General features: G+C 64.0%; 47 protein-coding genes and 1 tRNA gene (1 of these 48 only partly in view). 22 read left to right on the top strand and 26 right to left on the bottom strand.

The features are described from left to right. Positions 1–614, top strand: a 614-nt coding sequence (locus EJC47_RS12095) for a prolyl hydroxylase family protein (RefSeq protein ID WP_185867656.1), incomplete at its 5' end; no start/stop codon positions are given. Here EJC47_RS12095 and EJC47_RS12090 read toward each other — a convergent pair. The 3 genes from EJC47_RS12090 to EJC47_RS12080 all read right to left on the bottom strand — a co-directional run bounded on the left by EJC47_RS12090 (position 611) and on the right by EJC47_RS12080 (position 5,152). Beyond that, on the bottom strand, positions 611–1,639 hold the full coding sequence (locus tag EJC47_RS12090; RefSeq protein WP_126847941.1) for an alanine racemase: 1,029 nt from the start codon (positions 1,637–1,639) through the stop codon (positions 611–613). The genes EJC47_RS12095 and EJC47_RS12090 overlap by 4 nt on opposite strands. 32 nt (positions 1,640–1,671) lie before the next feature. After that, positions 1,672–3,312 (bottom strand): MFS transporter, encoded by a 1,641-nt coding sequence (locus EJC47_RS12085; protein WP_185867655.1) that lies wholly within the window; start codon positions 3,310–3,312, stop codon positions 1,672–1,674. A gap of 448 nt (positions 3,313–3,760) precedes the next feature. Next, positions 3,761–5,152: a cell division protein FtsZ gene (locus tag EJC47_RS12080; protein WP_126847938.1), complete on the bottom strand. Its 1,392-nt coding sequence runs from the start codon at positions 5,150–5,152 to the stop codon at positions 3,761–3,763. 286 nt (positions 5,153–5,438) lie between these two features. Here EJC47_RS12080 and EJC47_RS12075 point away from each other — a divergent pair, with 286 nt between their 5' ends. Together EJC47_RS12075 and EJC47_RS12070 are read left to right on the top strand one after the other, a co-directional pair. Continuing rightward, positions 5,439–6,044: a division/cell wall cluster transcriptional repressor MraZ gene (locus tag EJC47_RS12075; protein ID WP_126847936.1), complete on the top strand. Its 606-nt coding sequence runs from the start codon at positions 5,439–5,441 to the stop codon at positions 6,042–6,044. Between the two features lie 28 nt (positions 6,045–6,072). Next, positions 6,073–6,255 carry a hypothetical protein gene (locus EJC47_RS12070; RefSeq protein WP_033966465.1) on the top strand — a complete coding sequence of 61 codons (183 nt, stop codon included), beginning with the start codon at positions 6,073–6,075 and terminating at the stop codon, positions 6,253–6,255. Here EJC47_RS12070 and EJC47_RS12065 read toward each other — a convergent pair. After that, positions 6,252–7,538 carry a glycosyltransferase gene (locus EJC47_RS12065; RefSeq protein WP_033966463.1) on the bottom strand — a complete coding sequence of 429 codons (1,287 nt, stop codon included), beginning with the start codon at positions 7,536–7,538 and terminating at the stop codon, positions 6,252–6,254. The two genes, EJC47_RS12070 and EJC47_RS12065, sit on opposite strands and share 4 nt — an antisense overlap. A gap of 238 nt (positions 7,539–7,776) precedes the next feature. On the opposite strand from EJC47_RS12065, the gene EJC47_RS12060 reads away from it, so the two are divergent. Both EJC47_RS12060 and EJC47_RS12055 read left to right on the top strand, forming a co-directional pair. Further along, positions 7,777–9,357, top strand: coding sequence for an aldehyde dehydrogenase (NADP(+)) (locus EJC47_RS12060; RefSeq protein WP_126847934.1), 1,581 nt, complete (start codon positions 7,777–7,779; stop codon positions 9,355–9,357). 103 nt (positions 9,358–9,460) lie between these two features. Further along, positions 9,461–10,171: a FadR/GntR family transcriptional regulator gene (locus EJC47_RS12055; protein WP_126847977.1), complete on the top strand. Its 711-nt coding sequence runs from the start codon at positions 9,461–9,463 to the stop codon at positions 10,169–10,171. Between the two features lie 42 nt (positions 10,172–10,213). Here EJC47_RS12055 and EJC47_RS12050 read toward each other — a convergent pair whose 3' ends face one another. Then, positions 10,214–12,010 carry an IlvD/Edd family dehydratase gene (locus EJC47_RS12050; protein WP_126847932.1) on the bottom strand — a complete coding sequence of 599 codons (1,797 nt, stop codon included), beginning with the start codon at positions 12,008–12,010 and terminating at the stop codon, positions 10,214–10,216. Between the two features lie 358 nt (positions 12,011–12,368). Next, on the bottom strand, positions 12,369–13,322 hold the full coding sequence (locus EJC47_RS12045; protein ID WP_126847930.1) for a hypothetical protein: 954 nt from the start codon (positions 13,320–13,322) through the stop codon (positions 12,369–12,371). A gap of 744 nt (positions 13,323–14,066) precedes the next feature. Here EJC47_RS12045 and EJC47_RS12040 point away from each other — a divergent pair. Both EJC47_RS12040 and EJC47_RS12035 read left to right on the top strand, forming a co-directional pair. Continuing rightward, the gene (locus EJC47_RS12040) at positions 14,067–14,345 is read left to right on the top strand and encodes a hypothetical protein (RefSeq protein WP_033966050.1); all 279 of its coding nucleotides are present in this window, start codon (positions 14,067–14,069) and stop codon (positions 14,343–14,345) included. After that, complete coding sequence (locus tag EJC47_RS12035; RefSeq protein WP_033966052.1) at positions 14,342–14,536, top strand: hypothetical protein; 195 nt, start codon at positions 14,342–14,344, stop codon at positions 14,534–14,536. Before EJC47_RS12040 ends, EJC47_RS12035 begins: the two co-directional genes overlap by 4 nt. Positions 14,537–15,329: 793 nt before the next feature. Here the strand turns inward: EJC47_RS12035 and EJC47_RS12025 are convergent. Next, a complete protein-coding gene (locus EJC47_RS12025; protein ID WP_126847928.1) occupies positions 15,330–17,588 on the bottom strand; it encodes a glycoside hydrolase family 3 N-terminal domain-containing protein in 2,259 nt (752 codons plus the stop codon). Between the two features lie 253 nt (positions 17,589–17,841). Here EJC47_RS12025 and EJC47_RS12020 point away from each other — a divergent pair, with 253 nt between their 5' ends. Beyond that, the gene (locus EJC47_RS12020) at positions 17,842–20,901 is read left to right on the top strand and encodes a TonB-dependent receptor (protein ID WP_126847925.1); all 3,060 of its coding nucleotides are present in this window, start codon (positions 17,842–17,844) and stop codon (positions 20,899–20,901) included. A gap of 60 nt (positions 20,902–20,961) precedes the next feature. Here the strand turns inward: EJC47_RS12020 and EJC47_RS12015 are convergent, their stop codons facing one another. Together EJC47_RS12015 and EJC47_RS12010 are read right to left on the bottom strand one after the other, a co-directional pair. After that, positions 20,962–22,476 carry a tryptophan halogenase family protein gene (locus EJC47_RS12015; protein ID WP_126847923.1) on the bottom strand — a complete coding sequence of 505 codons (1,515 nt, stop codon included), beginning with the start codon at positions 22,474–22,476 and terminating at the stop codon, positions 20,962–20,964. 21 nt (positions 22,477–22,497) lie between these two features. Further along, a complete protein-coding gene (locus tag EJC47_RS12010; protein ID WP_185867653.1) occupies positions 22,498–23,940 on the bottom strand; it encodes a glucoamylase family protein in 1,443 nt (480 codons plus the stop codon). 117 nt (positions 23,941–24,057) lie between these two features. Between EJC47_RS12010 and EJC47_RS12005 the strand changes: the two genes are divergently transcribed. Further along, positions 24,058–25,428, top strand: coding sequence for an MFS transporter (locus EJC47_RS12005; RefSeq protein WP_126847919.1), 1,371 nt, complete (start codon positions 24,058–24,060; stop codon positions 25,426–25,428). On the opposite strand, the gene EJC47_RS12000 is transcribed toward EJC47_RS12005, so the two are convergent. Continuing rightward, entirely contained in the window at positions 25,412–27,688 is a 2,277-nt protein-coding gene (locus tag EJC47_RS12000) for a glycoside hydrolase family 3 N-terminal domain-containing protein (RefSeq protein ID WP_126847917.1), read from the bottom strand. The two genes, EJC47_RS12005 and EJC47_RS12000, sit on opposite strands and share 17 nt — an antisense overlap. 130 nt (positions 27,689–27,818) lie before the next feature. On the opposite strand from EJC47_RS12000, the gene EJC47_RS11995 reads away from it, so the two are divergent. Then, the gene (locus EJC47_RS11995) at positions 27,819–28,826 is read left to right on the top strand and encodes a LacI family DNA-binding transcriptional regulator (RefSeq protein ID WP_033966054.1); all 1,008 of its coding nucleotides are present in this window, start codon (positions 27,819–27,821) and stop codon (positions 28,824–28,826) included. A gap of 19 nt (positions 28,827–28,845) precedes the next feature. On the opposite strand, the gene EJC47_RS11990 is transcribed toward EJC47_RS11995, so the two are convergent. Next, a tRNA-Val gene (locus tag EJC47_RS11990) sits at positions 28,846–28,920 on the bottom strand. Between the two features lie 77 nt (positions 28,921–28,997). After that, positions 28,998–29,375 carry a cell cycle two-component system response regulator CpdR gene (cpdR, locus tag EJC47_RS11985; protein WP_033966056.1) on the bottom strand — a complete coding sequence of 126 codons (378 nt, stop codon included), beginning with the start codon at positions 29,373–29,375 and terminating at the stop codon, positions 28,998–29,000. 111 nt (positions 29,376–29,486) lie between these two features. On the opposite strand from cpdR, the gene EJC47_RS11980 reads away from it, so the two are divergent. Further along, positions 29,487–30,335 (top strand): N-formylglutamate amidohydrolase, encoded by an 849-nt coding sequence (locus EJC47_RS11980; protein ID WP_126847914.1) that lies wholly within the window; start codon positions 29,487–29,489, stop codon positions 30,333–30,335. 169 nt (positions 30,336–30,504) lie between these two features. On the opposite strand, the gene EJC47_RS11975 is transcribed toward EJC47_RS11980, so the two are convergent. The 3 genes from EJC47_RS11975 to EJC47_RS11965 form a co-directional block, all read right to left on the bottom strand. Further along, positions 30,505–31,065: a cytochrome b gene (locus tag EJC47_RS11975; protein ID WP_126847912.1), complete on the bottom strand. Its 561-nt coding sequence runs from the start codon at positions 31,063–31,065 to the stop codon at positions 30,505–30,507. Position 31,066: 1 nt separating this feature from the next. Continuing rightward, complete coding sequence (locus tag EJC47_RS11970; RefSeq protein ID WP_126847910.1) at positions 31,067–31,837, bottom strand: SapC family protein; 771 nt, start codon at positions 31,835–31,837, stop codon at positions 31,067–31,069. Between the two features lie 61 nt (positions 31,838–31,898). Further along, positions 31,899–33,374, bottom strand: coding sequence for an FAD-binding oxidoreductase (locus EJC47_RS11965; RefSeq protein ID WP_126847975.1), 1,476 nt, complete (start codon positions 33,372–33,374; stop codon positions 31,899–31,901). Between EJC47_RS11965 and EJC47_RS11960 the strand changes: the two genes are divergently transcribed. Together EJC47_RS11960 and EJC47_RS11955 are read left to right on the top strand one after the other, a co-directional pair. After that, a complete protein-coding gene (locus tag EJC47_RS11960) occupies positions 33,330–33,917 on the top strand; it encodes a hypothetical protein (RefSeq protein ID WP_249340850.1) in 588 nt (195 codons plus the stop codon). The genes EJC47_RS11965 and EJC47_RS11960 overlap by 45 nt on opposite strands. Positions 33,918–34,012: 95 nt before the next feature. After that, on the top strand, positions 34,013–35,473 hold the full coding sequence (locus tag EJC47_RS11955) for a DEAD/DEAH box helicase (protein WP_126847908.1): 1,461 nt from the start codon (positions 34,013–34,015) through the stop codon (positions 35,471–35,473). 55 nt (positions 35,474–35,528) lie between these two features. Here EJC47_RS11955 and EJC47_RS11950 read toward each other — a convergent pair whose 3' ends face one another. The 10 genes from EJC47_RS11950 to EJC47_RS11905 form a co-directional block, all read right to left on the bottom strand. Further along, the gene (locus EJC47_RS11950) at positions 35,529–36,167 is read right to left on the bottom strand and encodes a glutathione S-transferase family protein (RefSeq protein ID WP_033966047.1); all 639 of its coding nucleotides are present in this window, start codon (positions 36,165–36,167) and stop codon (positions 35,529–35,531) included. Positions 36,168–36,222: 55 nt separating this feature from the next. Then, a complete protein-coding gene (locus tag EJC47_RS11945; RefSeq protein WP_185867652.1) occupies positions 36,223–37,098 on the bottom strand; it encodes a dienelactone hydrolase family protein in 876 nt (291 codons plus the stop codon). Positions 37,099–37,147: 49 nt separating this feature from the next. After that, on the bottom strand, positions 37,148–38,227 hold the full coding sequence (locus EJC47_RS11940; protein ID WP_126847901.1) for an MBL fold metallo-hydrolase: 1,080 nt from the start codon (positions 38,225–38,227) through the stop codon (positions 37,148–37,150). A gap of 43 nt (positions 38,228–38,270) precedes the next feature. Then, positions 38,271–38,930: an HAD hydrolase-like protein gene (locus tag EJC47_RS11935; protein WP_033966048.1), complete on the bottom strand. Its 660-nt coding sequence runs from the start codon at positions 38,928–38,930 to the stop codon at positions 38,271–38,273. 7 nt (positions 38,931–38,937) lie between these two features. Then, the gene (locus EJC47_RS11930) at positions 38,938–39,438 is read right to left on the bottom strand and encodes an EF-hand domain-containing protein (RefSeq protein WP_185867651.1); all 501 of its coding nucleotides are present in this window, start codon (positions 39,436–39,438) and stop codon (positions 38,938–38,940) included. Beyond that, positions 39,438–40,475 (bottom strand): tRNA preQ1(34) S-adenosylmethionine ribosyltransferase-isomerase QueA, encoded by a 1,038-nt coding sequence (gene queA, locus EJC47_RS11925; protein ID WP_126847899.1) that lies wholly within the window; start codon positions 40,473–40,475, stop codon positions 39,438–39,440. The genes EJC47_RS11930 and queA overlap by 1 nt, the downstream gene beginning before the upstream one ends. Before the next feature lie 37 nt (positions 40,476–40,512). Continuing rightward, a complete protein-coding gene (locus EJC47_RS11920) occupies positions 40,513–41,262 on the bottom strand; it encodes a peptidylprolyl isomerase (RefSeq protein ID WP_171010523.1) in 750 nt (249 codons plus the stop codon). 90 nt (positions 41,263–41,352) lie between these two features. Continuing rightward, positions 41,353–41,856, bottom strand: coding sequence for a pantetheine-phosphate adenylyltransferase (gene coaD / locus EJC47_RS11915; protein WP_171010524.1), 504 nt, complete (start codon positions 41,854–41,856; stop codon positions 41,353–41,355). 2 nt (positions 41,857–41,858) lie between these two features. After that, positions 41,859–42,758: a polyprenyl synthetase family protein gene (locus EJC47_RS11910; RefSeq protein ID WP_033966036.1), complete on the bottom strand. Its 900-nt coding sequence runs from the start codon at positions 42,756–42,758 to the stop codon at positions 41,859–41,861. A 4-nt stretch (positions 42,759–42,762) separates the two neighbouring features. Then, positions 42,763–43,002, bottom strand: a complete 240-nt coding sequence (locus EJC47_RS11905; RefSeq protein ID WP_033966035.1) for an exodeoxyribonuclease VII small subunit — start codon at positions 43,000–43,002, stop codon at positions 42,763–42,765. Positions 43,003–43,095: 93 nt separating this feature from the next. Here EJC47_RS11905 and EJC47_RS11900 point away from each other — a divergent pair, with 93 nt between their 5' ends. Beyond that, complete coding sequence (locus EJC47_RS11900) at positions 43,096–44,442, top strand: NAD-dependent succinate-semialdehyde dehydrogenase (protein ID WP_126847894.1); 1,347 nt, start codon at positions 43,096–43,098, stop codon at positions 44,440–44,442. Positions 44,443–44,512: 70 nt separating this feature from the next. On the opposite strand, the gene EJC47_RS11895 is transcribed toward EJC47_RS11900, so the two are convergent. Further along, positions 44,513–45,514 carry an NAD(P)H-quinone oxidoreductase gene (locus tag EJC47_RS11895; RefSeq protein ID WP_185867650.1) on the bottom strand — a complete coding sequence of 334 codons (1,002 nt, stop codon included), beginning with the start codon at positions 45,512–45,514 and terminating at the stop codon, positions 44,513–44,515. Between the two features lie 70 nt (positions 45,515–45,584). On the opposite strand from EJC47_RS11895, the gene EJC47_RS11890 reads away from it, so the two are divergent. The 8 genes from EJC47_RS11890 to EJC47_RS11855 all read left to right on the top strand — a co-directional run. Further along, positions 45,585–45,782 carry a DUF1192 domain-containing protein gene (locus EJC47_RS11890; protein ID WP_033966031.1) on the top strand — a complete coding sequence of 66 codons (198 nt, stop codon included), beginning with the start codon at positions 45,585–45,587 and terminating at the stop codon, positions 45,780–45,782. Positions 45,783–45,907: 125 nt separating this feature from the next. After that, entirely contained in the window at positions 45,908–48,235 is a 2,328-nt protein-coding gene (gene clpA, locus EJC47_RS11885; protein ID WP_126847892.1) for an ATP-dependent Clp protease ATP-binding subunit ClpA, read from the top strand. Between the two features lie 226 nt (positions 48,236–48,461). Beyond that, positions 48,462–50,090, top strand: coding sequence for a GGDEF domain-containing protein (locus EJC47_RS11880; protein WP_260591559.1), 1,629 nt, complete (start codon positions 48,462–48,464; stop codon positions 50,088–50,090). A gap of 68 nt (positions 50,091–50,158) precedes the next feature. Beyond that, positions 50,159–50,356, top strand: a complete 198-nt coding sequence (locus EJC47_RS11875) for a hypothetical protein (RefSeq protein ID WP_126847888.1) — start codon at positions 50,159–50,161, stop codon at positions 50,354–50,356. Between the two features lie 39 nt (positions 50,357–50,395). Further along, a complete protein-coding gene (locus EJC47_RS11870) occupies positions 50,396–52,099 on the top strand; it encodes a long-chain-fatty-acid--CoA ligase (RefSeq protein WP_126847886.1) in 1,704 nt (567 codons plus the stop codon). Positions 52,100–52,169: 70 nt separating this feature from the next. Continuing rightward, positions 52,170–52,781, top strand: coding sequence for a glutathione S-transferase family protein (locus tag EJC47_RS11865; RefSeq protein WP_126847884.1), 612 nt, complete (start codon positions 52,170–52,172; stop codon positions 52,779–52,781). Positions 52,782–52,869: 88 nt separating this feature from the next. Beyond that, positions 52,870–53,769: a UDP-2,3-diacylglucosamine diphosphatase gene (locus tag EJC47_RS11860; protein ID WP_010404191.1), complete on the top strand. Its 900-nt coding sequence runs from the start codon at positions 52,870–52,872 to the stop codon at positions 53,767–53,769. Positions 53,770–53,774: 5 nt separating this feature from the next. Beyond that, a protein-coding gene (locus EJC47_RS11855) for a glycosyltransferase family 4 protein (RefSeq protein ID WP_126847882.1) crosses the window boundary here: on the top strand, positions 53,775–54,507 show its 5' portion. 305 nt of this gene lie beyond the right edge of the window; 733 of the gene's 1,038 nt are visible here — the first part of the coding sequence; it begins with the start codon at positions 53,775–53,777; its stop codon lies beyond the right edge, outside the window.

The raw sequence follows: 54,507 nt of genomic DNA, 5'->3' as shown, positions 1-54,507 counted from the left end.
GCCTGCCACGGACGTCTGCGACGTATCACAGGCTTCATTCGGCACCGTCGATTCAACGCATCCCGAATTTTTGCACGCCCGAAGAGGCCGCCCATATTGCGTCGTTGGTGGTGCACAACTTGGAGCCCGCAACCGTTTTCGATCCAACGACGGGTGCTTTGGTCGCGCATCCCATTCGTAACTCCGACAACGCGGTAATTGGCCCCACACAGGAAACTTTGCTGGTCCAAGCGATCAATCGCCGAATCGCGGCCGTTACCGAAACTAAGGTGCATCACGGTGAACCTTTGACCATTTTGCGATACGCGCCGGGACAACAATATAAGGCTCATCTCGACACGCTTTCGAATACAGCGAACCAGCGAGTCAAAACTGTCCTCATTTACCTCAACGACGGTTACAGCGGGGGCAAGACGACCTTCCCGCTTTTGCCGATCACCGTTGATGCCAAGGCGGGGGATGCGCTCGTCTTCGACAATGTCGACTCAGTCGGGCAACCGGAGCCCCTTTCGCGTCATGCGGGCTTACCGGTAGAGCGTGGCACAAAATGGTTGGCGACCCGTTGGATCCGTCATCATCCCATCGACCCCTGGAAAATGGGACAGCAAGCCTAATCCCACACCCGATCAAACCGCGCGCCAAGTCCGGTCAGCAGCTCATATTGCGACATGCCCGAAGCCGCTGCAGCCGCCGGCAGATCATACTCCAGAGCCACCCAATCGCCCTCGGCGAGCGCGGGTGCCGCATCGACGCAAATCGCGGTCAGATCCATCGACACACGCCCCACCACTGGCAAGCGAGCTCCTCCAGCCACCGCAACCCCGCGATTGCTGAAGCCGCGCCAATAGCCGTCGGCATAACCGATGTTGAGGATGGCAACTTCCATTGGCAGCGCCGGGGTATAGAGCGCGTTATATCCGATCGACTCGCCCGCCGCGACGGTGCGGCGTTGCAAAATCTGGGCTTCGGGCGTCACCACCTGTCGCACGACCGCCGCCAGTTCCGCCCGCGCCACCCCGCCATACAGCGCGAGACCCGGCCGGGTGAGGTCGAACGCATAATCGGCTCCCAGCGCGATTCCAGCCGAATTGGCCAGACTCATCCGCCGCGCGGCAGTTCGCCCCTCAAGCGCGCGAAAAGCGGTCGCCTGACGTGCGTTCATCGCGCTGTCCTCATCGGCGCAGGCCAGATGGCTGAGCAGCGTATCGATCTGGAGGTCATCGAGCAGACCGCCTCGCACCTCCTCGGGCGCGACCCCGAGCCGGTTGATGCCGGTGTCGACCATCACGTCGCAACGCCCGCCCCCGGCATCACGCCAGCGCGCCACCTGTGCAGCGCTATTGAGCACCGGTCGGGCAATGCCACTGAGCGCCAGCGGCATGTCTTCCGCACGCACGCCGTGCAGAACCGCCACGTCGAGCCCGCAATCGGCAAGCGCTGCCGCCTCGCTCCAGCTCGCGACAAAGAAATCGCGCGTCCCCGCAGCGGCCAACCGGGTCGCGACCCCGCGTGCGCCCAGGCCATAGCCATCGGCCTTGATCGCCGCGCCGCATGCCGCCGCCCCGCTCAGACGATCGAGCGCGCGCCAGTTGGCGATCAAGGCGTCGGGATCAAGGCGGAGGCGAAGCGGTGCGGTCATCCCAGCCGGTTAGCGCTCCGCGCTACGCGGCGCTAGTCCGCGCTCGCCGTCCCCGGCTTGCCCTCTTCGAGGCCGAACAACGTCACGACCAGCGCCATCGCCACCACGACCACGGTGTACCACAAACCCGAATAGGGATTGCCGGTATGGACAACGATCATCTGACTGATCAGCGGCAGGAACCCGCCGAAATAGCCGGTGCCAATATGATAGGGGATCGACATCGAGCTATAGCGAATGCGCGGCGGAAACAGCTCGGTGAGCAACGCTGCGACTGGGCCATAGGTGATGCCCGACAAGGCACTGAGGGCAAGAATCGCCAGCAAAATCAGGGCAATGTTGCCCGGCTTTGGAATCACGGGCGACAGATCATAGCCTGCACGCGTGAGCGCTGCCTCAAGGCCCGCATCGCTCATGTCGTCGACACCCACGCCGCCAACAATGACCAGCGTCACCGGGGTACGCGCCTTGGCGTAAGGGATCCCCTTTTTAGCAAGATAGTCGACCAGGCGGCGACATTCACCCGACTGCTTCGTCGGGAACAGCATCGGAAACATCTCGGGCAGCACTTCATGCGAGCAGGCTGGACCCGACACCACCACAGGAGCGCGCTTCGCGGCACGCGCCAGCTCCGGATTCGCGGCACCGCCCATCACCCAGAAGATCGGAAAGATCAGCACGAGCGTCAGGGCATAGCCAAGGACGATCGGCGTCTTGCGCCCGACCTTGTCCGACAGCCATCCGAACAGCACGAAAAAGCCAAGGCCGAACAGGGCCCCCACCCCGACGATCACTTGCGCCACCGTTTCCTGCACGCGCATCGTGCCTTGCAGGAACGACAGAACGGTAAACATGGCGGTGTACCAGATCACCGTCAGCCCCGCCGCTATGCCGAACAAGGCGACGAACAGCCGCTTGAGATTGCCCTGATAGGTAAAGCTCTCAACGAATGGGTTTCCGGCGCATTCGCCAGCCGCTTTCATTTGCTGGAACACCGGACTTTCCGACAGTTTTAGCCGCATCCATAGTGATCCGACGAGGAGCACGATCGAAAACAAGAAGGGCACGCGCCAGCCCCAGTCGCTCCATACCCCTGGCGACATTGCTCCCTTGGTCAGCAGCACGATGGCCAGGCTGAGGATGAACCCACCCGCTACGCTCGCCTGAATGAAGCTGGTGTAGAAGCCGCGCCTCTCCGGCGGCGAGTGCTCCGCAACATAGATTGCCGCACCGCCATATTCGCCGCCCAGCGCCAATCCTTGCAGGATGCGCAAGCCGAGCACGATGAACGGGGCTCCAAGGCCGATCACCGCAGCCGAGGGCACCAGTCCGACGCCCGCCGTGGCGAGGCCCATCACCGTAATCGTGACAAGGAAGGTATATTTGCGGCCGAGCGTGTCGCCGAGATAGCCAAACAGGACGGCCCCAAGGGGGCGAAATCCGAACCCGACCGCAAAGCCGCCCCACGCATACAGCGTCTGCAACAATTCGCTCTGGGCCGGGAAAAACGTACGCCCGATGATGCCCGACGCCGCGAGTGTCCCGTAGATAAAAAAGTCATACCATTCGAAAACTGTGCCCAGCGACGAGGCAGCAATAATCAACTGAATGTCCTTGCGGCTGGGTATCGCCGCGGATCCTGGATCTGCAGCCCCATCCAAGAACGTCGCCATTGTCTTCCCCCAACTACCGATGCGCCCTCCGGCGAGCGGTGAGATTAGGCGGATTTATCTCTGCGGCAACCCAGCTCGGGCCGAGCCTGCCAGACGATCCCACCAGGATCATCGTCACCCACATGGAAATGGCGTGATCCTAGGTTACCAAATGACAAATTTGTGCACCGCAACACAAATAGCACGAATAATTTATCATCATTATTGAGGAAAAGATGATCTATTCATGTTTTTTACGACAAAATGGCCTATATAAGGTCAATAGAGTGCATCTGTACCGGACAAAGAACATGAGAGTACGTTCCTTTGACCGTTTTCCGTCCACCGCCACTCAGGACAGCCGCCCTGTCCCGCCTGGAACGGGTTTTTTGATTGGCGGTCTCCTGTCCTTGGGTCTCTGGGCTGCAATCGCGGCGGTCGCCTTTGTCATATAATCGCTCCCGCCCGATCAACAGGATCGGTCTGCGAACGCCATCGCAATCCGCGCGTTGACGATCAGGTTGCCCGAGATCATCGGCGACCTTGCGGGTGGATCAAAGGACTTTAGGACGTGAAATGCGCTCGGCGGGTAGGGGGCGGCCATCCCGGAAGGGGTGCGAGGCGCGCGCTGCAACCGCTGACGCACCGCCTGATAACCGCGGCGAACAAAACCGTCTCCGAAAGCAGGCCGCTGGTACGGATACGCAACGGCGTGTTCCTCGCGAAGTAAAGCCAAAGTTGGCTTCAAAAGCAGCCCGGGCTTTTCGGTTTCGGGCTCGGCGGCGATTGGTACCACTTCATGCTGGCACGTGGCTGGCATGGCTTCCATCTCTGCATTCACAGGCTCAGCCGCCACATCGCGCACCGGCTGAAGCACATAAGGCGCGACCACCTGCTGCGTCGGGTCTGGAACCGGGATCCCACCTGCAATTATTCCCACGCGAACCCGGCCCGCCAGTTCGGCATCGAGGACCGCGCCCCATAATATCTCGGTGCCATCCGGGAGGTTTGCCCGCAGGCTCGTAATCGCCTCCTCCACTTCGAACAGAGTAAGCTCTTCTCCACCCGCAACCGTGACCAGCAGACGCCGCGCGGTTCCCGGCAGCCCCTCCAGCAAGGGATTACATAAGGCGGATCGGGCGGCGTTGGCAGCACGATCCCAACCGACGCAGCGCTCCCCAAAGCCGATCACCGCGTCCCCAGTCGATGCCAGCAGCGATCGCAAATCCGCGACACTTACCCGCTTCAGCGCAGGCTCCTCCAGGAGCAAGGCGAAATCGGTAGCGCTTTCTCCGATGATCGAGTCCGACAACCGCAGAGCGTCGCTCAATGTGGTGTCGCGACCAATGACCCCCAGCAGTTTCTGGTTGCACACCGTTACCATCACATCGACCTGCGCGCGAAAGTCAGCGGCACCCAAATCGGCGGTCCGTGCCCGGCGCTTGCCTTCAAAGGCGAACGGCTTCGTCGCCACACCAATAGTCAGGATGCCGAGGTCGCGTGCCGCTTTGGCGATGACCGGGGCGGCACCGGTTCCCGTGCCACCCCCCAGGCCCGCGGCGATGAAGCACAGCGACGCGCCCTGCAGCGCCTCGATAATCTCGGGCAAGGCTTCTTCCGCAGCCGCGCGCCCGATCTCGGGCCGACCGCCAGCACCCAGCCCAGCCGTAATTTGCCGACCAAGCTGCAAACGATTGGCCGCAGGCACCGCGCGCATCGCCTGCACATCCGTGTTCGCGCATAAAATGGTCATGCCGCAGTCCGGACGCCCCAACAGCGCGCGAACGGCATTGCCGCCCGCTCCCCCCACCCCGAACACGACCAAGCGACCGTGATCGCTCTTCGCTTGCCCACCCGTCATACCGATGCTCCAGAGAATCGCTTCACCTAATGGTGTGATGCGCGACACCTGCTCCGAACGATCATAGTTAACGATACAGTATCTTTACAGTGACGGAGAACTTGACCGTCAATAATCCTGCATTGTTACGCATCAGAAATGATGAATCATTCTTTAGTATGTAAAGTCGGATCCTGGGGCCTCCGCAACATTACGGGTAGGGTGAACCCCATAAAGTAGATCTACTCTATTCCCCGAATCGTTTTCGGAGCGTTAACCATAAGCTCGGAAGCGAGGGGCTTTAGACATGGACGAACTTTTTATCGGCAGCGCGCTTTGTGAAGTGACCGAATGGGGCGACATCTTGTTGCCACGTCGCTTCCACCAAACATTGCGGCTTCGCTCGGCCGAGCATTCGCTGTTCATTGGGCTGCACGAGGAATCGCCCTGCCTGATCGCGTTCGATCGGCTGCACGCCATGCAACGGCAATTCGAAGTCGCCGAAAAGCTGGCGGCGTCACCCGGCGGCTTCCAGGACCATCATCGCCTGCGGCGCACCTATGGCTTTGTCGACGAGGCACCGGTCGCCCCGGACGGGATGATGACGCTGCCGCGAATCATGCGCGAACGTGGCGCGATTGGGGACTTTGCCCTGCTCGTTGCCACCGGGGCTCGCTTCGAAATTTGGGACATGGCGTATGTGCTCGATCATGGCCCGTCCGATCTCGTCACGCTCGCAACGCTTTTGCGGGCCAGCCAAATTGCACATGAGGTAAACGATGTCGCTGTTATGTCACCTGCTCGGGCATCGGGCCCGACCCTCTATCCAGCACAATCAGGGGTTCGCGTTCAGTGTCTGCCAGCGTTGCAGCCGCGACATGATCCGGTCGGCAGGCGCGCCGCCCACCAGTAAATGGAAGGAAGTTCCCGAAGGATTTCGCGTGTCCCGCAAAACCCCCAAACACCAGCGCCTTGCGGCCACCCCGCCGATGATGCCACGGCCACGCTCCACCATGATCGATCTGGTGCATATCGGCGCTGCCGCCTTGTTCTGGCATCTGCGGGACATGATCGAGACGCCCCCGCTGCGCCCCGCCAAGGTGCTTCGGATACCGCTGCTTTAAGCAGTGCGGTCGAGCGCTTGCGCGATCGCATCGGCCGCGGCGTCCGCTCCGTTTTCGTCGGCCATGCATCGCGCGATTTCGGCGGCGACGGCGCTATATTTGGGGTCGCGTAACAGACACCCGATGCGCCGCGTCGCGCGCGCGGCCGAGAAGCGGTCCGCCCGCAACCGTAACCCTGCGCCCAGCCGCGCGATGCGGTGTCCGTGATCGTTCTGATCCCCCATATGCGGCACCACCAACTGCGGCTTGCCCGCGCGCAGCGCCTGGCCCGTCGTCCCGACTCCGCCATGCTGGATGATCGCAGCGGCGCTTTGGAACAGCAACGAATGCGGCGCATAGCCGCAACGCAACACATCGCCCTCGATCGTCGGCGCAGCATCCCCGCCGACCAGCAGTACCGCCCGCATCCCTAACCGCCGCGAAACCTCAGCAGCCGTATCGTAAAAGCCCCCGGCACTGTTCACGGCGAAGGAGCCGAGCGTGAAGACCAGCGGCGGCGGCCCTGCGGCGAGGAAATCCGCCAACGCCGGATCGAGCGTCTCCTCGCTTCCGCTATCGCTGTCGAAAACGGGAAAGCCGACAATCTTGGTCGACGGCGGCGCGTCGGGCGGCAACGGGGCGAGTTGCGGCGAATAACATCCCAGTTGCAAAATGGAGCGCGCGTCGGGCTCCAGCGCACGCCGCGCACCCTTGGGCGGCAAGCCGTGCTCCGCCCGCACACGATCGAACCGCCGACCGTACAGCCCATGCAGAACCCGCCGCAGCACCGTATAAGCCGTGCGGTTCCATACACGCCCAACGCGTCCGACCGGCTGATCGCGCATCATCCAGAAATCGGGCGTGCGCGGCGGATCATAAGCCGACAGCATTGCCATGGGTTGCAGGATCACGGAAATCAGCGGCAAGTTGCGCTTTTCGGCGATCATCGGTGCGGCAAACACGAAAATCGAGGCGACAATCGCCTCGGCATCCGCCGCCACCGCATCGAGCGCGCGCGTGCAATCCGAAAGGCCCGGCAACAAAACCTGTTCGAGCATGACGCGCTGATTGGCGATGACCCGCCGAACCGCCTCTTCATGGCTCAACCCCATGCGTTTCTGCACCGCATCAAAGCCGGGCAGAATCGCCACAGCCTCCAAGCCGGCGCGGCGACATTTGGCCACCTGGTCCTCGGGCACCGCCAGTACCGGGGTGAAGCCCCGTTTGCGTAGCGCCAGCCCGATCGCGATGAACGGGTGAAGATCGCCTAACGTCCCGATGGTGGTGAGAACGACTTTACGCATTGCGATCCCACTGGTCGCGTCAGCGCATCGCGTCCAGTCCCTTCCTGCTCGGGATCGTAGCATTTTTTCCGATAGAGCACGTGTTTGCTACGGGTGGGCCGGATCGCGCGCGGCCGCCAAATTGCATCGGATGACGGAGCCATGAAGCCCCTCGCTTATTGCCCTCCGCGCAAGTCCAGCCTTGCAGAAACGCGGTGCGGGCCCTATTATGTCTGAGTTATTTTTGAAAGGCCTTCCCGTGATCGATGGTTCTATTTTGATCGGTGCCGACGCTCGTCAGGCAACAACACGATTCACCACGGTAAACCCGGCCACCGGCGAATCTCTGACCCCGAGCTTTTCGTCTGCGGACCGCGACGCGGTCAACGCTGCCACGGCGTTGGCGCAGGCCGCCTTTCCGGCTTATGCCGCGACCGACCTGCCGACTCGCGCTGCCTTTCTGGAAGCGATTGCCGACAATATCGTCGCGATTGGCGACGACCTGATCGTCCGCGCGATGGCCGAAAGCGGCCTCCCCCGTGCGCGCCTGGAGGGCGAGCGTGGCCGTACCGTCGGCCAGCTCAAGCTGTTCGCGCAAGTGGTGCGCCAGGGCGACTGGCTCGACGCGACGATCGACCCCGCGTTGCCTGATCGCGCCCCCTTGCCCCGCCCCGACTTGCGCCGCATCAACGTGCCCGTCGGCCCGGTCGCGGTGTTCGGAGCCTCCAACTTCCCGCTCGCTTTCTCCGTTGCGGGCGGCGATACCGCCTCGGCACTGGCGGCCGGCTGTCCGGTGATCGTGAAGGGCCATCCGGCGCATCCCGGCACCGGTGAATTGGTAGCACGCGCCATTGCCGCTGCGGTCGCATCGAGCGGCCTGCCCGCCGGTGTCTTCTCGTATCTGCCGGGCGACACCAATGATCTGGGCGGCGCACTCGTCGCCGACCCGCGCGTACAGGCGGTCGGCTTTACCGGCTCGCGCGGCGGCGGCCTCGCGCTGATGCGGATCGCCGCCGAGCGTGCGCAGCCGATCCCGGTCTATGCCGAGATGTCGAGCATCAACCCGGTGGTCGTGTTCCCCGCCGCGCTTGCCGCGCGCGGACCGGAGATCGCCGCCGGTTTCGTCCAGTCGCTGACGATGGGCGCAGGCCAGTTCTGCACCAATCCCGGTCTGATCCTGGCGCTCGACAGCCCCGAACTCGATGCCTTCGTCGCGGAAGCGGGCAAGCTGCTTTCGGGCACGCAGCCGCTGACGATGCTCACCCCCGGCATCCACGCCAGCTTCGACAAGGGCGTCGAAGCGCTCGCCACGCATGACGCGGTGCGCACCATCGCGCGCGGCTGCCCCAGCGCCGGACCAAACCAGGCGGTTGGTGCCCTGTTCGAAACCGACGCCAGCCATTTCCTGGCCGACCGCGCGCTCGGCCATGAAGTCTTCGGTTCGTCGTCGATCATCGTGCGGTGCCGCGATCTGGGTGAACTCGCGCAAGTGATCGCCGGGCTTGAAGGGCAATTGACCGCGACGTTGCAATTGGATGCAGCCGACGAGGCCGCTGCCGCGACATTGATCCCCGTCCTCGCACAGCGTGTTGGCCGCATTCTGGCCAATGGCTGGCCGACCGGCGTCGAAGTGTGCCACGCCATGGTGCATGGCGGCCCCTACCCCGCCACCAGCGACGGGCGGACGACCTCGGTCGGTACGCTGGCCATCTATCGCTTCTTGCGCCCGGTTGCCTTCCAGAACCTGGCTCCGGCACTGCTCCCGGTCGCGGTGCGCGACGGCAATCCGTGGGACATCGCCCGTCGGGTTGACGGACTCCGCGAAGCCTCCGCGCGATGATCGGACGCGCCCGTCAGGGTGTGCGGTGGGATATCCCCATGCCTTCCTGCCGGGCGCGTGATCCGCTAGGCTGGGTCTTCATGACCCAGCCACCGTCTCGATGATGGAAGACGACCGCGTCTTCTCGCCGCGCATTCACGGCACCATCGCGCACGATATCGGCGTGGAAATCGTCAGCGGGATGCGCAAGCCCGGCGACGTGTTCGGCGGTGAAATCGAAGCGAGCGAAGCGCTGGGCGTCTCCCGCACCGCCTATCGCGAGGCGATCCGCATCCTCGCCGCCAAGGGGCTGGTCGAAAGCCGCCCCAAGGCGGGCACGCGCGTGACGCCGCGCAGCCGCTGGAACATGCTCGACGTCGACGTACTCGCCTGGACGTTCGAGGGTGAACCCGACACCGACTTCATCATCGACCTGTTCGAATTGCGCGGCGTGATCGAGCCTGCCGCCGCCGCCTTTGCCGCCGCGCGCCGCACCGATGCCGATCTGGCCGAGATGCGATCGGCGCTCGATGCGATGAAGCATTATGGGCTGGCGGATGCGCGCGGCCAGAGCGCCGACCAGCAGTTCCACCGTGCGATCCTGGCGGCCGCGCGCAACACCCCGCTGGCGACGCTCGCCAATTCGGTTGGTGCGGCGGTGCGCTGGACCACCAAATTCAAGCAGCGCAAGCGCGCTTTGCCGCGCGACCCGCTGCCCGACCATGTGCGGGTGCTCGACGCAATCGCCGCCAGCGATGCAGACGCCGCGCGCGAGGCAATGGTGACGCTGCTGAAGCTCGCGCTCCGCGACATGGGGCTCGCGCAGCGCGGCTAACCCCGGCGCTCGCCGATCAGCGGCGAGCACCGGGATTTCCCATCAATGGTTGTCGCGCGGCAGGCCGCGCGTCTGCGCGATCCGCTGATAGGCCTCTGCCCCTTCCAGGATCGCGCCCGAACCGAGCTGACCGACCACGGCACGCTGGATCTCCTGCCACGGCGTCTGCGAGGCGGGGTAGCGATAGCCGCCTGCCGCCGCGAACGCCGCACGGCGCTCCTCCAGTTCGGCATCATCGATCAGCAGATCGGCAGTGCCGCGCATCAAGTCGATCCGCACGCGGTCGCCATCGCGCAGCAGCGCCAGCGTGCCGCCAACCGCTGCTTCGGGCGACGCATTGAGGATCGACGGGCTGCCGCTGGTGCCCGACTGGCGCCCGTCGCCGATGCAGGGCAACGAGTGGATGCCATCGAGGATCAGATGCGCTGGCGGGCGCATGTTCACCACTTCCGCCGCGCCCGGATAACCGACCGGCCCCGCGCCGCGCATCACCAGCAGCGTGGCTGGCGTGATACCGGTAGAAATCTGGTCGATGCGCGCGTGATAATCCTCAGGGCCATCGAACACGACCACCGGCCCCTCGAACGCCTCGGGATCGTCGGGGTTGGACAGATAGCGTTCGCGAAATTCGGGCGAGATCACGCTGGTCTTCATGATGGCGCTGTCAAACAGATTGCCCGACAGCACGACAAAGCCCGCCGACGCCAATAACGGCGTGTCAAAGGGCCGGATCACATCCTCATTCTCGATCACCGCGCTGCGGCAATTGTCGCCGATCGTCTTGCCGTTCACGGTCATCGCGCCCTCGGCGATCAGGCCGTGCTGGATCAACTGCGCGACCACGGCGGGGACGCCACCAGCACGATAATAATCCTCGCCCAGATATTCGCCTGCTGGCTGCAAATTGACCAATAGCGGCACGTCGAGGCCATGCTCTTCCCAGGTCTTGAGCGGGACGTCGACGCCGATATGCCGCGCGATCGCGGTGAGATGGATCGGCGCGTTGGTCGATCCGCCGATCGCGGAATTGACCGCGATCGCATTGAGGAAGGCGCCCTTGGTCAGGATGTCGGAGGGCTTGAGGTCTTCCGCCACCATCTCGACGATGCGCTTGCCGGTGTAATAGGCGCATTCCTGCCGGTCACGATAGGGTGCCGGAATCGCCGCCGATCCGGGGAGCGACATGCCCAGCGCCTCGGCCAGGCTGTTCATCGTCGTCGCGGTGCCCATCGTGTTGCAATAGCCGGTCGACGGTGCCGACGAAGCAACGAGGCGGATGAATTCGGCATCGTCAATCTCGCCCGCCGCGAGCAACTCGCGCGCCTTCCACACGATCGTGCCCGAGCCGGTGCGCTCGCCCTTGTGCCAGCCATTGAGCATCGGCCCGACCGACAGCGCGATCGCCGGGATGTTCACGGTCGCCGCCGCCATCAGGCAGGCAGGCGTGGTCTTGTCGCACCCGATCGTCAGCACAACGCCGTCGAGCGGATAACCATAGATCGTCTCGACCAGGCTGAGATAGGCAAGGTTGCGGTCCAGCCCGGCGGTCGGCCGTTTGCCGGTCTCCTGGATCGGATGGACCGGGAATTCGAGCACGATGCCGCCCGCCTCGCGAATGCCCTCGCGCACGCGCTCGGCCAGGACGAGATGGTGACGGTTGCACGGGCTGAGATCGGAGCCCGTCTGCGCGATGCCGATGATCGGCTTGCCCGAACGCAGTTCCTCCAGGCTCAACCCGAAATTGAGATACCGCTCCAGATACAGCGCGGTCATGTCGATGTTATCGGGGTTGTCGAACCATGCGCGACTGCGGAGCTTGAAGGGGGGGGAACCGGTCATTGAGATACTCCGCGTCTGGACGACTTTGTTCCCGGATATACTCAGACAATTATAAGATCAATGCGCACGCGACCAAAGTCGAACCGCAGATGGCTCCGGCACCCTCTTTAGGAAGGCGGGTCAGCTTGCATCGGACAGCAAACGCCCGCCAACGCGTCGCGCTGGCGGGCGGTCAGGGTGGCGTTGACAAGAAGCAACGTCGCCACTGTGATAGTATCCGCTCGCCAGCGCGAAAGGCTTACCCTCTCCCCTTGCCGGGATCCGGAGTGACGATCGAGTGCGGGAAGCCCCAACCCGCAAGATCGCTCGACGCGCGTGACGAACGATCCTGCGGGTGCGCCGTACAAGGCCCATGCGCTTATTGGGCGAAAAGCAGCCCCCACATGAAATCATACCCGGTATAGCCCGGGGGCGGCCCATGAGGCCCGATCGGCTCCCCGACGTTGGCCGGGCCGCCGGACGCATTGAACGAAGCGCCAGCATGGCACGAAATGCACGACGATTTCGCCATCGGGACATTCGCGTTGAGCGGCTCGATGATCGGGCTGCCGAGCAGGATCGGGTTGGTCGAGGTCCCGAACGTGCTCTGCGATCCCGTCAGGCAGTAATTGTTGAAGATAGGGGCCACATTTGCCTGGCTGAGCAAAGCGGTTGCCGCCGAAGATTTGGGGCATGCACCATATTGGCCCCACGCCTTCGCATTGGCGGGCACCGATGGGGTCGCGGCACCGAAGGAATCGTTGCATCCCGTCTGGTCGCAACGGCCCGGCGTATACGCATTTTCGAAATCAGCCCATATCCAGTCAGGAAAGCCTGGTGTCTTTACCGAGATATGCATGCTCGTCATTGCATAGGTCGTCGCTGGGCCTGAGCCGACGCTTGCGGATGAAGTATAGAAATTGCTGGTGATGAAGCTGGTTGGCTGCCCCAACCAGGTGGCCAGCGTGCTGACCGGAATCCAGTCCGCCTTCACTTCCAGCGCATTCCACGGCACCGAAACCGGCTGCTTGGTGCCGTAATATGTGCTTATCCCCGCCGACGACCACAGGCCATTCGCGACGAGATAGTTGAAGGTCGCGCGATCACGCCGCACCTCTTCGCCGACGCAGCCCCCCTTGGGAAACCCCGAGCCCGCAGCCGCCCCTGCGAGCCCCGACGGCGTGCCGCAGCCCTGTGCCGGTCCAATCACTTGGACGGCGAAATGCCCCGCGCCGCGCGTCGCCATCGCGGCGCGCATATGGGCCCGCCCGAGCAGGCTGCGCTGCAAGAGCTTGCTGCCCTTGCTGGAACTCGCGCTCGGCCAGGTCGGCACGTTGCAGCCCTTCTTAGGGGTCGAAGAACAGGGGTTCGCGACGTAAATGTCCTGATCGGACGCAAATGTTTCGTAAGTAACCTTGCCCACTGTTCCAGACGGACTGACCGCGAGAACGAATTGCTGCCATGAAACGGCGTCCGTCGAAACGGGTGGCGGCGGAATGATTTGTGCAGGTTGAGCGGGCCTTGCATGTATTCGAGAGGCGTCAGTTGCGACGACACCAATCGAAATCGCCGCTACCGCCAACGTTGAAAATATATGATATTTCTTAAAAGCGATTGTAGACATGTCACCATCTCCCCAGAATCTATTCTGACGGATACGCTTTTACCATATCGGAACACTGTATTGATAAAATAGAGTATCAAACAATCAAATATCGGTCAACGTTGAAAATATTATATCCTTATGGCTGTGTTTAGATTTTGTGATATTTTTCACAGACATTATGATCATGTTATCTGACGGCTCAGTTCGCACGGTCTTTCGCGTACAGGAAGATATTGTCGGACAAAGAGATTTCGCACATCGTCCATTTATCGCCCATGCGGCCCTGACCGCCGGGCACCGCCTTGGTGCGTGCGCGATGCTCTTGGCACCACACCGCGCGTGAAGCGCGCCGGTGTCGGCACCGGCCCCGGCCAGGGCAGCGCCCTTTACGGACGCATTACGCGACAGCGCGCGATTCACCGGGAATTTTTACGCCGTCGCGGGCAGTGTCGCCCTCGAACAGGTGAGGCAATGCGACAGCGTTCGATGCGGGATTTCGACCTCAAGGTGCGGTTGAGCGGCGTTGGTTTCCTTCTGCTGGCGGCGCTGTGCCTTTCCGCCTTGTCGGCCGATCGGGGCAGTCCCGATGCGCAACCAAGCGGGTTCGACTTGTGTATGGCGCTTATCGCCGTCTGCTCGGGCTGTGTCGGCGCGGCCCTCGCGCTGGAGGGTCGCTGGCTATTCGAGCCGGTTTCCGATCCCCGCGCGCGCCGCAACGTGCACGGCGACGATGCGCGAGACAAAGAATGAAGGTGCATCCCCATGGCAAGGTCGGCGGTGCTGAACCGGGTTGCGCCATGTTGCCAGCCGCAGCAGCCGACGCTTTGCTGGTCGCTGCGCTGGAAACGGACATGTCGCGCGTGGGCATGGCCACCACCATGGCCTATCTCGCCATCACGCGACGCAGCCTGGCGCTGCCGCTCTATCGCGACCGATCATGACCGGACATCCCCCCGCCCGTTTTGGCTCGTCCTATGCGGGGCGAGCCTTTGTCCGGTCTGCACGGCACCGGCACCGCACGGCAATGTGCCTACCCTGCCGCGAAAAGAGCTCGGTGGATGGTCGCCGCTTCGGATTTTCGTGCGCACCTTGTCGGCTCGGCCCGGTGTATCGCGCCGAACTGCCATCAGGCGGCCCTGTGGAAATGTTGCGCGGTTTCCCAGGGCTGCACCGGTGCGAAAGAGATCGTGGGGACTAGAGGGGCGGTCGCAACCAAGATCCTTGCACCGGGGAAGGCATGCACCTCGCTGCGCGCGAATCCCATAGCGGCCGCGCGGGAAACGAAGCGGCCCTCAAGCTTGCCGCCATCATCCTGCACCAGCCAATGGCCAGCGCTATCCTGTCCCACTCTTATGACCGGGCCTCTTTGATCGGGCTCCGGGTCGTTTGGCGATGTCATGCTATGCTTCCTCACGGTAAACGCTCGCAAGATCCAATATCGCGGAAGGCCGCTGGCGCGCGACACGCACCTGTAGCGCGCCGCGCCCAGAACGCTGATCCGCGATCATGGGTTGGACGATCATGCGAACGTCGAGATAGCTTTGGGCGGCATAAAAGCTCGATATCGATTGAAAGGAATTTGCGTAGAAAGTGCGTAAAACGAGGCCTCTGCGCGGAGGCCGCCGCCTCGCCGAAGAGCGCCTTTTCAGGCGCATCAACCTGCCACGGGATTGGCTATTGGCACCCTCTTCGAAGTCGAACGCGCAGCTTCGCATTCCGGGGCGAGCACCGGGCTTATCCGAGCATGACCGTCGCGGGCACGCCGCCAACCGACGACGGCGCTACCCAGACATCAAATGCGCCGGCTTCGGCGAAGCTGCGCCGATCGGGATGGACGAACGCCAGATCGGCGCGCGACAGGGGGAATGCAACGCGCACGCTCTGCCCCGGATCGAGATCGATATGCGCGATGCCTTTCAAAGCTCGCACCGGTTGCGTGAGGCTCGCGACTTTCTGGTGAATATATAATTGCGCGACTTCACGCATCCGCCGGTGGCCGGTGTTCGTGACGGTCGCCGACACTGTGGTCGCTGCGTCGCCCGTCAGTGTCGTAACGCTCACCTCGGTTGGCGAATAGCGCACGGTCGAATAGCCGAGCCCGTGCCCGAACGGATAGAGCGCTTCGTTCGTCACCTCCCGGTAGCGCGCTTTCCATTCCGATGCCGCGCCCAGTTGCGGACGGCCGGTCGCGCGATGGTCATAGAAGAACGGCTCCTGCCCCGACGCTTGCGGGAAACTGACCGGCAGACGGCCCTGCGGTGCGTGATCGCCAAACACGACATCCGCCATCGCATTGCCCGTTTCCGATCCAAGGAACCATGTCGCGAGGATCGCCGGTGCCGCGCGCACTGCGCCCGTCAGTGCGAGCCCACGTCCGTGGCGCAGCAGCACGACGACCGGCTTGCCGGTCACGGCGATCGCCTCGGCAAGCCGCAGCTGCGCCTCCGGAACCGTGATTTCGACCCGCGCCTGCGCCTCGCCCGACATGCGTGCGCTTTCGCCGATCACCAGTACGACGACGTCCGATGCCTTTGCCGCCGCCACCGCCCGTTCGATCCCGCCGGCAAGCGGCACCTCATAGTCGGAGCCGCGTTCGACCTTCAGCGGTGCATCGTGCCCCATCGCGGCGCGGAAACCCTGCTCGGGCGTGACGCAACTCTCGAAATCGGGAAAGCTCGCCCATGGCCCGGGCATGTCGCCGCGGTCCGACACGCACGGCCCGATCAGCGCGATCCGCGCAGATCGCGCGAGCGGCAGCAGGTCGCCGTCGTTCTTGAGCAGCACGATCGACTTGCGCGCGGCCTCACGCGCCAGCGCAACCGCCTGTGGCAAGCGCACGTCGCGCCGCTCGCGCGCCAGATCGAGCGAGCGATACGGGTTGTCGAACAGCCCCAGCGCCTGCTTGACGGAGAGCACGCGCCGCACTGCGGTATCGACCGTCGCCATCGAGATCCGGCCCGCCCGCACCAGCGCGGGCAGGTGCTTGTTGTACAAGCCGCTCTGCATCGAGATGTCGCACCCCGCGTTCAGCGCTTTGACCACCGCATCGGACCCGTCGGCGGCAAAGCCGTGGAGGATCATCTCTTCGTCGGCGGTATAATCCGACACGACCAGGCCCTTGAATCCCCATTCGCCCCGCAGAATGTCGGTGAGCAAGTAGCGGTTTCCGGTCGACGGCACGCCCGCGATATCGTTGAAGCTCGCCATGGTCGACAGCGCGCCGGCGTCAAACGCGGCCTTGAACGGCGGCAGATGCGTCTCGCGCAATGTCGTATCGGGGATGTCGGCGGTGTTATACTCCATACCGCCCAGCACAGCGCCATAGCCCGCGAAATGCTTCGGACAGGCCAGCACCGAATCATCCGCTGTCAGATCTTCTCCCTGAAAACCACGGACGCGCGCGGCGGCGAACTGTCGACCGAGCCAGGTGTCCTCGCCCGCGCCTTCGACGACGCGGCCCCAGCGCTGATCGCGCGCGACGTCGACCATCGGCGCGAAGACCCACTGAATACCCTTGGCGCTCGCCTCTACCGCCGCCGCACGCGCCGTGCGCCGCGCAAGCTCAGGATCGAAGCTCGCCGCTTCGCCCAACGGCACGGGGAAGGTCGTCTTCATGCCGTGAATCACGTCTCCGGCGAAGATCAGTGGAATCCCATGCGGCGACTGCTCGATGGCGACGCGCTGCAGCGCGCGTCCGTCGGCGACGCCGATGCCGTTGTATAGCCCGGTCATCCGCCCGGCGGCGATGTCCCGCTGCAGCGCGGCCATGCTCTGCGTGACCAGTCCAGGATTTAGCGGTGGCCCGTCGGTCCGCGCGGGGTCGCTGAAGATGCTGAGTTGCCCGGCCTTCTCCTCGAGGCTCATCGCCGCGATCAATCGCTCGATCCTGCTATCGAAGTACCGGATGCGCGCGTGCGCCGGTGCCAGGGCGGCGGCGATCGCCGCGGCGGATCCCCCTTTCAGCAGCGCCCGCCGAGAAACAGTTCCAGTCACACGCTTTCCCTCGCCGATCTGCGCGCCCGAATCGGTTTGGGCTGTCGCAGCACGATAAATTTCACTTGGCGGATGCACAAGAAACCGGTTACAACGCAAGTGTTGGAACCGGTTTCTTGGCGCATCGGCCAGGTTTATCGGCCGCATAATTCACCACCGTACCGCGGTGCTCAGGCGAGCAGCGCGGCGATTCGATTTGAAGACGGACAGACAAAAATAACAGGGCGGCACCGCGCCGATTAGGGGAGATGAAATGAACAAGCTGATGAAGGCGAGCCTGCGTGCGGCGCTGGCAACCACCGTTCTGGGCACCGGGACGCTCATTTTGGCCGCGCCCGCCGCCGCGCAGACCACCTCGACGGTCCAGGGACATATCGATGGTGCCGCCGCCGGCACGACGGTGACGCTGACCGACGTAAACACCGGCCATCAGGACACGACCAAGGTCGACGCCAACGGCAATTACGTCCTCGTCGGCTTGCCGCCAAGCACCTACCGCGTTTCCTCCGGCAGCCGATCGGCCGAGGTAGTGGTGCCGTTGGGTCAGGCCGTCACCGCCGATCTGCTGGCACCTGCGGACGACGCAGCGGCTCCCGGCAAGGACATCGTCGTGGTCGGATCGCGCGCGCGCGACGTCCGGACAGCGACCGTCAGCACCAACATCTCGCGGTTCCAGCTCGAAAATCTGCCGAACGGCGATCGCAACTTTCTGAATTTCGCAGCGCTCGCCCCGGGCGTCACCGTCTCCCCGCCGACGCTGGGCGGCAAGGCGCGCCAGGTCCAGGCGGGCGGCATCAATTCGGATAACACCAACACCTTCATCGACGGCATCAGCATCAAGAATCTGGTGAACCACGGTGGCACGGTCGGGCAGAACCTATCCTCGGGCAACCCCTTCCCCGCCTCCGCAGTCGACCAGTTCGACGTCCAGACGCAGAACTTCAAGGCCGAGTTCGAGCAGGCGGGCTCCGCCGTGATCTCGTCGGTCACCAAGACCGGCGGCAACAGCTTCCACGGCGAGATCTTCGGCGAGTGGCAGCCCAAGGCCTTCATCAGCCAAAATTACGATGACCGCCCCGGCCATCTCAACAACGCCACCGCGCCGTACAAACCGAAGCCCAATTTCGACACGAAATATTACGGGGCCGACCTTGGTGGTCCGATCATCAAGGACAAGCTGACCTTCTTCGTCGATTTCGAAGGCACGAAGAAGACATTCGGTGCCAACGACATCAATGTCTATAGCGGCAATCTGGCGGCGCTGGCCCCGGCGGCGCAGACGTACGCCCAAAGCGCAAGGTCGCAATATAATGGAAGCTTCCCGGCGACGTTCGACGAGAAGCTGTATTTCGGCAAGCTGACCTTCTACGCAACGCCGCAAGACACGATCAACGTCAGCGCGTTCATTCGTGACGAGTCGAATCTCCAGATCAACGGTGGCGCGACGACGGTCGAGGCATCGACCAACAATCGCAACAATGAACGCCGCTATCAGCTCACCTGGAATCACCGGGGCGAGGGCTGGCTGAACGAATTCATCTTTGCGCGCGATGCTGCCGCGAACGGTGCCATCCCCAATGTCACGGGCCCGTCCTCCGTCGTGACCTTCAATGGCGGTGCGACCACGCCCAACGTCGGCGATTCCCGCGTGCTCATTCTGGGCGGGACCAACTTCGCCCAGGACGATCACCAGTATCAGACGCTGTTCAAGGACAACGTCACCTTCTTCGGCGGCCCGCACACCGTGAAGGCCGGTATCAAGCTCAACTTCACCAAGCTGCAGCGGCTTGAGGACAATAACGGCTCGGGCACCTTCTTCTACGACGCCAATTCGTTCTTCGGCCTGGGCTCGGCGAGTACGAAGGCCCCCTATGCCGCGACCATCAACACCGCCGTCGTCAGCCCGGTTACGGCGAACAACACCGAAATCGGCGGATTCGTACAGGACGATTGGCGGCCCAACGACCATTGGTTGATCAGCGCCGGCTTGCGTTGGGACTATGAATCCAATGCGGTAAACAACGACTTCGTGACACCTGCGGGCATTGCGGCCGCGTTGCGGGCCTATCCCGGCTGGAAGGCGGCTGGCATCAACCCCGACGACTATATTTCGACGGGCCACAACCGGAAGCCCTTCCTCGGCGCGTTCCAGCCGCGCCTTGGCATTTCCTATGACGTGAAGGGCGACCGCGATCTCGTCTTCGTCCTGGGTGGCGGGCGCTATTATGACCGCTCGCTGTTCATCGACTCTGCGATCGAGACGATCAAGGACCAGTACGAATCGGTCGTCACCATCAACACGCCCCCCAATTGCACGTTGGGCACGCCACGCTGCGTGACGACGATTCCGACCAATGTCGACCAACTGCGCGCGCTCGCCGCGGCGCAAGGCGGCGAGGTGCACCTGCTCAACAACCGGACCAAGATGCCTTATTCGGATCAGGTCAACTTCGCGGTCAAGAAACGCCTTGGGGTGATCAACACGTCGGTCACCTTCGCCTATATCAAGTCGCACAACATCTATCAGGAGCTGATCGGCAACCGCAATCCGGACGGCAGCTACAGCCCGGGTGGCAATCCGGTCTATGTCTATAACGGCGTGCCCTATGCGGCCGGGATTTTCTACGGCACGGCTGCGATCAACACCGCGCCGCTGCCCGGTTATGGTAGCATCTTCATCGGCAACAGCGACGGCAAGGCCCATTATGCCGCAGTCTATCTGCAAGCCGACAAGCCCTATACCGAGCGCTCCGGCTGGGGCTTCAGCACGACGCTGACCATCTCGAGCTCGCGCTCGAACGATACCCGCAACGGTGCCTCGATCGGCGATCCGTTCAACTTCGACGCACCGACTATCGGGGCGCAGGGCTATGGTGATTCGAGCGGTCTGGAACGCTGGCGCTTTGTCGCTACCGGCACGGTCAAGCTGCCGCTCGACATCCGCGCCACCACCTTCGTCACGCTGTCGTCGGGGCCCTCTTACGGCGGCGTGCTGTGCAATATCCCCACCACCGCCCCTGGCGGCGGCGGCTGCTACACGACCAACTTCGGCATCTACCGGCCCGGCGGAATCGGATATAAGAACGTCGACTTCAACATCGCCAAGACGTTCAAGATGCCGTACGCGCATGGCCACGAGCTGACGGTCTATTTCCAGGCGCTCAACGCCTTCGACTTCGTCAACCGCAACTATTCGATGTGGGGCGGCGGGTTCCAGAACGTCGGCGGGGCAGGACCGACCGGGGCCTATGATACGGGCTCAGTCGCGAGCCAGGGGCGCAACTTCAAGGTCGGCGCGCGGTATAAATTCTAACCTGAAATCCGGAACGCTTTGTCACCCCGAGGATATCCTCGGGGTGACGATGCGACCGGATCAGGCCGCGATCGGCGGTGCCTTGCAATGGCGGGCGATGAAGGCGGCGTGATCGGGCATGGCGGCGGCGACGTCAGCGGTGACGTCCGCGACATCGGCGAGAAAGTCGCTTCGCACTTCGGCCGACACCATCGCCGCATTGGGGTCGCATCCCATCGCAAACCCCTGCCCCAGCAGAACCTGGACCCAGCTTTCGACCCGAAACAGCTCGGCTGCGGCGCGTTTGTAGAAACGGCCCGACGAGGCGAATAATGCCAGCCGTTCGGCAAGGCTGTCGGGGATCGCCATGTGCTTCAGATAACGCCAATAGGGCGTGTCCTCGCGATCGGTCACCTTGTAATGTGCCACGATGAAGTCGCGCACGTCGGTAAATTCGAAATCGTGTTGGCGATTATATTCCGCGATGTCCGCTGCGGCGAAACCGCGATGCGGAAACAGGCCCAGCAGCTTGGTGATGCCGGTGTGGATCAAGTGGATGCTGGTCGATTCGAGCGGCTCGAGAAACCCCGCCGACAGGCCGATGGCGACGACGTTCTTCTCCCACGCCCGATGCCGCTTGCCCGGACGAAACCGGATGGCGCGTGGATCCGCGAGCGGCTTGCCGTCAAGATTGGCCAGAAGCAGCGCGGCCGCTTGGTCGTCGCTGATGTGCGCGCTCGAATAGACATGCCCGTTGCCGTTGCGGTGCTGAAGCGGAATCCGCCACTGCCAGCCGGCCCCGCGTGCCGTCACACGCGTATAAGGCGTCAACGGTGCCACCCGCTCGCATGGGACCGCCAGCGCACGATCGTTGAGCAGCCAGTGGTTCCAATCCTCATAGCCAACGCCCAGCGCATCGCCGATCAGCAGCGCGCGCATACCCGAACAATCGACGAACAGGTCGCCATCGACCGCACGGCCATCGTCGAGCACGAGCTGCGCAACATGGCCGCTTTCGCGATCGCGGGTCACATCCACGATCTTTCCCTCGATCCGGATGACGCCATTGGCCTCCGAACGACCACGCAAATAGCGCGCGAACAGCGACGCATCGAAATGATAGGCATAGTCCAGTCCGCCGAGCGGCGAACCCGGGCTGCGCGGATCGGGATACCTGAACTTGTTTTGCATCGCCGCGACGCAATTGAGCGCATAGGCGTCGAACGGTGCCCTCGTCTCGCAGCGCTCGCCCAGCCATAGCTGATGCGGGTGCAGCCACATAAAATCGTGGCCGATGCGACCGAAGCCGTGAAAATAGCGATCCGCGCCGCGATGCCAGTCGACGAAGTCGATCCCGAGCTTGAAGGTCGCCTGGCTTGCGCGCATCATCTCGATCTGGTCGATCCCCGCCAGATCATTGTAGGTACGGATCGAGGGGATTGTCGCCTCGCCCACGCCGATGATCCCGATTTCGTCGGATTCGATCAGCCGGATGGTGTAGCTGCGGAACACGTGGGACAGCAGCGCCGCAGTCATCCACCCCGCAGTCCCGCCGCCAACGATAGTGATCGTCCGTAGCGGCGCGTTAGCGTCCATGCTGCCCTCTCCCCTGCCGGTTTATGCGGCGAGCCATCCGCCAGTGAAGCCGGCGCGCTGCAACCCCAGGCGGATCGGGCCCGAGCGTCGCATCGTGCGCCAGATGAAATCCTCCTTCGCATTCGCGATCGCGCCAAGGATCGGTCCTTGATCGATACCGAGATAATTGCGCGAAACCCAACCGCGCGCCGGGTCGACGACGCCAAGCTGCACCGGCTTGTCGCTCCAGCGAAAACTCGGGTTGAAGGCGTCGTAAAAGCCGTAGTCGCCATACAGCCAGGGGCCATAGCGCGCATGCATCGCCAGCGTTGCGGGAACCACGATTTCCGGCGCGAAGGCAAGCGAGCCGATTGCGGCGGTCGGCGCGATCGTGCCGTCGTCATAGCCATCGGGCTCGTCGATCGGCCCGCGCGCCGAATAGGAGCGGAAGCTGCGCTGGGTGCCCTTGAAATTATGCTCGACATCGGCCGGGCCGACACAAGCGGTCAGTCCCCAGACGTCCCGCGAATAACCGTCCCATCCCATCGGATTGCGGATCGCGTAGCTGCGCTGCGCCCAGGTTTCGCGTCGGCTGTTCTCGAAATAATCAAGCCCCGCCGCACGCATCGCGGCGTCGCGGATCCCACGGAAGTCGATCCACATTTGGCTATACTGATGCCCGAACATCGGGGCGAACGCGAGCCGACGCGTGTCGCCGCTACCGCGCCAGCACTGCGGGTAAGGCGCGCACCAGGCGTCCCAGATATTCGCCGCGACCGGGTGTGTGGGCGACCCGAGCGCGAGCAGGTTGACCATCATGCCTTCGTTATAACCATCCCAGCTGCGCGCGATGAAACCCTGGCCGGGATGCCAGCCCATCGAAATCGCCGCCGCGCCACGACGGAACCACTCCCAGTCGGCGCGGGCGTAGATCGTCCGGGCGAGACGACCGATCTCGCGCTCGTCGGGATGGTCCTGGTCGAAATATTCGGCGGCAAACAGCATGCCGAGGAACAGCATCGTGCTGTCCACCGACGACAGCTCGACATCGCCATACCGCAGGCCGCTGTCCATGTGCAGGAAGTGGTAGAAGAATCCCTGATGACCGGTAACGCCGTCGGCCGCCGGACCCTGCGGCGCGCGATCAAAGAAGCGCAGCGTCGCCAGCGTCCGCGCACGTGCGGCGGACCGGCTGATCCAGCCGCGCGCCACACCGATCGGATAGGCTGTCAGCGCAAAGCCGACCGCTGCGATGCTGCAGAAAGCGGGATTGGGCCAGCTGTCGGGGACCAGGCCGTTTGCGGGATTGCCAGTGTCCCAGAACCAGCGGAACGTGCGGTGTTCGAGATCGTCCAACAAGGCGGGCAGCGGAGTTGCCCCCGTCGTGCGCTTGGGCCGTCGGCCTGCCAGCGCCGCCGCCCGATCTGCCGCAAGTCCGCCGACCGCAAGGAGCGCGGTGGCGCTGAAGCAACGACGATCGATCAATTGGCCTCTCCATGCTGTGCAGGGGTGATGCATCAGCCGCGGCCCCGATGTAACCGGTTACAGATGGTGGTCAAGCGAAATGCGGATCGATCCGGGCGATGTGCTATCGCCTCGTGAATGGCAGATTCGGTTCCTCCCGCGCCACAGCTTTCCTGGCCCGCACGACTGCGTTTTGCCTCGGGCGATTTCGCCTGCAATCTGTATTGGCAGAGTTCGAGCCTCCTCCTGTTCTTCTATTATACCGACGTGCTCCATCTGGCCCCGCAGGTTGCGGGCCTGATTGCGATGCTGGGTTCGGTGTGGGACGGAATGGCCGATCTGCTGACCGGCATGTGGGTCGAGCGTGGGCGCGGTAGCTATGCCCGGACGGTCGGCCTGGGGGCTGTTCCGCTCGGCCTGGCGTTCCCGCTGCTGTACCTGGCACCGCCATTTCACGGAGCGCTATTTCTCGGGGCATTGCTCGTCGCCCAGTTCGTGTTTCGCTCGCTCTACGCGCTGGTGAACATCCCTTACGCCGCGTGGAGCGTGCGGATCAGTAGCGACAGCCGCGACCGCGCAGCGATCGCGGGGCTGCGGATGGTCTTCGGCACCGTCGCCGTCGTCGTCGTGTCGCTCGCGACCGAGCGCATTTCGCTCGCCGTGTCAGGCAGCCTGACCAGCACGAAGGGGCTGCTGAGTGCCGCCGCCGTCTTCTCGCTGGTCGCGACGCCAGTGCTGCTCCATGTCGCTCGCGGCACCCCCGCCCGCGCAGGCTCGCCGCGGCGCGACAGGCCGCATGCCTCGCTGCGCGACGGCCTGCGGACGCTTGCGGCCAATTACGCGTTCGTCACGCTGTGCGCCGCGATGATGTGCGTCGCGGTGGCAACGACGATGATGACCCGCTCGGTGCTCTATTACTTCACCTATATCGTCCACGACGAGTCTGCGGGGACAACCGCGCTGGCGCTGATGGGTGTGGCCGGGGGCCTGACCGTGCCCTTGTGGATGGTCGTGCGACATCGGATCGGCAGCCGCGCACTGTGGCTCGGTGCCGTCGCCCTGGCGACCGTAGCCAGTATCGCCTTTGCGTTGAGCGATGATGGTGCCGCGTGGCGTGCGGACCTGTTCCTGGTGACGATGCAGGCGGCGCTCGCCGCGTTCAGCTTCGTCTTCTGGGCGATGCTGCCGGACACGGTGGAATATGGCGAATATCATGGCGGTGTCCGCGTCGAAGCACTGTCGTTCGGCGTCGCGGCGTTCCTGCAGAAGGTCTCGATCGGTGCCGCGACCGCGATCACCGGTTTTGCCTATGCCGCCATTGGCTATGCCCCCCAAGTGCCGCAAACACCGCACGTCCTTACCGGCATCCGTTGGATCATGGTCGCAGCCCCGATCATCGGCTGTATACTGTCGGCGCGCGCAATGGCGTCGAACCCGCTGCGGCGCGACACCCATCGACGGATTGTCGCGACGCTGGCGCAGCGAACAGACGCTACGCCGCCAGCGTGAAGGTACCCGAAACGCCCTCCGCTTCGGCCGATGGCGCGATCCAGACCCGGAACGCGCCTGGCTCGACCGTCGGCTTCAGGGACTCGCCGATGAAGGCCAGATCGGACCGCCGCAGCGTGAAGCTGACCTTCTCCGACTTGCCCGGTGCCAGCGACACGCGCCGATAGCCCTTGAGCTGCCGCACCGGGCGCGTGATGCTCGCCGCTATGTCGTGGACGTAGAGTTGAACCACTTCGTCCACCGCCACCTTGCCGGTGTTGGTGACGGTCGCCGAAAGCATCAGGGTACCATCCCAGGCCAGCGTGTCGCCGTGGTCAATCTCCAGTGCGGCATAGTCCACGTTCGCGTACGTCAGGCCGTGCCCGAACGGAAACAGGGCCGAATTGGGAATGCCGCGATAATGCGCCTTGAACGGCGCCAGCGGCCCGTCAGGATTGGGCCGCCCGGTCGACTTGTGCGCATAATAATAGGGCACCTGACCGGGCGCGCGCGGGAAGCTCACCGGAAGTCGTCCCGAAGGGCTGGCATGGCCGAACAGAATCTCGGCGATCGCCGCCCCCCCTTCCGAGCCGAGGAACCACGTCACCAGGATCGCAGGCGCTGCGAGCACCGCGCCATCCAGCGCCAGCGCACGGCCGTTCTTGAGCAGAACGACAATCGGCTTGCCGGTGGCCGCGACGGCTTCGGCCAGGGCCTGCTGTGCGGCGGGCACCACGATCTCGGTGCGCGCCTGTGCTTCGCCGGACATGTCTTGCCCCTCGCCGATCGCGAGCACGACGATGTCGGCCGCATGCGCGGCCGCCACCGCCGCTGCGATTCCGCCGTCGAGCGGCGTTTCGATGCCACACCCCTGCGTGACGGTGATCTGCGCCTGACGCCCGGCGAGCGCGCGCACCCCCGTCGCGAGATCGATTGCCTCAGCATCCGAGCCATAGACGTTCCACGGTCCGATCAAGTCGTGCTGCCCCGCCGCGAACGGCCCGATCAGCGCGATTTTCCGGTTTTGTGGCAGCGGCAGCAGTGCACCATCGTTCTTGAGCATGACTATCGACCGCCGCGCCGACTCACGCGCCACCGACCGATGCGCAGGAGTGCCGATGCGGGCCGCTTCGCGCTGCGGATCGATGCGGCGGAAGGGATCGGCGAACAGGCCAAGCGCGACCTTGACGCGCAACACCCGGCGCACAGCCTGATCGAGCCGCGCCATCGGCACCGCGCCGGACGTCACCAGATCGGGCAGATATTTGAGATAAAGCGCGCTTTGCATGCTCATATCGACCCCGGCGAGGAACGCCAGCCGCGCCGCGTCGCGCGCATCGGCGGCAAAGCCGTGCGCGACCAGTTCCTCGTCGCCAGTATAGTCGGACACCGTCAGCCCGCTAAAGCCCCATTGGTCGCGCAACACGTCGGTCATCAGCCAGTGATTCGCGGTCGCCGGCACCCCCGCAACTTCGTTGAACGCCGCCATCACCGACAGCGCGCCGGCGTCGAGCGCCGCCTGAAACGGCGGGAAGTAGACCTCCCGCAAACTGCGCTCCGAAATGTCCACCGTATTGTAATCCAACCCGCCCTCGGCCGCGCCATAGGCGGCGAAATGCTTGGCACAGGCCATCACGGCGTCGTTCGCGGTCAGCGCATCGCCTTGGAAACCGCGCACCCGCGCGCGCGCCATGTCCTCCCCGAGCAGCACATCCTCGCCCGCGCCCTCGACGCCACGCCCCCAGCGGGCATCGCGCGCAATGTCGACCATCGGCGCGAAGGTCCAGTCGATCCCGGCTGCAGACGCCTCGACCGCCGCGACGCGCGCGGTGCGTTCGGCAAGCGCGGGATCGAAGCTCGACGCTTCCCCAAGCGGTACCGGGAAGACGGTGCGGAAGCCGTGGATCACGTCGGCGGCGAAGATCAGCGGAATTTTCAACCGGCTGGCCATCGCCGCGCGCTGCATTTCGTGCGCCATCTTCGCACCATTGCCGTTGAACACGCCGCTTAGGCGGCCCGCCTTGGCGTCGGCGAGTTGCGACGCATACCCACCGGTCGGTGTGATCGGGTTGAGCCGATTGGCGGCTCCCCCGGCCCAGGCCGCGGCCATCAGCGTGAGCTGTCCGGCCTTCTCTTCCAGCGTCATCATGCCGATCAGGGCTTCGACTGCGGTCGGCAGAACGCCTTCGCCCAGCGTCGCGATCAAAGCCTGTGCCGTAGACGCCCGCCACGCCAGCGCAGCCGCGCCGCCAAGCATCAAGCTACGTCGCGAAACCTGCATGTTATCCACCTCAATCCTCCCGATTTCGGTCTTGGTACAGTGATGTAACCGGTTACAGCAAGAGCCTTGCCGAATTCCCCCATTCGTGGTGCAAGCGTGGCCCAACGAACGGCTGGAGATTGCTCCCCTTATGGCGCACGCCACCATCCGCGACGTCGCCCGCGCAGCGAACGTTTCTATCGCGACCGTGTCGCGCGCACTGAACGGCCACGGCAACGTCCGCGCAAACCTGCGCGAGCGGGTCCAGAGCGTGGCAGCCGCGCTCGGCTACGTGCCGCACACCGGCGCGCGAAGCCTCAGCCTCGCGCAAACCAACGCGATCGGCGTGATGCTCCCCGACCTGCACGGAGAATTCTATTCTGAAGCGCTGCGTGGCATGGACGGCGAGGCATCGGCCCGCGGGCTGCAATTGCTGCTGTCCAACATGCATGGCGACCGGCGGGGAACCGAAACGTTGCAGTTTATGCGGGGACGCGTCGACGCGCTGATCCTCATGGCCCCCGATATCGACCCCGAGCGGCTGCTGACGCATCTGCCGACAAGCTTGCCAACCGTTCTCATCAGTTGCCCGGACGTAGCGGCGGATCATCCGCAGTTCCGTATCGACAACGCCGCCGGGGCCGACGCGATGGTCGAGCATCTGATCGCTTCCGGGCGACGACGGATCGTTCATTTGTCCGGCCCCCGTGGCAACCGCGACGCCGAGGAACGCATCGCCGGCTACCGCGAGGCAATGGCCCGGCACGGCCTCAGCCCGCGAATCCTGACCGGCAATTTCGAAGAGGAAACGGGCACGGCGGCGGCACTGCAATTGATCGCGGATGCGGAACGCGCCGATGCCTTGTTCGCCGCGAACGACATGATGGCAATTGGTGCGATGGTGGCATTTCAACGCGCCGGACTGGCGGTTCCCGACGACATCGCCGTGGCGGGATTCGACGACATTCCCCTCGCGCGTTTCGTAACACCCGCGCTCAGCACGATGCGCGTCGGGATCGCCGAGATCGGTGCGGAGGCGGTATCGCGCATTGCCGCGATCCTCGCCGGTGAAACGGACACCGACGTCCGGCGCATCGTGCCCCAGATCATCGCCCGGGCCAGCACATTGGCGAAAACAGAAAAGGGCCGCCAACTCTGAGAGTTGACGGCCCTTTTAATGGTGGGCGTGGCAAGGATTGAACTTGCGACCCCTGCGATGTCAACACAGTGCTCTACCACTGAGCTACACGCCCACTTCGCCGTGGCGATGCCTGGCGAGGGGCGGCCTTTAACGAAGGCTTGGCCGTCGCGCAAGCGTCTCCTGCACGATTTAAATATTGTCGCTCACGCGTTCATGCTCGAACATGCGATCGACCTCGAGCACAAGATCCCGCAGGTGAAACGGCTTGGACAGCACGCGTGCCTGCGGCATCGTCTTGCCCGCCTTCAGCGTCACTGCGGCAAAGCCGGTGATGAACATCACCCGCAGATCCGGCAACATGTCCCCCGCCTTCTGCGCAAGTTCGATGCCGTCCATTTCCGGCATCACGATATCGGTCAGCAGCAGGTCGAAATGCTCGGTCTCCAGCAAGGGAATCGCCGCTGTGCCACGATCGACCGCCACCACTGCATAGCCAGACCGTTCAAGCGCACGAGTCAGATATTCGCGCATCACGCGATCATCTTCGGCCAGCAAAATGCGTATCATTCCAAAATCCCGCCTCGCAGCCTCGCTGCGCTTTACCATCCTTTCCTATGCGCAAAGCCCTTAATATTTTCCAGCCGGATCGCTGCGTGGCTTGTGCTACAAAGGGAGGCGATGACCGCTCCGGAATGCGCCTTCGACCGCTTTGGCGATGATCCGCCGCTCAGCCCGATCGTGCTGTCGGTCCCGCATGCCGGACGCGACTATCCGCTTGCGCTACGGGCGGCGCTGCGGGTTCCCCTTGCTGCCGCAACGGTGCTGGAAGACCGCTATATCGATGCCGTGGCGCTGGCCGCGCACCGCGATGAAGCGCTGTTCGTGCAGCGTCGAGCGCGCGCCTGGATCGACCTCAACCGTTCCGAGCAGGAACGCGATCCCGCAATCGACGAAGGCGCGGCCTGGACCGCAATGCCACACGCCTCTGCCAAGCTGCGCGGCGGGCTGGGGCTCGTGCCGCGACGAGTCGCGGGGGCCGGGGAATTATGGCGGCGTCGGCTTGACGCCAATGACGTCAACGCCCGCATCCGCAACGACCACCGCCCCTATCACGCCGCGCTGGCATGCGCGCTGGCCGCAGCCCGGGCGCGCTTTGGCACCGCCGTGCTGCTCGACATCCATTCCATGCCGTCGCTCGGACCGGACCAACCAAGACTGGTCATCGGGGATCGGTTTGGGCGTAGTGCCGGTACCCGCTTCATCGCGGCAGTCGAGGCCGCGGCGCGCCGACACAGTGTTAAAACCGCGCTAAACACCCCATATGCCGGGGGCCATATCCTCGATACCCACGCACGGCCCGCAAACGGGGTGCATGCCATCCAGATCGAATTCGACCGCAGCCTCTATCTCGATCCTGCAGGGGATCGCCCAGGCGATACGCTTCCGGCGGTGGCGCGGATGTTGCGGGATATGATCGACGCGCTGGCCGATGAGGCCGCAACCCCGCTATCGATTGCGGCCGAATAAAAAACCACCGCGTGCAATGCAGCACGCGGTGGCCAAGGTTCAGGGAGGAGGCACCCTGAAAGGGTGCCGCGCGGCCCCGCGAAAGGGGGGAACACGAAGCCGCGTGCAACAGATATAGGTAAGAGGTTTTCGCGCTTCAAGGGCCAAATTTCGGCCGAATCAGCGGAGCCTATTTCGGTCGCGCCAACGCCGGAATCATCCGCGTGAGCGTACCGTCGCGCAACACGAAATGGTGACGCAGCGCGGCACAGACATGGAGTACGATCAGCCCGACCATTGCATATCCAAGCAGGCCGTGCGCGCTATGGGCCGCCCCGCTGGCTGCCCGGGAAATCGGGAGCGCTGGTACGTCGAACACGCCCAACCACGAAAACGCGACGCCGACCGGCTTGCGCGATACCAGCATCCAGCCGGTGATCGGCAATGCCAACAGCAAAAGGTAAAACGCGCCGTGGGTGAGCCCGGCAACGGCGCGTTCCCACGCCGCCGATTTCGCGGGCGGCGGCGGCGGGCGATACACCAGCCGCCACGCCACCCGCGCGACCGTCAACACCAGCACGCACAGCCCGATCGCCATGTGAAAGGGGATCGCCCCTCTCACCCCTTCCAGCAGCGAGTCATGCAACAGCCCGATCACCAGATTGACCAAGACCAACGCGGCGACGATCCAGTGCAACCAGACCGCCCCGCGCGTATAATGGTCCAGCACGATGATCGCGCTGCGCGTCATCTTAGTCGATCAGTTGCGGGACGGGGGCCTTGCCCAATTTGACCTGACGGTCGAACACCTGCGGCAGCGTCGAGAGCGAGAACAGGTGCGCGTAGAGCAACGGCAACAGGCCCGACTTCTGAATTTTGCGCAGTTGGTCGCCACGCAGTTCGTTGAGCTTTTCCTCGTTCACCATCTGGAAGCCGCGATAGATGAACGGCTTGTCATTGCCTTCGATCTGCAGCGTAACCTCGCCTTCCATCAGCAGGTCCAGTTCGCGAAGCTCGTTCATGAAGTTCGCGGTGCGCGCACCCGCCTGCTCGAACTGCTCGTTGAAGGCGAGGATGTTCTGCACGATCTCGGTCGGCTTACCGTCGGCGAACAGCGGCTCGCCCTCGTCGAACGTGCCGATCGTCTCGCCCGTCGGGTCGAAGCACAGCGACAGTTCTTCGGCGTCGGGGCGCAGCCGCGCCAGCATGAAAGGATAGCGGCGCACATACGCGGGCACATAGACCTGATCTTCGGTCAGCTTGCCATCGTCGCCGATGAACACGTTGACGCCCTCGTTCAGGCCCATCAGCGCGATCGGGATCGCGTCGTCGCCGCTGGTGAAGACGATCGGCAGCGACCGCTGTGCCGCAACGAATTCATCCACCGTAATCGGAATGGCGTGCTGGCCGACCAGGAAAGTAGCCCGGTCCAGGGCGCGAAAACGGAAGGCAGCGTGCGCTTCGCTCGAAAGAGGCTCGAGCGCGTTGTAGAACAGCGGAAGGGATTGCGGCGCGCTGGCCATCAGAAATTCTCCATCGACTAAGATAAAGCACGCGGCTTGCTATGCCTGATGGCCGCTGGCTCTATGGTGCGCGCGGCGTTTCTGCAAGGCCGAGCAATTTGCCGGGATTCATCAATCCCTGCGGATCGAGGCCCGCTTTGATCGCGCGCAGCGACGCCAGGCGCGCGGGCGAGGACAAACGCTCCAATTCCGCCCGCTTCATCTGTCCGATACCGTGTTCGGCCGAAATCGAACCACCCGCTGCAACCACCAGATCATGGACGAATCGCGTTACGTGCGGCGCATCCTCCCCATACCAGCGGGTTGCGTCGGCCCCCATTGGAGCGCGGACGTGGAAATGCACGTTGCCGTCGCCCAGATGCCCGAACGCCGTGGCGTGTGTGCCGGGGAAGCGCGCCTCGGCGGCGGCGGCAGCCTCGACCATGAAACGCGGCATCGTCGCCACCGGGACCGAGATATCGTGCTGCACCGCTGGTCCGCTGGCCCGTTCAGCCGCAGACAAGGAATCGCGGATGCGCCAGAACGCTTCCGCTTGCGCTTCCGATGCTGCGATCGTCGCATCGGCAACCAGGCCATCGGCCATCGCGGCACCCAGTTCCCGCTCCAGCAATATGGCGGGCGATTCGGCTGCGGCATTGGCGGTTGTCGCCTCGATCAGCACGTGCCACGCATGCTGCCCGGTCAACGGCGCACGTGTGCCGGGAATGTGGTCGAGGACCAGCGCCAGCGAATCGCCCGGGATGATCTCGAAACTTTCGATCGAATCGCTTGTGCGCTCGAGCCGCCGCAGCAAAGCCAGCGCCGCCTCGGGATCGGGCACCCCGGCCCACGCCACCGCCCGCTGCAGCACCGCCGGATAAAGGCGCACGGTCACCGCCGTGATGATGCCGAGTGTCCCCTCGGCCCCGATCAGCAGATGGTCGAGATCGTAGCCGCGATTATCCTTCTTGAGGGCAGCCAGCCCGTCGAGAATCTGCCCGTCCGGCAGCACCGCCTCGACCCCGGCAACCAGCCCGCGCATGGTGCCAAAACGCAGTACCTGCGTGCCACCGGCATTGGTCGACGCCAATCCGCCAATCGTGGCACTGCCGCGCGCGCCAAGCGTGAGCGGAAAGCGCAAGCCATGCGCGGCGGCGGCGGCGTGGAGATCCGCCAGAATCACCCCGGCCTCCACCACCGCCAAGCCGGCGGCCGGATCAATCGACCGTATGCGATTCATCCGCCGCAAGGACAGGATCAGCGCCGACCCGTCGGAAGGGGGCGTAGCGCCGCCCACCATCGACGTGTTGCCCCCCTGCGGCACCAACGGCACCCGATATTCCGCGGCGAGGCACATTATATGGGCGACGCCCGCGGTACTATCCGGCGACAAAATCGCGGGAGTGCGGCCGTGAAAACGCCCGCGCCAGTCGGTCAGCCACGGCGCGATGTCCTCCGCGTCCGTCGTCACCGCCTTTGCCCCCAGTACCGCCTGGGCTGCGTGGATGACCTTTTGCTGGGCGGCGGTGGCATTGCCGGTCGGGAATGGGGCATTCATCATTCTTTTGCCCTACCATCCGCATGGTCAGACGCCAATTCATCCGGCATTCAACCATTCACGGTAACGCTGGCCTTTATCTTTATGCCCAACTTCGCCCTTCCCGCTTCATTGCTCCTTGCGCTCGCGTCGACCAGTTCGGCCGCGATGGCGCATAGCGATGGCGTTGCGCTGGCCCAGTTGACCATTCACCAACGCATCATAATTCGCATTCCACGCGTCCTCGGCGGGCCTGCGTCTCGGCGTTCGGAACCCGCACCACCCCGCGTGACGGAGAAAAAAGGGCCGAAATGCGTGGCTATGGCAGCGGTGGAGGGTGCGCTTATCTCGGGCGACGACAGCGTTGATCTGATCCTCATCGACGATACGCGATTGCGCGCGCGGTTCGACAACAAATGCCCGGCGCTCGATTTCTATTCGGGCCTTTACCTCAAGGCCACACCCGACGGCATGGTCTGCGCCGGACGAGACTCGATTCGCGCGCGATCGGGCAGCGCCTGCCGAATTGACACTTTCAAGCGTTTGATCACCAGGAACAAGTAGAACGTCCGCGTTTACCTTGACATTTCGCCCCTGATCGGCAAGCGCTTTTCAACCGTTCGCGGGCGCTTCGCCCGGGCGCTTTTTCCGGATACCGCATGACTTTTGCCGATCTCGGCCTTTCCGACGAACTCCAGCGCGCCGTCAACGAGTCCGGCTATACCGAGCCGACTCCGATCCAGGCGAGCGCGATCCCCTCTGTGCTGATGGGCAAGGACTTGGTCGCCATCGCGCAGACGGGCACGGGCAAGACCGCCGCCTTCGTGCTGCCGATGATCGATATTCTCGGTGAGGGCCGATCGCGCGCGCGGATGCCACGCTCGCTGATCCTCGAACCGACGCGCGAACTGGCCGCGCAGGTCGCCGAGAATTTCGAGAAATACGGCAAATATCACAAGCTTTCGATGGCGTTGCTGATTGGCGGCGTCTCGATGGGCGACCAGACCGCCGCGCTCGAAAAGGGGGTCGATGTCCTCATCGCGACGCCGGGTCGCTTGATGGATCTGTTCGGGCGCGGGAAAATTTTGCTCACGGGCTGTTCGATGCTGGTGATCGACGAGGCCGACCGGATGCTCGACATGGGGTTCATCCCCGATATCGAGGAAATCTGCACCAAATTGCCCAAGACGCGGCAGACGTTGCTGTTCTCGGCAACGATGCCGCCGCCGATCAAGAAGCTGGCCGACAAGTTTCTCGACAATCCCAAGACGATCGAGGTCGCGCGGCCCGCGACCGCCAACGTCAACATCAAGCAGTGGCTGGTCAACGTTTCCGCCGCCAAGAAGCGCGATACACTGATCTCGCTGTTGCGGGCGGAAGACGTGCAGACCGGTATCATCTTCTCCAACCGCAAGACCACGGTGCGCGAACTAAACAAGGCGCTGCAGCGCGCGGGCTTTGCCTCGGGTGAGATCCATGGCGATATGGAGCAGGCGCAGCGCATCGCCGAGCTCGATCGTTTCAAGAAGGGCGAGATCAAGATCCTCGTCGCGTCCGACGTCGCGGCACGCGGCATCGACATCAAGGGCGTCAGCCACGTTTTCAACTATGACGCGCCGTGGCACCCCGACGATTATGTCCACCGCATCGGTCGTACCGGGCGCGCGGGCGCGACCGGCATCGCCTTCACCTTCGCGACGCCCGACGACGCCGAAAACATCCAGAACATCGAAAAACTGACCGGTCTGAAGATCGAGCGCTACGAGACCGGCACCGCCCCCGCTGCCGACGACACGCCAGAAGCGCCGCGCGAAGCTGCCCCGAAAACACGCCGCCGTCCCAAGGCTGCCGCGAAGGTCGCGGTGCCCGTCGTTGAAGCGGAGGAAGCGCCATCCGAGGTCGACCGCCCTGCCCGCCCGCCACGTCCGCCGCGCGCCGAACGCCCGGCGCGAGAGGCACGCGCACCGCGCGAAGATCGCCCCGCCCGTACCAGCCGCCCGCCGCGTAGCGCGCCCGCCGAGCGCGCAGAACCGCTGGAGCCAATCGATGCGGTCGACGATGGCGGTTGGAACGGCCCGATGCCGAACTTCCTGCTGGCCAAACTGACGCTGACCGACTGAGCGTGTCCACCGCCGCGCGGCGGTGGACACGCTATCCGGCGGTGGAGTGCGGCCGTTACGCCGCCGATGCCGGTGTCGGTGTCGGCATCAGCGCGTTATCGATCTCGTTCGCCCGCTGATAGGCAGGCCGCTCCTGCACGCGCGCAAGATAGTCCTCAAAGGCCGCGCGCTTGGGCAGCGATCCGAATTGCACGCCCCAGGCCACTTGCGACCCGGCATAGACATCCGCTGCCGTAAAGGTGTCGCCCGCGAAATAGCGATGCGCCGACACCGCCTTTTCCAACGTATCGACTGCCAGATCGTACGATCCGTACCCCGCCATGCGTTGCTGCGAATCGGTCGGCGTCACGCCAAGCGACCGGTTGGTGATCGCATGTTCGAGTGGCCCCGCCGCGAAGAACAGCCAGCGATAATAGTCCGCCCGCGCCGTCGTCGGCGGGGCCAGCCCGGCCTCGGGAAAGGCGTCGGCGAGATAGGCGCAAATCGCGGCGCATTCGGTGACGACATGCCCGTGATGGACGATCGCGGGCACTTTCCCCATCGGGTTGACCGACAAATACGGCTCCCCCTTCATCGTCGTGGCATAATCGAGCAGCACCGTTTCATAGGGTGCGCCGACTTCCTCGAGCATCCAGCGCGCGATCCGGCCGCGCGACATCGGGTTGGTGTAAAAGGTCAGGTCTGCCACGATCATTCTCCCCCAGATATCGCCCAGCGATTCTTCGGAACATTAGTGGAACGAAAGTCCCCTACCCGTCAAGATGCTGGTGCAGAAACGCGACCGTCCGCTCCCACGCCAAGTCAGCGGCGGGCTTGTTATAGCGTTCAGCCGAGGTGTCGTTGTTGAAGGCGTGATCGACGCCGTCATAGGTATATGCAGTCACGTCCTTGCCCGCCGCCTTCAACGCGGCAACCCACGGCACGCCCGTAGCGGCAACGCGCGCATCCTTGCCCGCATAATGCAGCAGCAAGGGGGCTGCGACCGCCCCCGCCTCGGCCGGATCCGGTGCCGGGCCATAATAAGCGACACCCGCCGCCAACGCGTTGCCCGCCGCCACGGCAACACGATTGACCAGCGCCCCGCCCCAGCAAAAGCCGATAATGCCAACCTTGCCGTTCGCGCCCGGCTGCGCCGACATTGCGCCGATCGTGGCGACGGCTTCCCCGGTGATCGCGGTAAGGTCAGCCTTGCCAATCATGTCGCGGGCGAGGTTCTCGTCGACGGGAGTGCCACCCTGGTCGCTCAGAAAATCGGGCGCAACCGCCTGAAAGCCGGCCAGCGCCACACGCCGGGCGACATCTTCGATATGCGGGGTCAGCCCGCGATTTTCATGCACGACAATAACGACGCCAGCGTGTTTCGCATCCTTGGGTGCCGCGAAATAGCCGGTCAATTGCTTGCCCGGCCCGATCGCATAGGGACCTTTACGCGTCACCAGCGCCGGGTCATCGGGCTGGGTGATCGAGGCAGCGGCGGGCGAGGCCGCAATCCCGGCGATCAACACTTCGGCAGCAGCGACCGATCCGACCAGGCCGACCATTTCGCGCAACAGGGCGCGGCGGTCGCGATGCTCATGCGTGAAGGCGTCGTAAATCTGGATAGCGCGATCGCGGATATCGGGCATGAGCATTCCTCAAACGATTCGCCCCCCGGCACTTCGCCAAGCTACCCCGTCAAACCGCGCGATACCACCACACACCGTCCTCGATCGTCTTCACCGCGCGCCCTTCGACCTCCAGCCGCCGGACATGCGCCAGCGCTTCGCCCGTCGCCATGCCGAGCATGTCGGGCCCGATCGCGCGCCGGAACAGCCGCCCGAAACAGTCGATCGCGCGGCGCGGTTCGGCCAGAAACACTTCCAGTTCGTCGAGCCGCTCGCGATGTTCGCGGTCCATCGCATCGAGCCGCCCGTGCAAGCCGGTGAACGGATCGCCATGTCCCGGCAGCACCAGCACATCGTCGGGCAATGCCTTCAACCGCGCGATCGAGTCGAACCATTCGCCCAGCGGATCGGCCGCAGGCTCGGTCACACCGAGCGAAACATTCGGGCTGATCCGCGGCAACACCTGGTCGCCCGAGATCAGCACCTTGCCGACGGGATCGTACAGACAGGCATGTTCGGGACTGTGCCCCGACCCGACAACCACCTGCCACTCGACCGCGCCGATCAGCCGCGTATCGCCATGCTGGATGCGGGTATAGCCGAGTGGCAGCGGCGTGACGATCCGGCGGAACCCCGCCCAGCCACGCTCGCTGGCATGGGCGATCTGCGCATCGTCCCACCCCGCCGCGCGCCAGAAGGCGACCATCTCGCCCGGCACCGCATCGCGCGCGTCGGCGACCAGCATCCGCGCGGTCAGCCATTCGCCGCGCGTCATCACCAGGGGGCAACCATGCGTGTCGCACACCCAGCCGGCGAGCCCGATATGATCGGGGTGGAAATGCGTGCCGATCATCTGCGTTACCCGCACACCCGCCAGCGGCCCGTGCCGCAAAGCCTCCCACGCCGCGCGTGCCTCGGGCGTGTTCATGCCGGTATCGACCAGCGCCACGCCTCTCGCATCGTCGAGCAGCCAGCAATTGACATGCTTGAGCGGTCCCGGAACGTGCAGCCGCACCCAGCCGATGCCGGGGGCCACACGCATCACCGTGCCGGGCGCTGGCTCGGCCCCGCCATACGGATAGGTCAGCCCCTTATGGCTGGTCGGGACGAAGCTCTGCTCGACCGGGACGGCCGCCTCTGCAATGGACATGCGATCGGTTAGCGCGGGGTGCCGTACCAAGTCACGCATTTCCTCAGGCAAGGAGCGTCGCCTCCTCGCCCAGCAACAGCCGCAGCACCTCGTCGGGCGATTCGAACATGATGTCCGGATTCAGCCGCGCCAGCCCGTCGCGATTGGCATAACCCCACAACACCGCGCCCGAACAGATGCCGACCTTCTTCGCCGCCACCACGTCGCGCGTCTCGTCGCCGATCGAGATGACATGCTCGATCGCCACCTTGCTCTTGCGCAACACCCGGCGATAGCGCGGTGCCTTGCCGAACAAGGATGCGCCGCATTCGAACCATTCGATCAACGCGGCATTTTCGGGGCCAAGGATGGCACGGGCATTATGCTCGGCATTTGAAGTGACCAGCGCCATGCGCACGCCATTGTCCGCCAATTGCCGCAGCAGCGGCGTAACGCCCTCGAACAAGGCGATCCGGTCGGTCTGTTCGGCCAACAGGCGATGGAGGTAGCGCCCGATCTTGGGCAATTTCCAGCGCGGAATGCCGAGATGGCGGATCACCTCCCCCGAGGTGCGCCCGCGCAAGGACGCAACCTCCTCGGGGGCGACCTTGCGGAACTTGAACCGGTCGGCGAGATGATCGGCGACCGACAGGAACCAGTCCCCGCTATCGGCCAGCGTTCCGTCGAAATCGAAGATCACCAAACGATAGCGCGGATCGGACATGGTCACCTCAGCGCGATTGCGAGGAGCGGCGATGGCCGCGCTTGCCGTCATCCCCCTGGGGAACCGGTGCGCTGCGAATGGTCACCAGCTCCGCTCGTGTCGCCGCGCCGTCCTTATTGGTGTCGAAACGGTCGAACAGGCTCGAAAACTGCGCCTGCAATTCGGCGAGCGTGATGCGGTTGTCGCCATCGCTGTCGATGGCGAACGGGCTCGGCAGCGCATTGCGATCCCCCAGCCATTTGAGCGCCCAGTCGCTATAGTCGATATAGCCGATCGAGCCCTTATGCGCGCTGTCGGCATCGGCGAAGCTGCGCGCGATACAGGCACTGAGCTCGGCGCGGGTGGTGCGCCCGTCGCCGTCACTGTCGCACGCGGCGATGAGCATTGCGGCCGGCTCGACCACGATCGTCGCGGCTGGCTGACGGGCTGGCGGGGGAGTGACGACGGGTACGGTTTGCGCCGACAGCGGGGCAGCAAGCGCAAGCAGCAAGACCGAACCGGCGCGCATCACGTCTCCTTCGTCGGCAACAACAGACTGGCATCGCCATAGCTGTAGAATCGATAGCCGTCTCGCACCGCATGGGCATAGGCCGTTTGCATCTGCTCGGTGCCCATCAACGCGCTGACCAGCATGAACAAAGTCGATCGCGGCAAGTGGAAATTGGTGACGAGGCCGTCGATACCGTTGAAGCGGTAGCCGGGCGTGATGAAGATCGCGGTGTCGCCCTCGAACGGGCGAATCACCCCGTCGGCACCGGTTGCACTCTCGATCAGGCGCAGACTGGTGGTGCCGACCGCGATCACGCGCCCGCCACGGGCGCGCACCGCGTTGAGCCGGTCGGCGGTGGCGGCATCGATGCGTCCCCATTCGGCGTGCATCTTGTGGTCGAGCGTATCGTCGGCCTTGACCGGAAGGAAGGTGCCCGCCCCGACGTGTAGCGTCAGCGTGGCGTGCTCGATGCCTGCCTCCCCAAGCTTCGCCATCAGCGCGGGCGTGAAGTGGAGCGCCGCAGTCGGAGCCGCCACCGCGCCTTTTTCGGCAGCGAACATCGTTTGATAATCGTCGGCATCCTGCGCGTCCGCCGGGCGGCGCGCGGCGATATAGGGCGGCAGCGGCATGCGTCCGGCGCGTTCCAGCAGCAATTCGACCGGCTCCTCGCCCACGAAATCGAGCGCGAAGCTACCATCCTCGCCGCGATCGCGCGCATAAGCGGTGACACCGCTGCCGAAATCGATTTCGTCGCCATCGCGCAGCCGCCGCGCATTGCGGATGAAGGCGCGCCAGCGCCGCGGCCCCTCGCGCTTGTGCAGGGTCGCACCGATCCGCGAATCGCCGCGCGTCCCCTCCAATTGCGCGGGGATCACGCGCGTGTCGTTAAACACCAGCATGTCGCCCGCGCGCAATGCGTCGGGCAGATCGCCCACATGGCGGTCGAGGAGGGCATTCCCCTCGACCACGAGCATTCGGGCGCTGTCGCGCGGCGACGCCGGGCGCAGTGCGATCCGCTCCGGCGGCAAGACAAAGTCGAACAGATCGACCTTCATGACGGTACTCCCCCCCGTCGTGGCAGGTATCAGCGGCTCAGGCCGCCTTTTTCTTCGGCGCTGCCTTGGGTGCGGGCTTCAGCACCGGCTGGCTCGGCGCGAGCGTAGCCGGGGCAGCGACTGGAGCGGGCGGCGGCGGCGGCGCATAAGCGGGGGGATTGTCCGCCGCGATATAAGCATGGAGAATCCGCGACGGGTGCACCGGCGGCTCACCGCGCGCGATCGCATCGACATAGTCCATGCCCGAGATGACCCGGCCGAACACAGTATATTTGCGGTCGAGCTTCATTGTCGGACTGAACACGATGAAGAACTGGCTGTTGGCGCTGTTTTCGGCCTTGGTCACTTCCTCGACGGTGGCACCCTCGGCCGATCCTTCGCGCGCCGCCGACACCGCGCCACGCACATGTGGCAGCCAGTTGAACTCGGCTGGCACGTTGGGCAGCGTCGATCCACCGGTGCCGTCGCCCTTCGGGTCGCCGGTCTGCGCCATGAAGCCTTCGATCACGCGGTGAAACAGCAGCCCGTCATAGAAATGCTGGCGGGTCAGCGTCTTGACGCGCTCCACCATCTTGGGCGCGGCATCGGGGCGCAGCCAGATGACCACACGGCCACCGGTCGACAGGTCGAGATAGAGCAAATTCTCCGGGTCGCTCGCCGAGGGGATATCGGGCCGCCCAACGGCGGTGACGACAGCGCTCTTCGGGTCCGGCTTCTTTTTGGCGGCAAAGGCGGGCCCAGCGACGAACGCGAGGATGAAGACCAGAAGGGTGGTAACGAAACGCATCATTTCCCCGCGAAAAACTCGGTGTGGACCCGCGCTTAGACCAAGTCGCCGCTTGCGCCAATCTGAACGTGGCGCGCGAAAGCGACCATATTAGGGCTGAGTGCCCTTGCGGCCGATCTTATCGACCCGTGCGGCAAGTTCCGCCGCCACGGTCGGGCTGACGAAACGATCGATCGGGCCGCCATAAAGCGCGATTTCCTTGACCAACCGGCTGGCAATTGGCTGCAACGAGACATCCGCCATGAGGAACACCGTCTCGATACGCGGGTTGATCGCCCGGTTCATGCCCGTCAGCTGATACTCATATTCGAAATCCGTCACCCCGCGCACGCCGCGCAAGATGATGCTCGCGCCCTGCGCCGCCGCGAAGTCCATCAGCAGCGAATCGAAGCCGACAACGCTGACCCCCGCGATCCCTGCGGTCTCGCGCTCCATCATGGCGATCCGTTCGGCATCCGAGAACATCGGCGATTTGGAGGCATTGGTGGTCACGCCGATCACCAGCCGGTCGACCAACGCCGCGCCCCGCCGGATGACGTCCATATGCCCCAGCGTCACCGGATCGAACGTACCCGGATAGACCCCGGTGCGGATCGTCAACGGTCGCGCTCGAGCGTGAAGCGCGCAATGTCGCGCAACAGATCCGCCTCGGGGCCAAAGGCATGGAGATGTTCGATCGCCTGATCGACCAGCATCCGCGCTTGTTCGCGGGCACGATCGAGGCCGAGCAGCGACAGGAAGGTTTCCTTGCCCGCGCCCTCATCCTTGCCGAGCTTCTTGCCGACTGCAGCCTCGTCGCCCTCGACATCGAGGATGTCGTCGGCAATCTGGAAAGCGAGCCCCACGTCACGGGCATAGCCGCGCAAGCCTGTGCGCCCTTCGGGTGGCACCTTGGCGAGGATCGCGCCCGCTTCGACCGAACAGGCGATCAGCGCGCCGGTCTTCAGCGCCTGCAATCGCGTGACGGTCGGCAAATCGAAGGTCGATTTCTCGGCCTCCAGATCCATTGCCTGTCCACCCGCCATGCCCGCCGGGCCCGCTGCGCGTGCCAGATCGAGCACAAGTTCGCTGCGCACGAAGGGGTCGGGATGCGTGCTCGGGTCGGCCAGAATTTCGAAGGCCAGCGCATGCAGCGAATCGCCTGCCAGGATCGCGGTCGCCTCGTCGAACGCGCGATGGACGGTCGGCTTGCCGCGCCGCATGTCGTCGTCGTCCATCGCGGGCAAATCGTCATGGATCAGGGAATAGACATGGATGCACTCGATCGCCGCACCCGACCGGCCGACCGCATCCCGGTCGAGATTGAACAAGCGCCCGGTCGCGAACACCAGCAGCGGGCGCAGGCGCTTGCCCCCGCCAATCGCGGCATGGCGCATCGCCCGATACAGGTTGGCCCGCGGATCCTCGGGGATCGCCAGAAACTGGTCGAGCCGGCGATCGATATCGGCACCGACTTCGGACAAAGCTGCGGCAAGCGTCAGGGACGAAGCGGTCATGCCCTCAACCCGCGGCAAAGGGCTGCGTGCCGATGGCACGCCCCTCGCTGTCGGTGCGGATCGCCTCGATCCGCGCCTGGGCCGCATTAAGCCGCTCGTCACAGCGACGGCGCAATTTGTCCCCGCGCTCATAGAGCGCAATTGCCTGGTCGAGCGGCGCATCGCCACTCTCGAGCCTCGCCACGATCCCCTCCAATTCCTTTAACGCCGCTTCGAACGACAGCTCTTCGATCGCTATATCCATTTGTCAGCTATGCGGCAGGCGAGTGTTTGGGGTCAAGGATACGCTAGGGCCGCAATGCGTTTGTCGTGCAATTCGCAATAAGGAACTTCCCGCATGTTCACCAGCATCGATCCGGCAACCGGAACGCCAGGCCCGTCTTACCGCGAGCTGACCGGCGATGAGATCGAAACCAAATTGACGCGGGCACAGGATGCTTTCCAGGAGTGGCGCGTCACCGATTACGCCACGCGCACCGCCCTGCTCGAGCGAATCGCCGAGCAGTTCGATGCCAACACCCGTCGCCTCGCCGAGATCGCGACGCGCGAAATGGGCAAGACGCTGAAATCGGCAATCGCCGAGGTCGAGAAATGCGCGGCGGGATTCCGCCATTATGCGCAGGAGGGCCCGGCGATGCTGGTGCCGAGTCCGGTCCAGGGAGGGACCGCGACCTGGCACCCGATGGGTCCGGTGCTGGCGGTGATGCCGTGGAATTTCCCCTATTGGCAAGTCGTCCGCTTTCTCGCGCCGACGATCATGGCGGGCAATGTCGGCCTGCTGAAACACGCCTCCAACGTGCAGGGCGTCGCCGCTGCGATCGAGGAGATGGTGATCGCCGCCGGAGCCCCTGTCGGCCTGTTCCAGAATTTGCCGATCAAGTCGGACAAGGTCGCTGCCCTCATCGCCGACGACCGCATCGTCGCGGTCACGCTCACCGGCAGCGAGGGCGCGGGCATGAAGGTCGCGGAGGCGGCGGGCCGGGCGCTCAAGAAGGTCGTGCTCGAACTGGGTGGCTCGGACCCGTTCATCGTCATGCCCTCCGCCGATCTCGATCTCGCTGCCAAGACCGCAGTGACCGCGCGCATCCAAAATACCGGCCAGTCGTGCATCTGCGCCAAGCGCATGATCGTTCACGCCGACGTGTATGATGCTTTTCTCGAAAAATTCTCGGCCGGGATGAAGGCGGTTGTCGCGGGCGATCCGATGGACGCCGCGACCGACATGGGCCCCTTGTCGAGCGACGCACAGCTTCAGACTGTGCTGGACCAATTGCAGATGTTCCGCGAGGCCGGTGCCAAGTTGCTGTTCGGCGGAGAGCCCTTGCCCGGCAAGGGGGCCTATCTGTCGGCGGGGATCCTCGTCGACGTGCCCGCCGACCATGCCGTCGCGCAGGAGGAGGTGTTCGGGCCGGTGGCAATGCTGTTCAACGCCGACGACATCGACGCTGCCATTGCCCTCGCCAATGCTGTGCCATTCGGCCTCGGCTCCTCGGTCTGGACCAACGATCCTGCCGAGCGAGCGCGCTTCGAACGGGATATCGAGGCCGGGATGATCGCAGTCAACGCAATGCTGGCTTCCACGCCGGGAGCACCGTTCGGCGGCATCAAGCGCTCGGGCCACGGGCGTGAATTGGGGCCCTATGGGTTGCACGAGTTCATGAATTTGAAGACGGTGATCGGCTGAGCCCCGCCGTTTCCTCCCCTCCCTGGAAAGGGAGGGGAGGAAAGCAGTGTCGACCTCCCCTCTTCCCGGATCAATCCAGCGTCAGTACGATCTTCCCGACATGCTCGCCCGCCTCCATCCGCGCATGCGCGGCGGGGGCTTCCGCGAGCGGGAAGGTGCGGTCCATCACCGGCTTCAGTCGTCCCGCCTCCACATGCGGCCACACCGTGCTGTGCAGTTCGTCGGCAACCAGACTCTTGAACGCCGTATCGCGCGGGCGCAGCGTCGATCCGGTCAAAGTCAGCCGCCTCCGCATGATGTCGAAGATAGGAATCGTCGCCATCAATCCGCCCTGCACCGCGATCGAGACATGGCGACCATCCTCGGCCAGGCATTTCAAGTTGCGCGGCACATAATCGCCGCCGACCATGTCGAGCACCGCCGCGCAGCCCTTGCCACCGGTAATCTCGGCGACGCGCTCGACGAAATCCTCGGTCTTGTAATTGATCGCATGCGCCGCGCCGAGCGCGACCGCCGCCGCGCATTTGTCGTCCGAGCCAGCGGTGACAATCACCTCCAGCCCGAAGATCGCGCCCAAGGCGATCGCCATCGTGCCGATACCGCTGGTGCCGCCATGCACCAGCACGGTATCGCCCTCGGTCGCATATGCGCGCTCGAACAAATTGGTCCACACGGTGAACAATGTCTCGGGCAAGGCCGCCGCCTCAACCATCGACAGCGCGTTGGGCACTGGCAGCACCTGCCCCGCCGCGACCGCGACATATTCGGCATAGCCGCCGCCTGCCAGCAAAGCACACACCGGCTGACCGGTCATGTCGATCGCAACATCCGCCCCTTGCGCGACGATCGTGCCCGACACCTCCAGCCCCGGGATCGACGGTGCGCCCGGCGGTGGCGCGTAACCGCCCTTGCGCTGCAGCACATCCGGCCGGTTCACACCCGCCGCGACGACGCGGATCAACACTTCATCGGCCCGCGGCACAGGCACCGGGCGCTGCACCACGCGCAGCACATCGGGCCCGCCCGGCACGTCCGGGTCGATCGCTCGCATCGTTGTCGGAATGCCGTCCATCGCTCGTGCGCCCTGTTTTGCTTTGCGCGCCTTATTGACATGGCGCGCCGCCGGGTCAACGATCCTGCCTATGGACCTCGACGAGATTCTCCCGAAACGCGCGGGCGATCCGCTCGCCGCGCTGATCGTACAGGACCTTGACCCGCTGTCGGTCAAGGAACTGGAAGCGCGCATCGTCGCGCTGGAGGCGGAAGTGGCGCGCACCCGAGCAAAAATACAATGCGCGGTTAACCATCGGGCAAGCGCGAACGACCTATTCAAGTCATGAGGGGTTTCGTCGCGGGGCCGAGGAAATGCCGCGACGTGTTTCAAGTGCTTGATGCGGGCGTCCTGCCTTCCGACATAGCAGGAAAGGGCCGCCCGTCTTTCGTGGCCCGCATGGAGTAAATACAGATGCCATCCTTCGCCTCCGCGCTGGAAACCACGCTGCACAAGGCCTTAGAGGCCGCGTCGTCGCGCCGGCACGAATATGCCACGCTCGAGCACTTGCTGCTTGCCCTGATCGACGATGAACATGCCTCCAAGGTGATGCAATCGTGCGGGGTCGACACCGCCGAGCTGACCGCAACCGTAAAACACTATCTCGATACCGAGCTTGAGGCGCTGAAGGTCGATGCCGCCACCGACCCCTCGCCCACCAGCGGCTTCCAGCGCGTCGTCCAGCGCGCGATCCTCCACGTCCAGTCCTCCGGCCGCGACGAAGTGACCGGCGCGAACGTGCTGGTCGCGCTGTTCAGCGAGCGCGAGAGCTATGCCGTCTATTTCCTGCAGCAGCAGGATATGAGCCGTCTCGATGCCGTCAGCTTCATCAGCCACGGCGTCGGCAAGGGCACCGCTGCCCCCGAAGCCGCCCCGCCCAAGGGTGTCGATGAGGAAAAGCCCCAGAAACCTGGCGAGAAGGGCAAGAGCGAAAGCGCGCTCAAGCAATTCTGTGTCGATCTCAACGAGAAGGCCAAGAAGGGCAAGGTCGATCCGCTGATCGGTCGCGGCCCCGAGGTCGATCGCACCGTGCAGATCCTCTGCCGCCGGTCCAAGAACAACCCGCTGTATGTGGGCGATCCCGGCGTCGGCAAGACTGCCATCGCCGAGGGCCTGGCGCGCAAGATCGTCGAGGGCGAAGTGCCCGAGGTGCTGTTGCCAGCGGTCATCTATTCGCTCGACATGGGCGCGCTGCTCGCCGGCACGCGCTATCGCGGCGATTTCGAAGAACGGCTGAAAGCGGTCGTCACCGAACTTGAAAAGATGCCCGACGCGATCCTGTTCATCGACGAAATCCACACCGTGATCGGCGCGGGTGCGACCAGCGGCGGCGCGATGGATGCGTCGAACCTGCTCAAGCCTGCCCTTTCTGGCGGCACGATCCGCTGCATCGGCTCGACCACGTACAAGGAGTTCCGCAACCACTTCGAGAAGGACCGCGCGCTGCTGCGGCGCTTCCAGAAGATCGACGTCAACGAGCCGACGATCGAGGATACGGTCAAAATCCTGACCGGGTTGCGTTCGGCGTTCGAGGAGCATCACAAGGTCAAATACACCCCCGACGCGATCAAGTCGGCGGTGGAACTGTCCGCGCGCTACATCAACGACCGCAAGCTGCCCGACAAGGCGATCGACGTGATCGACGAAGTCGGTGCGATGCAGATGCTGGTGCCGCTCGCCAAGCGCAAGAAAACGATCACCTCACGTGAAATCGAGGCGGTGATCGCGACGATGGCGCGCATCCCACCGAAATCGGTCTCGACCGACGATACCAAGGCGCTCGAATCGCTCGAAACCGATCTGAAGCGCGTGGTGTTCGGGCAGAATGCGGCGATCGAAAAACTCGCCTCGGCGATCAAGCTGAGCCGGGCTGGCCTGCGCGACCCCGAAAAGCCGATCGGCAACTATCTGTTCACCGGCCCGACCGGCGTCGGCAAGACGGAAGTTGCCAAGCAACTCGCGCAGATCATGGGCATCCCGCTCCAGCGCTTCGACATGTCGGAGTATATGGAACGGCACTCGGTCAGCCGACTGATCGGTGCGCCTCCCGGCTATGTCGGGTTCGATCAAGGCGGTCTGCTCACCGATGCGATCGACCAGCAGCCGCATTCGGTGCTGCTGCTCGACGAGATCGAGAAGGCGCATCCCGATCTGTTCAACATCCTGCTGCAGGTGATGGACAATGGGCGCCTGACCGACCAGCACGGCAAGACGGTCGATTTCCGCAACGTCATCCTGATCATGACGACCAATGCGGGTGCTAGCGACATGGCGCGCGAGACATTGGGCTTCGGCAACCTCACCCGCGAGGGCGAGGATGAGCAGGCGGTACAGAAGATGTTCACGCCCGAGTTCCGCAACCGTCTCGATGCAATCGTGCCGTTCGGCTATCTGCCGACCGAAGTCGTGGCCCGCGTGGTGGACAAGTTCATCCTCCAGCTCGAGCTGCAACTGGCCGACCGCAACGTCCACATCAACCTCGACGACGAGGCCAAGACGTGGCTCACCGCCAAGGGCTATGACAAGCTCTACGGCGCGCGCCCGATGGGCCGCCTGATCCAGGAAAAGATCAAGCAGCCGCTCGCCGAGGAATTGCTGTTCGGCAAGCTGGTCCATGGCGGCGAGGTGACGGTGAAGATGAAGGACGGCGCGCTGTCGTTCGAGATTACGGCCGCCCCGCCCAAGAAGCCCAAGAAAAAGGCGGCCGCCAAGATCGACAAGGATACCACGACGGCCAAGTGACCAAAACCGGCGGGTCGGCAGGAGTGCCGACCCGCTTTTTTCAATCATACTGCGGATTTCATGCGGGGCGGAGCGCCGCCGCCTTCGGTTCTGGCTCTTGGCGATCCCTGTGCGGCGCGGCGAAATCGCCCTTCGCAACAATTTTTTGTCCTTTACGCTCTGTTTGGGTTCCTGGGCGTAGGGAGCACGCATGTGCCGCGTGCTTTTATCCAGTCTCCTTGCAGTGATGTTGACGCTCTTTGCATCGGCGGCGCATGCTGAGCGACCGGGCGATACGCTGCCGGTCTGCGTCACCCGTGCGCAAACGGGCATGACCCCGCTCCGGCTTTTCGCCGGCAAGACCGCGTTTGATTGCGTTTCTCCGCAAAGCGTTTTGCCCGGTGGCGACTATTGGGCGATTTCCTCGCCGGTCCACCGCACCGGCCCGCTTGCGATCCAGGTCGCCAGCCTTTGGCAAAAACGCATTACTTTCTATGCACTGTATGCCGATGGAACGGTCGTCTCCGCGTCGCTCGACCAACACGGGGCCGCGCGCCACCTCCAGCTCGGGGCGATTATCGAACAGTCCTTGCCCGAGCGCAACGCGCCGCTGTTGCGCGTGCTTTGGCATATCGAGGGGACTGGCAACATGCGCGGAATCTTGCGCGGCGCGCGGATCGTGAATCCGCAACAAAGCGTCGGCGCGAATTTGAAGATGGCGGGGCTCTACGGGGGCTTTGCCGGTCTCTGCATCGCGTTGCTCACCTATAATCTGGCGCTATGGGTGGCGCTTCGCTATCGGTTCCAGCTCGCTTACTGCGCGATGGTGACGGCGCTGCTGCTCTATGCGCTCTCGTCCTCGGGTGCCCTGGCCTGGGCCTGGCCTGATCTCGCCAATAACGACCGGATACGGATAAATTATCTTACGCTCGGCATTGCCGCGGTCGCCGCGTTCGCGTTTGCCCGGGCCTTTTTCGAGCCGCGCGTGTTCGGCGGATATCTCGGCCGGTTGGCGACGGTCGCTTCCGGCATAATGACGGTTGCGACGCTAGCCTTCGCTGTGTTCGCTCCGATCGCACCCTATCTCACCGACCGCGCCTACACCTATGCTTTTCTAGCGCAAATGGGGGTTGCAGGACCAATTCTGTGGCGCGCATGGCGCTTGCGCAGCGACTATCTTGGAATGTTCGTTCTGGCCTGGGGTGCGCCGATCACGCTGGCATGCCTGCGGGCGTTCAGTTCGCTGGGGCTGATCGGCTGGAGCTTCTGGCTTGATAATTCGACGCTGGCTTCGATGACGATCGAGGCGCTTCTGTCGAGCATTGCGGTTGCCTATCGCATCCGCATGCTGAGCCGCGAACGTGATGTGGCGCGCGAACGCGAGATCGCCGCACTGCTGCTCGCCGACACCGATTCACTGACGGGATTGCTCAACCGCCGTGCCTTTCTGACCGAAGTTATCGGACGGTCCGGCGAGCAGACCTTGCTGATCGCCGACCTCGATCATTTCAAGCGCGTCAACGAAACGATCGGCCATGACGGGGGGGATGAGGTATTGCGGGTCTTTGCCCGTACGCTCCGCGAGTCGGTCCCACCGGAGGCGCTGGTGGCGCGAATCGGCGGTGAGGAATTTGCAATCGTTGCCCCCGCCGATATCCTGATCGAACCGCGCGCCATCCTGGAGAAACTGCGCGCCGGGCGCATGCCGTACGATGTGACCGTGACGGCGAGCATTGGCACTTGCACGGGCCCGCTGTTGCGCGAAGTCGACTGGAAGGCGCTGTACGCGTGTGCCGATCGTGCGTTGTTCGAAGCAAAGTCGGCAGGACGAGACCGCGTACGCGGTCGCCATTTGCCCGATCGCTGGGCAGCCTGACACGATTGGCGGACTTTCTTGCTCCGAATCGGAATTACCGATAGAATCGGGATGCAAAGGGGCTGAGCATGCGCAATCGCCGCATCACGATCGGAATCGTCGCAGCCCTCGCGCTGATCGCGGTCGTGCGCCACCCGAGCGCCGATATTCAGATTTTGACGCATGACGCTACGGATCGTGCGCCGCATCAGGTAAAGGCGGCCCTTGACCTTGGGCTAGTGGCCATATCGGTGCTCGTGACCTGGACCGGAACGCATATTTCCTGACGCTTGCGGCGCACGAAAAGGCTGCTTACACCCCTGTCAATGATCTCCGCTGAAGCCGCCTGGCACCAATCCTACCGTCATCCAACCCCTTGGGAGAGCACCTTTCCTGCGCTCTCGATGGTGGAATTGTTCGAGCGCTCGGCGCAGGCCGCGGGCAAGGCTCCGCTGATCGATTTCCTCGGTCGGCACTTCAGTTATGCCGAGACGCTGGACGGGGCCAACCGCGTTGCGGCGGGCCTGCAAGCCTTGGGATATGGTCCGGGGGACCGGATCGGCCTGTTCCTGCCCAACGTGCCGCACTATCTCGCGGCCTATTACGGCATTCTCAAGATCGGGGCGACCGTCGTCAATTTCTCGCCGCTTTATACGGTGGCGGAGTTGGAGCATCAGGTCGCGGATTCGGGAACGCGCGTGCTGTTCACGCTTTCGGCCAGCGCGCTGCTGCCGACCGCGCTCAAGGTGCTCGACGGAAGCGGTCTGGAGCGCTTGATCGTCGGATCGATCGCCGGGGCGCTGCCGAGTGCGAAATCGATTCTGTATCGCCTGTTCAAGCGCGCCGAAGTCACGCCGCGCCCGCACGACCCGCGCGTCATCGCCTTTTCGCAGCTCATCGCCAATGATGGACGGCACACACCTGCGACGATCGACCCCGAACGCGACGTTGCGCTGATCCAATATACCGGCGGCACCACCGGCGTGCCCAAGGGTGCCGCGCTGACGCACCAAAACCTGTCGGCCAATGCCCGGCAAGTGATGGGGATCGACCCGCACCCCGGCCCGCCCGACCGCATCCTTGGCGTGTTGCCGCTGTTCCACGTCTTCGCCAATACCTGCGTGCTCAACCGCACCGTGCTCAACGGCGGCTGCATCGTGATGCTGCCACGCTTCGAGGCGGGGGCTGTGCTGGCCGCAATCGGCCGTACCAAGGCGACCGCCCTGCCCGGCGTGCCGACCATGTATCAGGCGCTGCTCGACCATCCCAAGATCACGAGCACCGATTTCTCCTCCCTGCGCATCTGCATTTCCGGTGGTGCGCCGCTCGCCGCCGAATTGAAGGCCAAGTTCGAAAAGGTCACCGGGGCCGCCGTGGTCGAAGGCTATGGGCTGTCGGAAAGCTCGGGCGTGCTGTCGGCCAACCCCTATGAGGGCGAAGGCAAGACCGGGACGATCGGCCAGCCCATTCCCGGCACGCGGCTGCGGCTGGTCGACAAGGCCGATCCGACGCAGGATCCGCCCGCCGGCGAGCCTGGCGAAATCGTCGCAATGGGCCCGCAAATCATGCAAGGCTATTGGCACCGCCCGGATGCCGATGCCGAGGTGTTCCTGACGACCGACGAAGGCCGTTGGCTGCGCACCGGTGATGTCGGCACGATCGACGCCGACGGGTTCGTGCGGATCGTCGATCGCCTTAAGGACATGATCGCGGTGTCGGGGTTCAAGGTCTTTCCGAGCCAGATCGAGGCGGTGCTGCATCACCATCCGGCGGTAAAGGAAGCAATGGTGATCGGCCTGCCCGACCCGTATCGCGGCGAGCAGCCGCGCGCCTATGTCACGCTGAACGATGGTGCCGATGTTACGCCGGAGGCGCTGCGCGACTGGCTCAATCCGCAGCTTGGCCGGCACGAACGCGTCGACGCCGTCGTGATCCGCCTGACCATGCCAAAGACGATGATCGGCAAGCTCAGCCGCAAGGATTTGATTGCCGAGGTGAAGGCGGAGGGCGATCCCGCTCCTTCCGCATAAGAAGCGAACTGGCCCGAACGGATCGGATCCCCTAATGACCGTTGGAGACGATCCAAGGGGCGCGCGGGCAATGGCCAATCTGATCCTCCACGAAGATCCCGTTTCGGGGAATTGCTACAAAATTCGCCTGACGGCGGCGCATGTCGGCATTCCGCTCGAGCGGCGCAGTTACAACATTCAAAAGGGCGAAACGCGCACCGCCGCCTTTCTCGACGGTGTGAACCCCAATGGCCGCATTCCGGTGCTGCAGATCGGCGACGATTTTCTGCCCGAAAGCGGTGCCGCCTGTCTGTATCTCGCCGATGGATCGCCGCTGATCCCGCACGACCGCTTCGACCGCGCCGACATGCTGCATTGGATGTTTTGGGAACAATATAATCACGAGCCCAATGTCGCGACGCTGCGCTTCTGGCGCGCCTTCATTGGCGAAGACCGGCTGAGCGATTTCCAGCGCACGCTCATCCCCGGCAAACAGGCGGCGGGCGAAGCCGCGCTGGCGCTGATGGACGCCCACCTTGCGCAAACGCCCTTCCTGGCGGCCAGGCGCTTCACCGTCGCCGACATTGCACTCTACGCCTATACGCATGTCGCCGAGGACGGGGGCTTCGTCCTAAGCCGCTATCCGGCGGTCACGGCATGGCTGGCTCGCGTCGCAGAACAACCCGGACACGTGCCCATGTGACAGTTGCGTGAAGGTCCACGATTCCGATTGTAACATTCCGTCGCCATAGCTGGAGATCAGCCAAAGGTTTCGCGAAGGTTTCGACGCTATGGACGCTGTGACCAAGATTGCCATGGACGGTCTTTCGGGCGGGACGATTGCCGATTTTGCGGACTTCGCCAACTCGCACCCCGCCATTCCCGAGCGCGCGACCAGCGAACGCCGCCGTTATCGCACGATCTGGATTTCGGACATCCATCTCGGGACGCGCGGCTGCAACGCCGATATGCTCATCGACTTTCTCGACCATGTCGACAGCGAGCGAATGTATCTGGTCGGCGACATCATCGATGGTTGGCGGCTGAAGAAGCGGTTCTACTGGCCCGCCGCGCATAACGATGTGGTGTGGCGTCTGCTGAAGCGCGCCAAGCGCGGCACCGAAGTGATCTACATCCCCGGCAACCATGACGAGGTGATGCGTCAGTTCACCGGGCTCGATTTCGGCGGCGTCGCGATCCGCCGCAAGGCGATCCATGAAACCGCCGACGGTCGCCGTTTGTTGGTGCTGCATGGCGACGAATTCGACGCAATCACACTGGCGCATCGCTGGCTGGCGCATGTCGGCGATGTGGCGTATGAATTCATGATGGCTCTCAACCGCTGGGTGAATGCGTATCGTCGCTTCTTCAACTTGCCGTATTGGTCGCTGTCCAAGCACGCCAAGGCCAAGGTGAAGAACGCCGTGCAGTTCATCTCCAACTTCGAAGAGATCGTCGCGCAGGCCGCCGGTTCGCGCGGCGTTGATGGCGTGGTCTGCGGCCACATTCACACCGCCGAATTCCGCGATATCAACGGAATTGAATATTATAACGACGGTGACTGGGTGGAGGGTTGCACCGCCCTGGTCGAACATTTCGACGGACGGATGGAGTTGCTCCACTGGGCCGACGAAATCGCCGCGCGGGCAAAAGCCCGGTCCGTGGCGAAGATCGAGATGATGGCGGCCTGACCGGCGTGCGCATCGCGATCGCCACTGATGCGTGGAGCCCCCAGGTCAATGGAGTCGTGCGCACGCTGCAGGCCGTGCGCAGAGAATTGGAGCGCCAGGGGCATGAAGTCCTGATCGTCTCGCCCGATCTGTTCTATTCGCTGCCCTGCCCGACCTATCCCGAGATCCGCCTGGCCTTTGCCAGCACGGCGACCGTCGGCAAGATGCTTGCCGACTTTGCGCCGAATGCGATCCATCTGGCGACCGAAGGGCCCGTCTGCCTGGCGGCGCGGCGCTGGTGCCTGACGCGCGGCTTTCCCTTCACCACCGCCTATCACACGCAATTCCCCGATTATGTTTCGGCGCGCACCGGCGTGAACCCGGAATGGGTGTGGCGCTATATTCGCTGGTTCCATTGGCCGGCCCAATCGATCCTCGCCTCGACACCGTCGATCGCGGCAACGCTGAAGTCGCATGATCTCACCAAGATCCGGCATTGGGGGCGCGGCGTCGATCTGTCGATCTTCGGCCCGCATCTCGCGCCGCTTGCCGCTATTCAGGCGCTGAAGGACGCAGGCAAGGGACCGGTCCAGCTTTATGTCGGCCGCGTCGCGATCGAGAAGAATATCGAGGCGTTTCTGACCTCGAGCCATCCCGGCACCAAGGTGGTGGTGGGCGACGGCCCGGCGCGCGCCGCGCTGACCGCGCGCTTCCCCGACGCGCATTTCCTGGGGCCGTTGTTCGGCGACGATCTCGCTG

It is taken from the genome of Sphingomonas sp. TF3, assembly GCF_003985085.1.
In the GTDB taxonomy this organism is placed as follows: domain Bacteria; phylum Pseudomonadota; class Alphaproteobacteria; order Sphingomonadales; family Sphingomonadaceae; genus Sphingomonas.
The sequence above is the reverse complement of the archived record's forward strand: the minus strand, read 5'-3'. Positions and strand labels throughout refer to the sequence as shown.

Bases quoted from the DNA above. Each gene is read 5' to 3' on its own strand.
- EJC47_RS12065 (WP_033966463.1), bottom strand. From the start codon at position 7,538: ATGCGTAAAGTCGTTCTCACCACCATCGGGACGTTAGGCGATCTTCAC.
- EJC47_RS11980 (WP_126847914.1), top strand. From the start codon at position 29,487: ATGACCGCTCCGGAATGCGCCTTCGACCGCTTTGGCGATGATCCGCCG.
- clpA (WP_126847892.1), top strand. From the start codon at position 45,908: ATGCCATCCTTCGCCTCCGCGCTGGAAACCACGCTGCACAAGGCCTTA.
- EJC47_RS12055 (WP_126847977.1), top strand. From the start codon at position 9,461: ATGGAAGACGACCGCGTCTTCTCGCCGCGCATTCACGGCACCATCGCG.
- EJC47_RS11900 (WP_126847894.1), top strand. From the start codon at position 43,096: ATGTTCACCAGCATCGATCCGGCAACCGGAACGCCAGGCCCGTCTTAC.
- EJC47_RS12015 (WP_126847923.1), bottom strand. From the start codon at position 22,476: ATGGACGCTAACGCGCCGCTACGGACGATCACTATCGTTGGCGGCGGG.
- EJC47_RS12000 (WP_126847917.1), bottom strand. From the start codon at position 27,688: ATGCAGGTTTCGCGACGTAGCTTGATGCTTGGCGGCGCGGCTGCGCTG.
- EJC47_RS12040 (WP_033966050.1), top strand. From the start codon at position 14,067: ATGCGACAGCGTTCGATGCGGGATTTCGACCTCAAGGTGCGGTTGAGC.
- EJC47_RS12005 (WP_126847919.1), top strand. From the start codon at position 24,058: ATGGCAGATTCGGTTCCTCCCGCGCCACAGCTTTCCTGGCCCGCACGA.
- EJC47_RS11870 (WP_126847886.1), top strand. From the start codon at position 50,396: ATGATCTCCGCTGAAGCCGCCTGGCACCAATCCTACCGTCATCCAACC.
- EJC47_RS11895 (WP_185867650.1), bottom strand. From the start codon at position 45,514: ATGGACGGCATTCCGACAACGATGCGAGCGATCGACCCGGACGTGCCG.
- EJC47_RS12035 (WP_033966052.1), top strand. From the start codon at position 14,342: ATGAAGGTGCATCCCCATGGCAAGGTCGGCGGTGCTGAACCGGGTTGC.
- EJC47_RS12085 (WP_185867655.1), bottom strand. From the start codon at position 3,312: ATGGCGACGTTCTTGGATGGGGCTGCAGATCCAGGATCCGCGGCGATA.
- EJC47_RS11945 (WP_185867652.1), bottom strand. From the start codon at position 37,098: ATGCCCGATATCCGCGATCGCGCTATCCAGATTTACGACGCCTTCACG.
- EJC47_RS12075 (WP_126847936.1), top strand. From the start codon at position 5,439: ATGGACGAACTTTTTATCGGCAGCGCGCTTTGTGAAGTGACCGAATGG.
- EJC47_RS12050 (WP_126847932.1), bottom strand. From the start codon at position 12,010: ATGACCGGTTCCCCCCCCTTCAAGCTCCGCAGTCGCGCATGGTTCGAC.
- EJC47_RS11860 (WP_010404191.1), top strand. From the start codon at position 52,870: ATGGACGCTGTGACCAAGATTGCCATGGACGGTCTTTCGGGCGGGACG.
- EJC47_RS11970 (WP_126847910.1), bottom strand. From the start codon at position 31,837: ATGGCCAGCGCGCCGCAATCCCTTCCGCTGTTCTACAACGCGCTCGAG.
- EJC47_RS11910 (WP_033966036.1), bottom strand. From the start codon at position 42,758: ATGACCGCTTCGTCCCTGACGCTTGCCGCAGCTTTGTCCGAAGTCGGT.
- EJC47_RS11890 (WP_033966031.1), top strand. From the start codon at position 45,585: ATGGACCTCGACGAGATTCTCCCGAAACGCGCGGGCGATCCGCTCGCC.
- EJC47_RS11905 (WP_033966035.1), bottom strand. From the start codon at position 43,002: ATGGATATAGCGATCGAAGAGCTGTCGTTCGAAGCGGCGTTAAAGGAA.
- EJC47_RS11965 (WP_126847975.1), bottom strand. From the start codon at position 33,374: ATGAATGCCCCATTCCCGACCGGCAATGCCACCGCCGCCCAGCAAAAG.
- EJC47_RS11875 (WP_126847888.1), top strand. From the start codon at position 50,159: ATGCGCAATCGCCGCATCACGATCGGAATCGTCGCAGCCCTCGCGCTG.
- EJC47_RS11940 (WP_126847901.1), bottom strand. From the start codon at position 38,227: ATGTCCATTGCAGAGGCGGCCGTCCCGGTCGAGCAGAGCTTCGTCCCG.
- EJC47_RS12090 (WP_126847941.1), bottom strand. From the start codon at position 1,639: ATGACCGCACCGCTTCGCCTCCGCCTTGATCCCGACGCCTTGATCGCC.
- queA (WP_126847899.1), bottom strand. From the start codon at position 40,475: ATGAAGGTCGATCTGTTCGACTTTGTCTTGCCGCCGGAGCGGATCGCA.
- EJC47_RS11975 (WP_126847912.1), bottom strand. From the start codon at position 31,065: ATGACGCGCAGCGCGATCATCGTGCTGGACCATTATACGCGCGGGGCG.
- EJC47_RS11935 (WP_033966048.1), bottom strand. From the start codon at position 38,930: ATGTCCGATCCGCGCTATCGTTTGGTGATCTTCGATTTCGACGGAACG.
- EJC47_RS12020 (WP_126847925.1), top strand. From the start codon at position 17,842: ATGAACAAGCTGATGAAGGCGAGCCTGCGTGCGGCGCTGGCAACCACC.
- EJC47_RS11865 (WP_126847884.1), top strand. From the start codon at position 52,170: ATGGCCAATCTGATCCTCCACGAAGATCCCGTTTCGGGGAATTGCTAC.
- cpdR (WP_033966056.1), bottom strand. From the start codon at position 29,375: ATGATACGCATTTTGCTGGCCGAAGATGATCGCGTGATGCGCGAATAT.
- EJC47_RS11930 (WP_185867651.1), bottom strand. From the start codon at position 39,438: ATGCGCGCCGGTTCGGTCTTGCTGCTTGCGCTTGCTGCCCCGCTGTCG.
- EJC47_RS11955 (WP_126847908.1), top strand. From the start codon at position 34,013: ATGACTTTTGCCGATCTCGGCCTTTCCGACGAACTCCAGCGCGCCGTC.
- EJC47_RS11995 (WP_033966054.1), top strand. From the start codon at position 27,819: ATGGCGCACGCCACCATCCGCGACGTCGCCCGCGCAGCGAACGTTTCT.
- EJC47_RS12080 (WP_126847938.1), bottom strand. From the start codon at position 5,152: ATGACGGGTGGGCAAGCGAAGAGCGATCACGGTCGCTTGGTCGTGTTC.
- EJC47_RS11950 (WP_033966047.1), bottom strand. From the start codon at position 36,167: ATGATCGTGGCAGACCTGACCTTTTACACCAACCCGATGTCGCGCGGC.
- EJC47_RS11880 (WP_260591559.1), top strand. From the start codon at position 48,462: ATGTTGACGCTCTTTGCATCGGCGGCGCATGCTGAGCGACCGGGCGAT.
- EJC47_RS11920 (WP_171010523.1), bottom strand. From the start codon at position 41,262: ATGCGTTTCGTTACCACCCTTCTGGTCTTCATCCTCGCGTTCGTCGCT.